Source organism: Methanohalophilus euhalobius (assembly GCF_900215215.1).
In the GTDB taxonomy this organism is placed as follows: domain Archaea; phylum Halobacteriota; class Methanosarcinia; order Methanosarcinales; family Methanosarcinaceae; genus Methanohalophilus; species Methanohalophilus euhalobius.
In genome coordinates, this window is the sequence record NZ_OBDR01000008.1 from 1 (window position 1) to 57,671 (window position 57,671).

The 57,671-nt window shown below is 43.3% G+C and carries 56 protein-coding genes and 1 pseudogene (1 of these 57 running past the window's edge); 31 read left to right on the forward strand and 26 right to left on the reverse strand.

All coding sequences use genetic code 11. The features are described 5' to 3' along the window. Nucleotides 1-324: 324 nt before the first annotated feature. Nucleotides 325-474: a hypothetical protein gene (locus CP947_RS10560; protein ID WP_164909077.1), complete on the forward strand. Its 150-nt coding sequence runs from the start codon at nucleotides 325-327 to the stop codon at nucleotides 472-474. Here CP947_RS10560 and surE read toward each other — a convergent pair whose 3' ends face one another. The 4 genes from surE to CP947_RS07500 all read right to left on the reverse strand — a co-directional run bounded on the left by surE (nucleotide 475) and on the right by CP947_RS07500 (nucleotide 3,771). Continuing rightward, entirely contained in the window at nucleotides 475-1,263 is a 789-nt protein-coding gene (gene surE / locus CP947_RS07485; protein WP_394328815.1) for a 5'/3'-nucleotidase SurE, read from the reverse strand. It lies immediately after the preceding gene. Between the two features lie 49 nt (nucleotides 1,264-1,312). Further along, a complete protein-coding gene (locus CP947_RS07490; protein WP_096712600.1) occupies nucleotides 1,313-1,792 on the reverse strand; it encodes a hypothetical protein in 480 nt (159 codons plus the stop codon). After that, on the reverse strand, nucleotides 1,789-3,387 hold the full coding sequence (locus CP947_RS07495) for a BCCT family transporter (RefSeq protein WP_096712601.1): 1,599 nt from the start codon (nucleotides 3,385-3,387) through the stop codon (nucleotides 1,789-1,791). The genes CP947_RS07490 and CP947_RS07495 overlap by 4 nt, the downstream gene beginning before the upstream one ends. A 108-nt stretch (nucleotides 3,388-3,495) precedes the next feature. Continuing rightward, the gene (locus CP947_RS07500; protein ID WP_096712602.1) at nucleotides 3,496-3,771 is read right to left on the reverse strand and encodes a hypothetical protein; all 276 of its coding nucleotides are present in this window, start codon (nucleotides 3,769-3,771) and stop codon (nucleotides 3,496-3,498) included. 247 nt (nucleotides 3,772-4,018) lie between these two features. Here CP947_RS07500 and alaS point away from each other — a divergent pair, with 247 nt between their 5' ends. The 4 genes from alaS (at nucleotide 4,019) to CP947_RS07525 (ending at nucleotide 11,705) form a co-directional block, all read left to right on the forward strand. Next, nucleotides 4,019-6,793 (forward strand): alanine--tRNA ligase, encoded by a 2,775-nt coding sequence (alaS, locus tag CP947_RS07505; protein ID WP_096712603.1) that lies wholly within the window; start codon nucleotides 4,019-4,021, stop codon nucleotides 6,791-6,793. Between the two features lie 98 nt (nucleotides 6,794-6,891). Next, entirely contained in the window at nucleotides 6,892-7,959 is a 1,068-nt protein-coding gene (locus tag CP947_RS07510; RefSeq protein ID WP_096712604.1) for a response regulator transcription factor, read from the forward strand. A 578-nt stretch (nucleotides 7,960-8,537) separates the two neighbouring features. Next, nucleotides 8,538-11,135 (forward strand): valine--tRNA ligase, encoded by a 2,598-nt coding sequence (locus CP947_RS07520; RefSeq protein WP_096712606.1) that lies wholly within the window; start codon nucleotides 8,538-8,540, stop codon nucleotides 11,133-11,135. 48 nt (nucleotides 11,136-11,183) lie between these two features. Continuing rightward, a complete protein-coding gene (locus tag CP947_RS07525) occupies nucleotides 11,184-11,705 on the forward strand; it encodes a universal stress protein (protein WP_096712607.1) in 522 nt (173 codons plus the stop codon). Here the strand turns inward: CP947_RS07525 and CP947_RS07530 are convergent. The 3 genes from CP947_RS07530 to thiD all read right to left on the reverse strand — a co-directional run bounded on the left by CP947_RS07530 (nucleotide 11,698) and on the right by thiD (nucleotide 15,065). Continuing rightward, nucleotides 11,698-12,339 (reverse strand): MarC family protein, encoded by a 642-nt coding sequence (locus CP947_RS07530; protein ID WP_096712608.1) that lies wholly within the window; start codon nucleotides 12,337-12,339, stop codon nucleotides 11,698-11,700. The two genes, CP947_RS07525 and CP947_RS07530, sit on opposite strands and share 8 nt — an antisense overlap. A 51-nt stretch (nucleotides 12,340-12,390) precedes the next feature. After that, nucleotides 12,391-13,671 carry a mechanosensitive ion channel family protein gene (locus CP947_RS07535; protein ID WP_096712609.1) on the reverse strand — a complete coding sequence of 427 codons (1,281 nt, stop codon included), beginning with the start codon at nucleotides 13,669-13,671 and terminating at the stop codon, nucleotides 12,391-12,393. Nucleotides 13,672-13,736: 65 nt separating this feature from the next. After that, nucleotides 13,737-15,065 carry a bifunctional hydroxymethylpyrimidine kinase/phosphomethylpyrimidine kinase gene (thiD, locus tag CP947_RS07540; RefSeq protein ID WP_096712610.1) on the reverse strand — a complete coding sequence of 443 codons (1,329 nt, stop codon included), beginning with the start codon at nucleotides 15,063-15,065 and terminating at the stop codon, nucleotides 13,737-13,739. A 165-nt stretch (nucleotides 15,066-15,230) separates the two neighbouring features. On the opposite strand from thiD, the gene CP947_RS07545 reads away from it, so the two are divergent. The 3 genes from CP947_RS07545 (at nucleotide 15,231) to purF (ending at nucleotide 17,140) form a co-directional block, all read left to right on the forward strand. Then, complete coding sequence (locus CP947_RS07545; RefSeq protein ID WP_072358970.1) at nucleotides 15,231-15,449, forward strand: LSm family protein; 219 nt, start codon at nucleotides 15,231-15,233, stop codon at nucleotides 15,447-15,449. Between the two features lie 79 nt (nucleotides 15,450-15,528). Further along, entirely contained in the window at nucleotides 15,529-15,699 is a 171-nt protein-coding gene (locus tag CP947_RS07550) for a 50S ribosomal protein L37e (protein ID WP_072358969.1), read from the forward strand. 28 nt (nucleotides 15,700-15,727) lie between these two features. Next, entirely contained in the window at nucleotides 15,728-17,140 is a 1,413-nt protein-coding gene (purF, locus tag CP947_RS07555; RefSeq protein ID WP_096712611.1) for an amidophosphoribosyltransferase, read from the forward strand. On the opposite strand, the gene CP947_RS07560 is transcribed toward purF, so the two are convergent. After that, nucleotides 17,127-17,573 carry a phosphatase PAP2 family protein gene (locus CP947_RS07560; protein WP_096712612.1) on the reverse strand — a complete coding sequence of 149 codons (447 nt, stop codon included), beginning with the start codon at nucleotides 17,571-17,573 and terminating at the stop codon, nucleotides 17,127-17,129. The genes purF and CP947_RS07560 overlap by 14 nt on opposite strands. A gap of 126 nt (nucleotides 17,574-17,699) precedes the next feature. Here CP947_RS07560 and CP947_RS07565 point away from each other — a divergent pair, with 126 nt between their 5' ends. Both CP947_RS07565 and CP947_RS07570 read left to right on the forward strand, forming a co-directional pair. Then, entirely contained in the window at nucleotides 17,700-21,308 is a 3,609-nt protein-coding gene (locus CP947_RS07565; RefSeq protein ID WP_096712613.1) for a hydantoinase B/oxoprolinase family protein, read from the forward strand. Beyond that, entirely contained in the window at nucleotides 21,292-21,831 is a 540-nt protein-coding gene (locus CP947_RS07570) for a M23 family metallopeptidase (protein ID WP_096712614.1), read from the forward strand. The genes CP947_RS07565 and CP947_RS07570 overlap by 17 nt, the downstream gene beginning before the upstream one ends. Before the next feature lie 71 nt (nucleotides 21,832-21,902). On the opposite strand, the gene CP947_RS07575 is transcribed toward CP947_RS07570, so the two are convergent. Next, the gene (locus CP947_RS07575; protein ID WP_132130918.1) at nucleotides 21,903-22,205 is read right to left on the reverse strand and encodes a hypothetical protein; all 303 of its coding nucleotides are present in this window, start codon (nucleotides 22,203-22,205) and stop codon (nucleotides 21,903-21,905) included. Nucleotides 22,206-22,674: 469 nt separating this feature from the next. On the opposite strand from CP947_RS07575, the gene hdrC reads away from it, so the two are divergent. Continuing rightward, a complete protein-coding gene (gene hdrC / locus CP947_RS07580) occupies nucleotides 22,675-23,163 on the forward strand; it encodes a CoB--CoM heterodisulfide reductase subunit C (RefSeq protein ID WP_096712616.1) in 489 nt (162 codons plus the stop codon). Then, nucleotides 23,160-24,038 (forward strand): CoB--CoM heterodisulfide reductase subunit B, encoded by an 879-nt coding sequence (hdrB, locus tag CP947_RS07585; RefSeq protein WP_096712617.1) that lies wholly within the window; start codon nucleotides 23,160-23,162, stop codon nucleotides 24,036-24,038. The genes hdrC and hdrB overlap by 4 nt, the downstream gene beginning before the upstream one ends. Nucleotides 24,039-24,059: 21 nt before the next feature. Here the strand turns inward: hdrB and CP947_RS10940 are convergent, their stop codons facing one another. Next, complete coding sequence (locus CP947_RS10940; protein ID WP_279387837.1) at nucleotides 24,060-24,191, reverse strand: hypothetical protein; 132 nt, start codon at nucleotides 24,189-24,191, stop codon at nucleotides 24,060-24,062. A 137-nt stretch (nucleotides 24,192-24,328) separates the two neighbouring features. Here CP947_RS10940 and CP947_RS07590 point away from each other — a divergent pair, with 137 nt between their 5' ends. Continuing rightward, on the forward strand, nucleotides 24,329-24,949 hold the full coding sequence (locus CP947_RS07590) for an endonuclease III domain-containing protein (protein WP_096712618.1): 621 nt from the start codon (nucleotides 24,329-24,331) through the stop codon (nucleotides 24,947-24,949). Between the two features lie 15 nt (nucleotides 24,950-24,964). On the opposite strand, the gene mtrH is transcribed toward CP947_RS07590, so the two are convergent. From mtrH to mtrE, 8 genes are read right to left on the reverse strand one after another with little or no spacing between them, the layout of a single operon-like run. Continuing rightward, a complete protein-coding gene (mtrH, locus tag CP947_RS07595) occupies nucleotides 24,965-25,921 on the reverse strand; it encodes a tetrahydromethanopterin S-methyltransferase subunit H (RefSeq protein WP_096712619.1) in 957 nt (318 codons plus the stop codon). 15 nt (nucleotides 25,922-25,936) lie between these two features. Next, nucleotides 25,937-26,170 carry a tetrahydromethanopterin S-methyltransferase subunit MtrG gene (gene mtrG, locus CP947_RS07600; RefSeq protein ID WP_096712620.1) on the reverse strand — a complete coding sequence of 78 codons (234 nt, stop codon included), beginning with the start codon at nucleotides 26,168-26,170 and terminating at the stop codon, nucleotides 25,937-25,939. 1 nt (nucleotide 26,171) lies between these two features. Further along, nucleotides 26,172-26,399, reverse strand: a complete 228-nt coding sequence (locus CP947_RS07605; protein WP_096712621.1) for a tetrahydromethanopterin S-methyltransferase subunit F — start codon at nucleotides 26,397-26,399, stop codon at nucleotides 26,172-26,174. A gap of 5 nt (nucleotides 26,400-26,404) precedes the next feature. Further along, a complete protein-coding gene (gene mtrA, locus CP947_RS07610) occupies nucleotides 26,405-27,127 on the reverse strand; it encodes a tetrahydromethanopterin S-methyltransferase subunit A (protein ID WP_096712622.1) in 723 nt (240 codons plus the stop codon). A gap of 1 nt (nucleotide 27,128) precedes the next feature. Next, nucleotides 27,129-27,452, reverse strand: coding sequence for a tetrahydromethanopterin S-methyltransferase subunit B (locus CP947_RS07615; protein ID WP_096712623.1), 324 nt, complete (start codon nucleotides 27,450-27,452; stop codon nucleotides 27,129-27,131). Then, entirely contained in the window at nucleotides 27,449-28,264 is an 816-nt protein-coding gene (gene mtrC / locus CP947_RS07620; RefSeq protein ID WP_096712624.1) for a tetrahydromethanopterin S-methyltransferase subunit MtrC, read from the reverse strand. The genes CP947_RS07615 and mtrC overlap by 4 nt, the downstream gene beginning before the upstream one ends. A gap of 1 nt (nucleotide 28,265) precedes the next feature. Then, nucleotides 28,266-28,985, reverse strand: coding sequence for a tetrahydromethanopterin S-methyltransferase subunit D (mtrD, locus tag CP947_RS07625; RefSeq protein ID WP_096712625.1), 720 nt, complete (start codon nucleotides 28,983-28,985; stop codon nucleotides 28,266-28,268). Then, the gene (gene mtrE, locus CP947_RS07630) at nucleotides 28,982-29,890 is read right to left on the reverse strand and encodes a tetrahydromethanopterin S-methyltransferase subunit E (RefSeq protein ID WP_096712626.1); all 909 of its coding nucleotides are present in this window, start codon (nucleotides 29,888-29,890) and stop codon (nucleotides 28,982-28,984) included. The genes mtrD and mtrE overlap by 4 nt, the downstream gene beginning before the upstream one ends. 366 nt (nucleotides 29,891-30,256) lie before the next feature. On the opposite strand from mtrE, the gene CP947_RS07635 reads away from it, so the two are divergent. The 7 genes from CP947_RS07635 to CP947_RS07665 all read left to right on the forward strand — a co-directional run bounded on the left by CP947_RS07635 (nucleotide 30,257) and on the right by CP947_RS07665 (nucleotide 37,028). Beyond that, a complete protein-coding gene (locus CP947_RS07635) occupies nucleotides 30,257-31,060 on the forward strand; it encodes a sugar phosphate isomerase/epimerase family protein (protein WP_096712627.1) in 804 nt (267 codons plus the stop codon). A 175-nt stretch (nucleotides 31,061-31,235) separates the two neighbouring features. Beyond that, nucleotides 31,236-31,700, forward strand: a complete 465-nt coding sequence (locus tag CP947_RS07640) for a DUF5806 family protein (protein ID WP_096712628.1) — start codon at nucleotides 31,236-31,238, stop codon at nucleotides 31,698-31,700. 201 nt (nucleotides 31,701-31,901) lie between these two features. Then, nucleotides 31,902-33,176, forward strand: coding sequence for a UbiD family decarboxylase (locus tag CP947_RS07645; protein WP_096712629.1), 1,275 nt, complete (start codon nucleotides 31,902-31,904; stop codon nucleotides 33,174-33,176). 21 nt (nucleotides 33,177-33,197) lie between these two features. Then, complete coding sequence (locus CP947_RS07650; protein WP_096712630.1) at nucleotides 33,198-34,388, forward strand: aconitase X; 1,191 nt, start codon at nucleotides 33,198-33,200, stop codon at nucleotides 34,386-34,388. Continuing rightward, complete coding sequence (locus CP947_RS07655; RefSeq protein ID WP_096712631.1) at nucleotides 34,369-34,779, forward strand: DUF126 domain-containing protein; 411 nt, start codon at nucleotides 34,369-34,371, stop codon at nucleotides 34,777-34,779. Before CP947_RS07650 ends, CP947_RS07655 begins: the two co-directional genes overlap by 20 nt. Nucleotide 34,780: 1 nt before the next feature. Beyond that, entirely contained in the window at nucleotides 34,781-35,890 is a 1,110-nt protein-coding gene (locus CP947_RS07660; protein ID WP_096712632.1) for a site-2 protease family protein, read from the forward strand. Nucleotides 35,891-35,903: 13 nt separating this feature from the next. Continuing rightward, nucleotides 35,904-37,028, forward strand: coding sequence for a TIGR04013 family B12-binding domain/radical SAM domain-containing protein (locus CP947_RS07665; RefSeq protein WP_096712633.1), 1,125 nt, complete (start codon nucleotides 35,904-35,906; stop codon nucleotides 37,026-37,028). Here CP947_RS07665 and CP947_RS07670 read toward each other — a convergent pair. Genes CP947_RS07670 through CP947_RS07685 form a run of 4 tightly spaced genes read right to left on the reverse strand, consistent with a single transcriptional unit; the run spans nucleotide 37,004 to nucleotide 40,804 of the window. Beyond that, nucleotides 37,004-37,708 (reverse strand): YkgJ family cysteine cluster protein, encoded by a 705-nt coding sequence (locus CP947_RS07670; RefSeq protein WP_096712634.1) that lies wholly within the window; start codon nucleotides 37,706-37,708, stop codon nucleotides 37,004-37,006. The genes CP947_RS07665 and CP947_RS07670 overlap by 25 nt on opposite strands. A gap of 42 nt (nucleotides 37,709-37,750) precedes the next feature. Beyond that, a complete protein-coding gene (locus CP947_RS07675) occupies nucleotides 37,751-38,176 on the reverse strand; it encodes a universal stress protein (protein ID WP_096712635.1) in 426 nt (141 codons plus the stop codon). A gap of 55 nt (nucleotides 38,177-38,231) precedes the next feature. Next, on the reverse strand, nucleotides 38,232-40,043 hold the full coding sequence (gene uvrC / locus CP947_RS07680; protein WP_096712636.1) for an excinuclease ABC subunit UvrC: 1,812 nt from the start codon (nucleotides 40,041-40,043) through the stop codon (nucleotides 38,232-38,234). Continuing rightward, the gene (locus tag CP947_RS07685; RefSeq protein WP_096712637.1) at nucleotides 40,040-40,804 is read right to left on the reverse strand and encodes a ribonuclease H-like domain-containing protein; all 765 of its coding nucleotides are present in this window, start codon (nucleotides 40,802-40,804) and stop codon (nucleotides 40,040-40,042) included. The genes uvrC and CP947_RS07685 overlap by 4 nt, the downstream gene beginning before the upstream one ends. Nucleotides 40,805-40,942: 138 nt before the next feature. On the opposite strand from CP947_RS07685, the gene CP947_RS07690 reads away from it, so the two are divergent. The 5 genes and pseudogenes from CP947_RS07690 (at nucleotide 40,943) to CP947_RS07710 (ending at nucleotide 45,134) form a co-directional block, all read left to right on the forward strand. After that, nucleotides 40,943-41,206 (forward strand): PRC-barrel domain-containing protein, encoded by a 264-nt coding sequence (locus tag CP947_RS07690; RefSeq protein WP_096712638.1) that lies wholly within the window; start codon nucleotides 40,943-40,945, stop codon nucleotides 41,204-41,206. A gap of 7 nt (nucleotides 41,207-41,213) precedes the next feature. Beyond that, nucleotides 41,214-41,945, forward strand: a complete 732-nt coding sequence (locus CP947_RS07695) for a tRNA(His) guanylyltransferase Thg1 family protein (protein ID WP_096712639.1) — start codon at nucleotides 41,214-41,216, stop codon at nucleotides 41,943-41,945. Between the two features lie 59 nt (nucleotides 41,946-42,004). After that, entirely contained in the window at nucleotides 42,005-42,958 is a 954-nt protein-coding gene (locus CP947_RS07700; RefSeq protein WP_096712640.1) for a tyrosine--tRNA ligase, read from the forward strand. 61 nt (nucleotides 42,959-43,019) lie between these two features. Next, entirely contained in the window at nucleotides 43,020-44,174 is a 1,155-nt protein-coding gene (locus tag CP947_RS07705) for a hypothetical protein (protein ID WP_096712641.1), read from the forward strand. A gap of 290 nt (nucleotides 44,175-44,464) precedes the next feature. Then, nucleotides 44,465-45,134, forward strand: a pseudogene (locus CP947_RS07710) (transposase). Nucleotides 45,135-46,013: 879 nt separating this feature from the next. Here CP947_RS07710 and CP947_RS07720 read toward each other — a convergent pair. Further along, complete coding sequence (locus tag CP947_RS07720; protein ID WP_096712643.1) at nucleotides 46,014-47,885, reverse strand: PAS domain-containing sensor histidine kinase; 1,872 nt, start codon at nucleotides 47,883-47,885, stop codon at nucleotides 46,014-46,016. Between the two features lie 108 nt (nucleotides 47,886-47,993). Next, a complete protein-coding gene (locus CP947_RS07725) occupies nucleotides 47,994-51,797 on the reverse strand; it encodes a NosD domain-containing protein (RefSeq protein ID WP_128754341.1) in 3,804 nt (1,267 codons plus the stop codon). Nucleotides 51,798-52,139: 342 nt separating this feature from the next. Between CP947_RS07725 and CP947_RS10565 the strand changes: the two genes are divergently transcribed. The 6 genes from CP947_RS10565 (at nucleotide 52,140) to CP947_RS07750 (ending at nucleotide 56,465) form a co-directional block, all read left to right on the forward strand. Further along, a complete protein-coding gene (locus tag CP947_RS10565; RefSeq protein ID WP_164909028.1) occupies nucleotides 52,140-52,283 on the forward strand; it encodes a hypothetical protein in 144 nt (47 codons plus the stop codon). A gap of 122 nt (nucleotides 52,284-52,405) precedes the next feature. Beyond that, nucleotides 52,406-53,578 (forward strand): M24 family metallopeptidase, encoded by a 1,173-nt coding sequence (locus CP947_RS07730; protein ID WP_096712645.1) that lies wholly within the window; start codon nucleotides 52,406-52,408, stop codon nucleotides 53,576-53,578. Nucleotides 53,579-53,612: 34 nt separating this feature from the next. Further along, nucleotides 53,613-54,503, forward strand: a complete 891-nt coding sequence (gene map / locus CP947_RS07735) for a type II methionyl aminopeptidase (RefSeq protein WP_096712646.1) — start codon at nucleotides 53,613-53,615, stop codon at nucleotides 54,501-54,503. Beyond that, nucleotides 54,484-55,125, forward strand: coding sequence for a hypothetical protein (locus CP947_RS07740; RefSeq protein WP_128754340.1), 642 nt, complete (start codon nucleotides 54,484-54,486; stop codon nucleotides 55,123-55,125). The genes map and CP947_RS07740 overlap by 20 nt, the downstream gene beginning before the upstream one ends. 13 nt (nucleotides 55,126-55,138) lie before the next feature. Next, nucleotides 55,139-55,426, forward strand: coding sequence for a YunC family protein (locus CP947_RS07745; protein WP_096712648.1), 288 nt, complete (start codon nucleotides 55,139-55,141; stop codon nucleotides 55,424-55,426). Beyond that, nucleotides 55,410-56,465 carry a TRM11 family methyltransferase gene (locus tag CP947_RS07750; protein WP_308736819.1) on the forward strand — a complete coding sequence of 352 codons (1,056 nt, stop codon included), beginning with the start codon at nucleotides 55,410-55,412 and terminating at the stop codon, nucleotides 56,463-56,465. Before CP947_RS07745 ends, CP947_RS07750 begins: the two co-directional genes overlap by 17 nt. On the opposite strand, the gene CP947_RS07755 is transcribed toward CP947_RS07750, so the two are convergent. Together CP947_RS07755 and truA are read right to left on the reverse strand one after the other, a co-directional pair. Beyond that, nucleotides 56,459-57,019 carry a M48 metallopeptidase family protein gene (locus tag CP947_RS07755; RefSeq protein ID WP_096712650.1) on the reverse strand — a complete coding sequence of 187 codons (561 nt, stop codon included), beginning with the start codon at nucleotides 57,017-57,019 and terminating at the stop codon, nucleotides 56,459-56,461. The genes CP947_RS07750 and CP947_RS07755 overlap by 7 nt on opposite strands. Nucleotides 57,020-57,027: 8 nt before the next feature. Next, nucleotides 57,028-57,671, reverse strand: partial view of a tRNA pseudouridine(38-40) synthase TruA gene (truA, locus tag CP947_RS07760; RefSeq protein WP_096712651.1) — the 3' portion only. It continues 166 nt past the right edge of the window; 644 of the gene's 810 nt are visible here — the last part of the coding sequence; its start codon lies beyond the right edge, outside the window; its stop codon occupies nucleotides 57,028-57,030.

The window sequence follows — 57,671 nt, forward strand, 5'->3', positions numbered from 1 at the left end:
TCTAAGTCTACAAAATTCATTAAAAATAGCTTATTGAATTTGACAGTTACCGTGGATTACATGAGAAATAAGGCAAAAAGATACATTTACGCTAATTTTGATGCAATAAATACACTGATTTTAAGGCAAAAAGGGATGAAATCGTAGAAATTGACTTGAATTATTTAATACTGTCAAATGGGTTTTCCTGACAAAAAAGTGAAATTTTTAGGTTGGAAGAGGAGACGGTTTCTTCAGCAAGGAGTGAATACTGTCAAACTTGGGATACAAAGAATAATAAATATTGGAATCCATTCTATATGCACAAAAAGGGAAGTGTCAAAAATGAAAGTCGAACTTAATGTTGATGGTAAAAATATAGAAATAAACGATTTTGTACAGAAATTCCTGGGAAAAACTGCGGCTGCGGCTGCAGAAAGTCTGCATGGTGTCGACCCAACCTGGAAAGAGATCGACATCCACATCAAAAAATAATCAAAATAATTTTTCTATTTCCGAGTTGTCCACCCTGGAAGTCGAATCCAGACTCAGAGGTGTTATCGATATGTGCCCCTTCTGGGTAACGGCATGTACATCGGTACCTTCTTCACCCTCTGGTATCGGGTCGCCTGCAAGCCAGTAATATGGCCTGCCCCTGGGATCATGGCGCTCTTCGACTTCCATATTGAAAAACTTTCTTGCAAGGCGGGTGATCTCGATCTCGGTATCTTCTTTCACATCATGCGGCAGGTTTACATTCAATATATCCACGTTTTCAGGCAGCCCGTGTTCCAGGACCTTTTTCGCAATCCGGTTCACTACCCTGATACCGACCTCGAAATCATGTTCATAATCCCGCAGGTCATCGAATTTGAGACCCTGTTCTATGACCTGGATGGAAACTGCAATTGCAGGGATGCCATAACTTGCACCTTCCAGTGCCGCACCCACGGTTCCTGAGGTAGTCGCGGTATCCGTACTGATATTTTCCCCGATATTGAATCCCGACACAATAAGGTCGGGTTTTTCCTTCATAACCGAAAATATCCCCAGTATCACTGAATCAGTGGGAGTACCGCCTATTGCATAAGCATCCACGCCATCTATCTTTGTACGGTTCATCCGCAGGGGCTCAAAAATAGAAATTGACCGCCCTACACCGCTTTTCTGGAAAGCCGGTGCAGCAATCGTCACATCGCCCAGTGAATCCACACTTTTGTAAGCAGCACGTATTCCCGCAGAATACACACCGTCATCATTGGTAAGCAGAATTTTTTTCGACATGGAAAGCCAGATTGACCTTAAGGGTTTTAAAGGTAATGAATTGAAAAAATCAGTAATTGATCCATTTTGAGTATTCGTCGACAAAACATTCTATGATATCTTGCCGGGTCAGATTCTCTATATCATATTCATGGACAGTACCGTTGCGAAGTAATATTTCCACCTTACGGATACGTGGCTGCTCTTCATCTGCATGTGCCGGAAAAGCAAAACCGGCCTTTTGATAGGCCCTGCCCCTTATTTCAAAATAGAATTCTTCAACCTGTTCATCTGGTTTTTTGACGGAGGGGACATAAACTGTCAGAGAGGCGGAGTTCATCCCGGTATCATCCACATTGACCTCAACCGTTCTGCCATATTTTTCAATTTCCTTTTTCAGGTCGTCATAGGCAGGAAATACCACATGTTTGAAAAAATCCCTCATATTGAGTTCTGCAAACCTGACATGCATTTCCTCCGTAGTCCTTTCCCCGGAATTTTTCTTTTCCGCCTGAAAAATATCCCGCAATTTTTGTTCCCACATGTTCATTTGGACCCGCCTTTGAAAAGTTCTCCTACCAGTTGTTTAGCTCTATTATCTGATGTATTTTCCGGCGGTTTTTTCTCCGAATCTATGACCCTGTAGCTATCAGACTCGGTTTTTAATCCCTTCGATACACTGTAACACATCAGAATTAAAACGACACAGAATGGCAGAGCTGTGGTAAGGGCAGCTGTTTGCAACCCCACAAGCCCCCCGGTCAACAGAAGAACAGCTGCAACAGCACCCTGAAGCAGGGACCAGAATAGCCTCAGGGGAATTGCTGGTTTGGGATCTCCCCCTGAGGAAAGGATGGAAATAACAAGGGAACCCGAATCAGACGATGTAACAAAGAAAGTCATTACGACAATCGTTGCAAGAGCAGAACTTAGCAATGAACCCGGCAATTTATCCAGCAGGACATAAAGGGCCGTCGGAATACTTGTCTGGACAGCATTTACAATACCACCGTTACCAAACACCTCCATATGAATTGCTGTGTTACCAAAGACGATAATCCAGATGAAAGTTACAATTGCAGGAACAAGCAGTACTCCCCTGATAAATTCCCTGATTGTGCGCCCCCGGGATACACGTGCAATGAACATGCCAACAAAGGGTGACCAGGAGATCCACCAACCCCAGTAGAACATGGTCCACATTTTCTGCCATTCCAGACCAGTGAACGCATCGGTCTGGAAAGTAAGGTAAACAATGTTTTGCAAATAGTAACCTATACTTTGTACAAATGAACTCAAAAGGAAAACAGAGGGACCTACGATAAAGACGAATATGACAAGGGCAAGACCCAGCAGGATATTAACCTGACTCAATATACGTATTCCCCTGTTCAGACCTGATATCACAGAAGTAGTGGCTGCAAGAGTTATGAATACAATCAGCAAAATCTGGTTATTTATAGACACCGACATCAGACCAAGATAATCCATTCCTGCATTAATCTGCATTACACCCAGACCCAGTGAAGTGGCAACACCAAACAATGTGCCAAAGATGGCCAGCACTTCTACAATGTTTCCACGTATTCCATATATCCTGTCACCAAACAACGGATACATTGTAGAGCGAATTGTCAGCGGCATATCATGCCTGTAGGAAAAATATGCAAGCGAAAGCCCCACCACAGTATATATTGCCCAGGCATGAAGCCCCCAGTGGAAAAAAGAGAGGTTCACCGCTTCAACTGCCGCCTCAATTGTCCCGGGTGCAGCATCCCGGGGAGAAGCGAAATGAAGAATTGGTTCTGCGACACTATAGAAAAGCAGCCCTATGCCCATACCTGCACTGAAAAGCATTGCAAACCAGGTGGTATCTTTATATTCCGGCCGATCCGAATCCTTGCCCAACCGGATGGATCCATAGGGACTGAAATATAGCCAGATAACAAATAGGAGGAAAAATGCAACTGAGAGAATGTAGAACCAGCCAAAGTTTACTACAATCGTATTTTGGAATGTTCCAAAAATTTCAGATAATCTTTTTGTAAAAAAGACCCCAATCGACACGAAAAATAATACCAGAACTGCCGATACATAAAAAACATGAGGATTTACCTGAAACCCGGGACTTGCCTTTATCTGCATGTTGCCTCCTATCTATATAATAGACTGGCACAGAGACAAGTTATAAAAAAGTTTTGATTGTATATTTACTGATTCGCATAAAAAGAAGGTAAGAAAAGTAAGAAGAGTTCAATCATTCATAGAAAAGGGAGTTACTAACTTTGCATAATTAACTTCATGAATATTCTCATTTTCGGAAATGTCACTCACAAACTGGGCTCCGTTAACTTCATAGTCACCCATTCCATAGGTAGTTTCAAATTCTTCTTCCGCTGCAACAGGATCACAGAGATATATTTGGAGTTGCCCATTTGGATCAAGGAATACTGAAGGATGAACACCGGTTTTTTCGTAATCTTCTACTGCGCTCCTGAAAACCATTGACATGTAATTAATAGTCTGCATTAATATCATCTCCTAAATAGAAGAATCTACTTATGGACATTCATATAACCTAGATGTACACAAATTGCTCAAAAGTAAGCTTATTAATGTATGCTTGTGTTCAAAAAATATGGCACAATAAATATAAATATCAAATAATAAGTGATTGAGAAGGTGTATATATGAGAAATATTTTTAAACATGGGGGCATTAGGCATAAGAATCTGAGGCTCTATTGTTACGATTAACTATTCAATTTGGGATTATTATGCTTGAAGAGGAATACGATATAAATTTCTTCTACGAAAACGGTTTTATCAGAAAACAGTGCCAAAAATGTGGCAGTTATTTCTGGACCCGTGACAGAGACAGGGATACATGCGGAGATGCACCCTGTGACCCATATTCATTCATCGGCAACCCCGTCTTCAAGAAAAAGTTTAATCTTGCACAGATGAGGGAGTTTTATCTTAGTTACTTTGAGAAAAATGGACACACACGTATTGAAAGATACCCTGTGATAGCACGCTGGAGAAATGATATCTATCTTACTATCGCCTCCATAGCAGATTTCCAGCCCTTTGTAACTTCCGGACAGGTTGCTCCCCCTGCAAATCCACTCACCATATCACAACCATGTATTCGCCTTTCTGATCTTGACGCAGTAGGAAGAAGTGGCCGTCATCTGACTACCTTTGAGATGATGGCACACCACGCATTCAACAAAAAGGATAATGAGATCTACTGGAAAGACCGGACAGTACAGCTCTGTGACGGCCTGCTCAACGAACTTGGAGTAGACCCATTTGCTGTAACCTACAAAGAAGAACCCTGGGCAGGTGGCGGAAACGCCGGTGCCTGTGTTGAAGTTCTTATAGGTGGCCTGGAAGTGGCAACCCTTGTGTTTATGAATCTCCAGCAATCCAAAGACGGAGATATCGTGATTAAAGGTGATACTTACAGGAAAATGGACAATTACATCGTGGACACAGGGTACGGGTTGGAAAGGCTGGTATGGGCATCCCAGGGAACCCCTACTGTATATGATGCTATATTCCCGGAAGTTGTCGGGGAACTTATGGAACTGGCAGGTGTGGAACATCGGCTGGAAGATGAAGATTATGCAAATATTTTATCCCAGAACGCCCGGCTTGCAGGCCTGATGGATGTAAGCGAAAAAGCAAACCTGCTGGAATTGCGCAAACAGGTAGCTTCAAACATAGGAATTACTGCTGATAAACTGGGCACCATAATGGAGCCCGTGGAAACGGCATATGCCATTGCAGACCATGCCCGTTGTATAACATTTATGCTGGGTGACGGAATAATACCTTCAAATGTCAAAGCAGGATATCTTGCAAGACTTGTGATCAGACGTACAATGAAGATGATGCAGGACCTTGGCATCACAATCCCGTTATCTGACATTATACAGATGCACATCAACCATCTCCCCGAATACCCTGAATTCGCCGACAGATTTGATATAATAAACGACATACTGGATAACGAAGAAAAGAAATTCCAGGAAACCCTGCAGCGTGGGAAGAAACTCATACAAAAATCTGCAAAGCACTACAAGAAAAAGGGAGAAAAAATGCCTCTTGACACTGTTATAGACATGTATGACAGTCATGGCATACCGGCTGAGATATCCAAAGAAGCTGCCTCTGAAGTAGGAGTGGAAATCGAACTACCCGATAATTTTTACTCCCTTGTCGCTGAGCGGCACAGCAAATCCGTACAGGAAGAGGAAAAAGAAATCCCCTATGCAGATCATCTCAAGAAACTCCCCCCTACAAAACGGCTTTTCTACGATGAGCCAAACAGAATGGAATTCGAAGCTGTTGTTCTTGATGTTTTTGACAATAATATAGTGCTCGACAGCACACTTCTCTATCCTGAAGGAGGGGGACAGCCGCCAGACCATGGCACATTCATGGTAGATGATGCCTTACTCAAAGTAATCGATGTCCAGATATTTAACGGGGTGGTCACCCATACCATAGAAGAAATCGAAGATGAACTCCATATTCGAAAAGGAGATATGGTTACGGGAAAAGTGGATGAAAAACGTCGTATGGCACATGCAAGAAATCATACTGCAACCCATATAATAAATGATGCAGCGCGGCAGGTGCTGGGAGACCATATATGGCAGGCAGGTGCACAGAAATTCGTCGACCGCGCCAGGCTTGATCTTTCTCATTACAAAAGGATTGCTCCTGAGGAACTCAATGAGATTGAGATGATTGCAAACCAGATGGTAATGGAGAACAAACGAGTAATTAGCGAGTGGATGGATCGCAGTACCGCCGAAAAAAGATACGGATTTAGCCTTTATCAGGGCGGAGTACCACCAGGGGACCGCATTCGCGTATTGCATGTAGGAAGCGATATTGAAGCCTGTGCTGGGACTCACTGCACCTTTACCGGTCAGGTTGGCCCCATCAAAATCCTGAAGACAGAACGGATACAGGATGGAGTGGAACGTATTGAATATGCAGCAGGCGAAGCTGCTGTTGTAGCTTTCCAGGCAAGGGATAAACTTCTCAGAAGTTCTGCAGAAACATTGAGGGTATCTACCGAGCAGCTACCGTCAACCATTGAACGTTTCTTCACTGAATGGAAAGAATTTAAGAAAGAAAATACCCGGCTCAAGAAAGAACTGGCAGAATCCCGCGTAAATCACTTAATTGAAAATGCTGAACATCTAAAGGATATTCGCTTTATAAGTTCAAGAGTCGACGGTGCAGATGCCGATGAACTTACCCGAATGGCAGGAGAACTTGCTTCAAGTGACGATATTGTTGCATTACTCTTAAGTGATCATGAAGGTGTCAAGATCGCAGCTGCTGCGGGTGACAGTGCAGTTTCAAAAGGGGTTAACGTAGGAAACATCGTACGTAAAATAGCAAGTCTAACCGGCGGAGGCGGAGGAGGTAAACCTTCAATGGCACGTGGCGGAGGTCAGGATAGTGCAAAGATTGACGAAGGACTTGCATTGGGTCGCCGGATGGTAGAAGAGCAACTCAGGGATTAATCATCAAACAGGTTTGGGACTTATTATAATGTGAACAGAAGTCCCAAACATTAATATTCTAAAACGCCAAATAGAGATATCAGGAGGAGTAGAGGGAAATGTCCGGCGAAGATACCGCAGAGATTATGGATACTTTTCGTGAAGGACTTGCCGACAAAACTACTGTTTTTCTGGCTCCTGCAAGTGTATCCAGTGAAAGGTTAATCTATTTTTATATTCATTCCATACTCGAAAATGATGATCAAAAGAATATAATATGGCTCTGCCTGAAAAACTCAAGAGACAAAGTGATAGCTAATTTTAGAGATTACGGGATGGATATCGAAGACTATCTGGCCAGAATGTGGTTTATAGATATTGAAGACCCTTCAAAAGAGAAAAAAGAAAACATCCTTTACTATTCTTCTCAGACCGATTATATGAAAATCGGGTCACATACATCTAAACTATTTTCTGAAATGCCCGGGTCAACAATGGTCATTGATGACATGAACATCCTTTCAAAGGATAATCTCCAGGTTGTTGAAAATTTCCTGAAATACGTCATGTCAAATGTCCACCAGCATGAAGGAAGCGCTGTATCAATGCTCAATAAAGGTTCTGCTGGTGAAAAAGAAGGAACTTTGGTATCCTTTTTCGATGTTGTAATAGATGCCTCGGATACAGGAGAGATGCATGTTGAAATGGGACTGAATAGTCTTGATGTGAAATACGTAGTAGACAAGGGAAAAATCAATCTATACTATATCCAGAAAAAGGTCAAAAAAGAAAGACTCAAAATACTTATTGTAGATGATGAACCCGATATTCCTGATCTTTTGAAATTGTCCCTTAAAGATGAACCCTACGATTTTTTAGTTGCATATAACGGGAAAGATGCCATTGAAATTGCAAGAGAAGAACTCCCCGACCTTATATTACTGGATATAATGATGCCTGATATGGACGGTTATGAGGTCGTTGAGACCCTGAAAAAGAAAAGGGACACAAGAGACATTGCAATTATCATGATTACAGCCAAAACAAAAGTAGATGACAAACTAAAGGGAATGGAACTGGGTATCGATGATTATATTTCAAAACCCTTTGACAAAAGAGAAGTTAATGCCCGTATTAAGATGGTTATGAAACGTTTTGGCTGGAAACCCCCTGAAGAAAAGGAATGATTTACTCAACTTTCCTTTTGTAGCTTTTGTAATTTGAATATTATAACTACAACCATCAAAAACATTAATTTTAAAAGCTCTGGTAACCGCAACAAGTTGCAGGCCATACCTGATAAAAAAGTACCCAGGTGACAGGATGAAAAAAGAAAAATCATTATATCGCAACCCATATCTTATAGCAGTACTCTATATCATTGCAATTCTTTTTCTGTATACGGTATACCGTGATCTGATAGCTATAGCTGTTGGCGGGATATTTATTACCATTTTTGGCCTGATGTACGGAGTGCAGGAACATGACAGAGATCTTATATTTTACTCCGGTCTATTTTTTTATCTGCATCAATCGTGGCAATAATCATAGCAGGTACCTTTGTTTCAGTCATTGTATAACTTAAATTGAGTTCACCAAATCATACTTTGTGGCCATGCTATTCTATAGAAGCCACTATTACACATAAGCAAACCTTTAATATAAGATTAGACAAGATGTTGTTCGAGATTTGCCGGACATACACATATTATGCCATCCGGTACTGAATATCAAACTTATTTATCATAATTATCGGAGTGTCCTGATGACGATCCCTAAAGAATATAACCCCCAAGAAGTGGAAAAAAGATGGCAGAATGCCTGGGACATGTCAATGTACCATTTTGATTGGGAAGATGAGAATAAACCCCAGTATATAATAGATACCCCGCCTCCCTATCCTACAGGCAATTTCCATATTGGAAATTCCCTTAACTGGTGTTACATCGATTTTGTTGCAAGATACAAACGCATGCAGGGATTCAATGTTATGTTCCCACAGGGATGGGACTGTCACGGCCTTCCCACCGAGGTGAAGGTGGAAGAGATACATGGCATTACTAAAAACCAGGTCCCAAGAGCTGAATTCAGGAAGCTCTGTGAAGAACTTACAATCGGAAATATAGAGAAAATGCGCCAGACAATGCGCATGCTGGGTTTCTCGGTGGATTGGAGTAATGAATTCATCACGATGAAACCCGAATACTTCGTGAAAACACAGCGCTCCTTTGTCCAGATGCAAAAGCAGGGACGTATTTATCAGGCCGACCATCCGGTGAACTGGTGTCCGCGCTGCGAAACAGCTATTGCCTTTGCGGAAGTCGAATATGAAGCAAGGGACACAAAACTGAACTATTTGAACTTTGATAAAGTCAAAATCGCCACCACAAGACCTGAATTGTTGGCTGCCTGTGTGGCTGTGGCAATCAATCCCGATGATGAAAGATATAAGGAAAAGATTGGTGAAAATGTAAAAGTACCTTTATTTGACCATGAAGTGCCTGTAATCGCTGACAAAGAGGTCGATCCGGAATTCGGTACAGGTGTGGTAATGATATGCACCTTCGGTGACAAACAGGATGTACGCTGGTGGATCGAGCACAACCTACCTCTGCGTAAGGCTATTGACCGGAATGGCTTTATGACAGGTATTGCCGGCAAATATGAAGGAATGAAATCTTCAGAATGCAAGGATGCAATCATTAGGGATCTCAAAGAGCAGGGTTACCTGTACGATCAGGACAGCCTTGATCAGAATGTGGGAATGTGCTGGCGTTGCAACACACCGATAGAGATCCTTTCTGAAAGGCAATGGTTTGTCAAAATTGAAAATGATAAAATCCTTGAGACTGCAAATGAGATCAACTGGATTCCCGACTACATGAAGATACGTCTGGAGAACTGGACAAACACCATGGAATGGGATTGGTGTATATCCAGACAGCGTATTTTTGCCACCCCCATACCTGTGTGGTACTGCAAAAAATGTGGAAAATCCCTGATTGCAGAAGAGGACTGGTTGCCTCTTGATCCCACACAGACAAAACCTCCAATACCCTGTGAATGTGGTTCGACTGATTTTGAAGGTGAAGAAGATGTACTGGATACCTGGATGGACTCATCCCTGACAGCCCTGCACGTTACAGGCTGGCTTACAGATCATGAAATGAGATCACCTGCACAGCTGCGACCCCAGGGCCACGATATTATCCGCACGTGGGCATTTTACAGCATACTGCGCTCCAAAGCCCTTCAGGATTCCAAGCCATGGGATTCTATCATGATAAATGGAATGGTACTCGGAGAAGACGGACACAAGATGAGCAAATCCCGGGGCAACATCATTTCTCCGGAAGAGGTCGTTGACCAGTACAGTGCGGATGCGTTCCGCCAGTGGGCTGCAATCGGAGGTTCTACTGGTTCTGATGTAATGTTTAGATGGAAAGACGTGGTATCAGGGTCCAGATACTTTAACAAAATGTGGAGTATCTTCCGCTTTTCAATGTCCCATCTGGAAGAAGTACTCCCCGACATCCCTGAAGTTGCCACATCCAGCCTGGGCACAGTGGATCGTTGGCTGCTCAGCAAACTCAACAGGCTGATAATTTCAGTAACCAAAAATATGGATAACTATCAGTTCGACGAAGCCTGCAAATCCATACGCGGATTTGCCTGGGAAACCCTTGCAGACAACTATATCGAACTTGTTAAAGCCAGACTATATAGAGAGGATGAAACTTCAAAGAGAGCAGCTCGTTACACCCTCCACACAACTCTGGAAACTCTGACCCGCATGCTTGCACCCTTTGCGCCTTTCTTTGCAGAGGAAGTTTATTCCCATATTTCTACAGGCAGCGTCCACCAAACAAAATGGCCCTCTGCACACAGGGAAATGATCGATGAAACTTCTGAGAAGCAGGGTGAAATAATAAAAGACCTCGCAAGCAGTATCCGCAGGTATAAATCCGATTCAGGGATGGCTCTGAATGCTCCTCTCAAGAAGATCGAGATATATTCTGTAATGGATGATGTTACCGATCTTGAGGGAGCTACAAATTCCGCGGTGGAAGTTATAGAAGGAAAACCCGAATTTGAACATGTGCCTGTGGATGTGAAACCCAACATGGGAATTATCGGACCAAAATTCCGCAAACAGGCTGGCAGTATCATCACTACCCTGAAAAGCATGGATGCATCCCGGGTTGCACAGATGAAGGAATCCGGATCCATTGATATTGAAGTTGATGGAGAAAAAATAAGTCTGGAACCTGAAAGTGTGGAAATAATAAAAGAAGTGACGTCTGCAGGCAGGACAGTGGATGTTATTGAAGTCAGCGATGTAATGGCCGTAATATTGCGCTGAATTAGCTATTTATTGGAGTACTCCCCTTGTTTCTATGGGGGAATACCAATGGTCTATAACACTATATTGATAACTACCGACGGTTCTGAAAATGCCCGAAAAGCCGTGCAATCGGGAATAGATTTAGCAAGTGCATGTGGTTCAAAGGTCTATGCACTTTATGTAATGGAAATGAATCCCGGAGGCCTGACCAGGGAAGCAATACACCGGGACTGGAAAACGGCAATGCAGGTGTCACTTCCAGAACACATATCTCCGGCCCAGTGGCGCGAATTTGCAAAGATTGCCGACGAGAACTGGAGAATAGAGCGCAAGAAACATCTCGAGGAAAAAGCAGAAAATATTCTTTCCTACGTAGAAGAACTCGGGAAAAATAAGGGCGTAGATGTCGAAAAAGTACATATCGAAGGCAAACCTGCAAATGAGGTCCTTGATTTTGCCTCCGATAAGAACGTAGACCTGATTGTAATGGGCACATTGGGCATGGGTTCTGACGGGACATTCCGGCTGGGACGTGTAGCAGAAAGAGTGATCCATAATGCCAGCTGTGATGTAATGTCGGTCAGGTAATTCCTGCAAGGTTACTGTATATATTCCACACACCATGAGTTACAAAATCCACCGCAAGAGCTGCAAGGAAAAGCCCGAGCAGCCTGGTGATAACATGTGCTCCGGTGTATCCTATTAATTTATAGAGACGGCGGGAATAATATAGAGTCACAAAGCATATGCCAAATGTCAGCAGAATTGCCAGCAATACCACTAGTTTATAGGAAATTAAAGGGGAGGTACCTGAAAGCACGACTACGGTTGTGATTGTTGCAGGCCCCGTCATCAATGGAAGGGCAATGGGAAATATCCAGACATCATCACGGCTGAGGGATTCATGAATTTCCTCTTCAGTTACACTTTCCCCGGATACTTTTGAGAGCAGCATATCAAAGGCTACCTTGAACAGCAATATTCCACCAGCCACCCTCAGGGAATCTACACTAATCCCGAAAACATTGAGGATGCCGTGACCGGTAACGGCAAAGAAAATGCATATCGCACAGGAAAGAAGGGTTGCACGGGTTGCTATACTGTTTTTTTCTTCCTGTGTCATGCTGCTTGTTAGAGAGATGAACGTTACGACTACTCCGATCGGACTCACTATAATGAAGATGCTAACAAAGGAGTAGATAAAGAATGATACAACGTCCATATCCGGTCACTATAGCAATCTGGTATTTAAAAGTGATCCTAAATAAGTTATTTAATTAACATCATTTTCACTGACAGATTCTTTACTTTCTGATAAACCGTAAGATTTTTTGTCCTCAATCTCACAGGACTCGGATTCCATTATTTTCACCATTTGGTTATAATCCTCAAGAATGCTGTCCATGATGGAACTGAGGTGTTCAAGCACCTTGGAGTGAAGCAGGCCTTCGGGCGATGATTCCATTTCTCCCGGTTCCGGGGCTTTTTCCAGTGCCTCAACAATCTGCTCTATGTTGCCCAAGCGATCCTTTATAGAAGACCAATTATTCTGCTGGATTTCGGCAGATTCTTCGGGAAGGCAGGAAATTTGTTTTTCCACTTTTGCCTTTTTATTATCAAAATATTCCAGCGTTTTTCTGGCCTTTTCCAGCATTTCAGCTTCTATAGCCTTATCAAAAATAATTTCTTCGGTGGATACTTCAGGAATATAGTCCCTATCTGGACGGAATTCCTCCTCATTCTCCTTTTTTTCCGGTAGAGGAGGAATGAATCGTTTGCCATTATTCATGACTCTCTGGTTCATGAATGTAGGAGATACAATTTCAATATCCATTCTATGAAGGGAGTCCAGCACTTCCTTCTTAAAATTAGAACGATCAGTTAGCAAGGCTTTAGTCTCTTTCAGCAGACCTCCCACCTTGTAGGTGACGGAGAAATCCCCCAGCTCAAGAACATGTACGAAAGGATCTTCCAGGCCTGCCTCATCAGCCGCCTTGAGAAGGGCTGTTTCAATATCCTGCCGGCATATATCATAACCCAGTGAAACGTTAGTAGAGATTATAGTTCCCGACGAGCGTATGGTAGTCAGGGGGTTGGACATTATTTTCAGGTTTGGCACGGTAATCAGGTCACGATCTTCTGACTGAATTCGTGTGTAGAGTATGGTTTTGTCCGTCACCCTGCCAAAGATTTCACCGCTTCTTATATAATCACCCACATTGAATGGCTTGATGAGCCGAACCATTATACCGGACATTCCATTTGAAACAAAAGTGGTAGAAGAAAGAGCTACCGTAGCACCAACAATAATACCTATCGCACTTACAATGATCTGTTTTGAATCACTGGATATCGGCAGGGAAAATATAACCAGCATCATACCCAGGAATGTTATAAGGGTAAAGAAAAGATTCCTTATGAAAGGGTCACCTTTGAAAACCAAAGATTTTTTGAAAAGATACTGGAGCAGCAGGATCACCAGCAATGTCAATATAACTATGATTATCGTCAAATAAAAATCATCGGCCCCTACTGCGATACAATATTCCTCCATTAATACTGGAAATAACAAATATTAGGTATAAATCTGTACTTACTTATACCTATACCCAAAACCGATCAGTTAATTCGTTCGACTATTCGCAGGGCCATCTCCACCACATCTGTAGCATTCTTGCCAAGCAGTCTTATCATGGGTTCTTTTCCGACATCGCCTTCATCATATATGATTTCAGGAACCTTACCATATTTTTCTATTGCATAAGCCGTGCCCCAATCCATTGTACTCACATCGGAAGGCTCGTCCTTGCGTTCAAAGGAAGCAATGCCAAAGCCCATCTGGCTGCAGGCAGCAAGTATCTCCTTACTGTACTTAACATTCAGGCATGCCCTGATTTCAGGATTGGAATGTATAGCAGCAAGTACCACTCTTCCAACATGTTTACTGGCACCAAACCCAACACACCCTGATGCCACAGGCCTGCCTTTTGAACGGGTTATACGACCGTGTACGCCGGCTACGTCGGATATTGTTTCCGCCTCGGGAGTTGCCATGGCAATATTGCACCCTACCTCAGGGATGAGTTTTGAAAAAGCCTTTTCCGAAAGCAAGAGATCCAGGGCCTCGGTAGTATTCACAAAAGTATGGTATTTTGCAGCTGAATTACGCAGAAAAGCAAGCGGATCTACCGGGGATACACCCATTCCAACATCGGTACTTCTGGAAATGGCATTTTCTACAAATCTTTTGGCACACCTTGCAGCCTCGGGCACTCTCAATTCATTTGAGAGATAAACAAGCAAAGCCGCCGAATAGGTACACCCGGAACCATGAGTTCCCCCTTCAACAAATCGACTTGATATTGTTGTAAATGTGTCATTGTGGGATTCGTAGACAAGATCCGAAGCATCAAAATGGCCTCCTGTGATTATTACATTATCCACACCGTGTTTTGCTATCCTGCGAGCTGCTTTCTGCCCGTCTTCCCAGGTGTTTATCGTAACTCCTGACAGGGCTTTTGCCTCATATATGTTGGGAGTTACAACAAAAGCCAGAGGCAACAATGTTTCTTTCAGGGTATTAAGCGCAGATTCAGCAAGCAAGGTGCCTCCGGCCTCGGCAGCCATTACAGGATCCACAACCAGTTTAAGACGATGCTTCTTTACCTCAGATGCAACCGCATCGATAATTTCAGGAGAAGAAAGCATTCCTGTTTTTGCCCACTTTACATCCATATCCGTACATACCGTATAAATCTGAGAGGATATGTGGGATAGAGGCACCTCCGTTGAATCCTGCAGTCCCATAGTGTTCTGGGAGGTGATGCATGTAACGGCGCATGTGGGATGCATTCCCAGTGCCGAAAAGGTACGAATGTCTGCTTCTATACCGGCACCGCCGCCGGAATCCGAACCTGCTATCGTAAGGGCTACCTTTGTATTGCTCATATAATTCCACCTGATGATAATTTCTTTGACTGATGCAGAATATCTGCGATACCTTTATATATAGTATTTGCACCATGAGAGATTTACATTATTGCATGCAAACACCCAATTAAATTCGTATGGGTAACTTAGATTTAAATATTTATACCTACGGGGCAATTCAATATGGGAAACAGACCTCTGGATATACTGAACAACGCATTAAACACAGCCGTAATCGTAAGATTGAAAGGTGCAAGAGAATTTCGTGGAACACTTCAGGGATATGACGTTCACATGAATCTGGTACTGGATGAAGCTGAAGAAATCAAGGAAGGAGAAATAGTCCGCAAGATTGGCAGCGTTGTTGTCCGTGGCGATAATGTTGTATATGTATCTCCGTAACCTATAAGAATAATCAGGGCAATCAATGGTACCCTTCAAAATACTGATTACTACTATCCATATTACAAGGTGATAAATAATGTCAAAAGGTACTCCCTCAAGAGGAAAAAGACAGAAACGTACACATGCTAAATGCAGACGTTGTGGTAGCGTATCTCTTAACATCCATACCAAACAGTGCACATCATGCGGATTTGGTAAGACTTCACGTATGAGAAGTTACAAGTGGCAGCGCAAGTGCAAATACTGATTACTCTTATTCTTTTGCTGAGGTGCAAATGAAGGAAGAATGCGGTGTTGTAGGGATTTTACTGGATGATACAAAATCCCAATCAAAAACCGCCGCACTTCAGATTTACTATTCTCTCTATGCACTACAGCACAGGGGCCAGGAATCCACCGGCATTACTGTTTACAATGGTGGTTCAACCCATTCGCTGAAAGGGATGGGTCTTGTCCCGGAAGTTTATACAATGGAAGACATTGTTAAACTTGTAGGCCATGTGGGAATCGGTCATGTCCGCTATTCCACAACGGGCCAGTCACGCATAGAAAATTGCCAGCCCCTAATTGTGAATTACAAAAGTGGTACTGTAGCTATTGCTCATAATGGCAACCTGATAAACGGCAGCGACCTGCGGGACGAACTGGAATCAGAAGGCAGGATTTTCATTACCGATTCTGACACCGAAGTTGTTGCCCACCTTCTTGTCAAGGAACTGCTAAAGCATGGACCTGTAGAATCTATCAAGAATGTAATGAAAAGGCTTAAGGGGTCATATTCCCTGGCCATAATGATCGATAACCTCCTGGTAGCCGCCAGGGACCCCCTTGGAATCAAACCTCTCTGCATAGGAAAAACTGACCTTGGGCTGGTAGTTGCATCCGAAAGTGTGGCCATTGATACATTAAACGGCAAACTTATCCGGGATGTAAAACCCGGCGAAGTCATTGTATTAAAAGATGGTCAAGTGGAAAGCCATCAGGTATACAATACCACACATGCGGCACATTGTGTTTTTGAATATATTTATTTTGCAAGACCTGATTCTGTAATTGATGGGCAGCTCGTCTACAAAGTAAGGGAACGTATTGGCAGGGAACTTGCAAAAGAACATCCTGTAGAAGCAGACATTATTTCCCCTGTGCCTGACTCGGGCATAACTTCTGCTGTCGGGTATACCAGGGAATCAGGCATCCAGTATCAGGAAGGCTTGATGAAAAATCGTTATATTGGCAGGACCTTCATTCTTCCGGGCCAGGAAATGAGGGAAACAGCCGTCAGGCTCAAGATGAACACTATTGCAGAAAACATAGAGGACAAAAGGGTAATACTCATCGATGACAGTGTTGTAAGGGGAACTACTTCCCGAAGAATCATCAATATGATAAAAGACTCCGGTGCCAGAGAAGTACACGCCAGAATTGGGAGCCCAGCTATAATTGCCCCCTGTTATATGGGTATTGATATGGCTACCCGTGAGGAATTAATTGCGGCCAACAACAAAGTAGAAAATATTTGTAATACCATAAACGCAGATTCCCTGGGCTATCTAAGTATCGACGGACTGGTCAGAGCCATAGGTCTTGACAAAGAAGATCTATGTATGGGATGTCTGACAGAAGTATATCCACTGGAAATTCCCGGGGAAAAATGCCAGTGCAGGCAAACCCGGCTTAATCAATTCTAAACCTTTTTACTTTTCTTACAAATGCAGGATACAAAAGCAAACCTGCATAACCCAGAATAATACCTGCTATTGCACCTGCTATAACATCCGAAGGATAATGTACACCCACCACTATCCGGCTGATACCCATCATTATGGCAAATATCCAGAATAAATAACTTGATTTGCCTGAAACTGGATGCAAAAAACTGGCAGTTCCAAAAGCCAGTGCTGTGTGACTGCTGGGAAAAGAATAACCGGCTGCATCCACAAGGATACGTCCGGTTTCTGGCCTGGGGACCATGAATAATGATTTAATCCAATAAACAAGCAGCCATATTATGAACAAAAGTGACAAGTAATAGACTGCATAGGATTTACCTTTAAATATATATAGAAATGCAGCGATTAACAACCATATAAACAGGTTTCCCGCTATTGTCAGGGGGACCATAATAAAATCAAGAGCCTGAATGGAATTTATGTAATGAAATAATTGTAAATCAAATTCCTAAAATGGCATTGATATAATATTATAAGCCAGATATAAATAATTTTGCAGGATAATCGCTGTGAAAACATGCAAAACAATTCAAACTCCTGGGACTTCTGGATCGACAGAGGTGGCACATTCACCGATATCGTGGCCCTGAAACCGGACGGGAAACTCCTGACACACAAACTCCTGTCCGACAATCCCGAACAATACGAAGATGCTGCTATAGAAGGAATTCGACAAATCCTGAATCTCGGAAAAGATGAAACCCTTCCTGCAGAAAAAATTGCATCTATCCGTATGGGAACCACTGTAGGAACAAATGCACTGCTTGAGCGCAGGGGAGAGCCTACAGTACTTGTAATAACGGAAAGGTTCAGGGATATCCTGAAAATAGGATACCAGAACCGCCCCTCTATATTTGCACTTGATATAAAAAAACCCGAAGTCCTCTATGAGGAAGTTATTGAAGTCAGGCAAAGATACAGCTCTGACGGAACAATAGTAACTCCTCTGAACTGTGAGGACATCAAAGAAAAACTTATGGAATATTACCATAAAGGTTACCGCTCTGTCGCAGTTGCCCTTATGCATTCATTTCGCTATCCTGCTCACGAAGAGCAAATCGAAAAGATTGCACATAATGCAGGATATACCAATATATCCCTATCCCATCGCACAAGCCCGTTAAGCAAGCTGGTTGCCCGGGCAGAAACAACAGTTGTGGATGCATACCTGTCCCCGGTGCTGGAACATTATGTAAACCTGGTACGCAACAAACTCAATGATCAGAAAAACTCGACTGATCTTTTTTTCATGCAATCCAGCGGCGGACTTGTCGACGGAAACAGTTTCAGGGGCAAAGACAGTATTCTTTCTGGACCTGCCGGCGGTATCGTAGGATCAGCAGAAGTCTGCAGGATGGCAGGGTTTGATCGGGTAATCAGTTTTGATATGGGAGGTACATCCACCGATGTAGCCCATTACAGGGGAGAAATGGAACGAACCCTTGAATCAACTATCTCAGGAACACATCTGCACACTCCAATGCTGAACATACATACTGTTGCTGCAGGCGGTGGATCAATCCTGCATTTTGAAGATGGCAGGTTCCAGGCAGGACCTGATTCTGCGGGAGCCGACCCCGGACCCGCCTGTTACAGGAAAGGAGGGCCACTTACCGTTACTGACTGTAACGTAATGCTGGGCAAGATCAGCCCACAGAATTTTCCCCGCATTTTCGGTGAAAATGCGGATTTATCCCTTGACAGGGAAATTGTTGTGGAAAAATTTTGTGAACTTGCAGAAGAAATAAAGTTGCAAACCGGCAAAAGCATGAATCCGGAAGAAGTTGCCGAAGGTTTCCTGAAGGTGGCAGTGGAAAATATGGCTAATGCCATCAAACATATTTCGGTGAAAAGAGGGTATAATCTTGAAGATTACATTCTCTGTTGTTTCGGAGGTGCAGGAGCCCAACATGCGGGTCTTGTAGCTGATTCTCTGGGAATTGAAAAAATACTGATTCATCCCTTTGCAGGAGTACTGTCAGCCTACGGAATGGGACTTGCAGACAGACGGGTAATCGAGGAGAAGGCTCTGGAAAAGTATCTTGAAGAAGGGATTGAAAAGGAACTGACAGGTGTTACAAAGAACCTTTCTGAAAAAGGAATGGAACGCATGCTTGCCACAGGTGACAGGAATATTGACATCGAAACCGTGGAAAGGGTCCGCCTGAAATATGAAGGTACTGAAACAACTTTTGATGTGCCATATGGCCCTATAGACGAAATGACAAAAATGTTTTACAACCTGCACATAGAACGTTTTGGTTTTGTAAGCGAAAATAGAAAACTGGTAGTAGATTCTGTTTATGTGGAAATTATTGGGAAGAACCAGATACCTGCAGAAACCACCCATTTATTAACAGATAAAAACCCGAAACCTGCATCTTCAAAGGAAGTTTACATGGAAGGGAGATGGCACCGGATACCTTTGTTCACAAGGGATGTTCTCAAACCCGGCAATCGGATCACCGGTCCTGCCCTGATCATGGAAGATACAACTACCATTGTACTGGAACGTAAATGGCAGGCTTGCGTAACAGAACACAATCATTTGCTACTGGAAAAAAAGATGACAAAGTCCAGACCGGATATTGGTACTGAAGTCAATCCTGTCATGCTTGAGATATTCAATAACCGTTTCATGTCAGTAGCCGAGCAGATGGGATACAGGTTGCGCAATGCAGCCCATTCGGTAAATATTAAGGAGAGACTGGATTTTTCCTGTGCAATCTTTGATGGCAGCGGTAACCTTGTTGCAAATGCGCCCCACATCCCGGTACACCTGGGCTCCATGGAAGACGCAGTAAAAGAGGTAATCCGCAATCATGAGAATGATTTCAGCGAAGGTGATACCTACATTCTCAATTCCCCCTATCATGGAGGGACCCATCTGCCCGATATAACCGCAGTTTCCCCGCTTATTAGCAACGGAAAACCACAATTTTATGTAGCATCCAGAGGCCACCATGCGGATATCGGCGGGATTACTCCAGGTTCCATGCCACCATTAAGCAAGAGGATCGAGGAAGAAGGAGTTCTTATTGAAGAATTCAAACTTACAGAGCAAGGAAAATTTCGGGAAGAAGAATTTGTGGAACTTTTCAATCAGGCAACATATCCCCCTCGAAACCCCGACCAGAACATCGCAGATCTCAAAGCACAGATTGCTGCCAACCAGAAAGGAATAGAAGAACTCCGCAAACTTGTTGATACCTATTCCCTGAAAACCATTACTGCATACATGCAACATGTACAGGATAATGCCGAAATGGCAGTGGAAAAAGTGATTGATATTTTAGAAGATGGAGATTTCGAGTACACACTGGATGATGACAGTAAAATTGCAGTAAGGTTAAGAATTGACAGGGATAACACAAAAGCAACCATCGATTTTACAAACACTTCACCTCAAACAAAAAGCAATTTCAATGCACCGTCTGCAGTCTGCAAAGCTGCGGTACTTTATGTATTCCGGACACTTGTGCAGGATGATATTCCGCTTAATTCGGGCTGTCTCAGGCCTATTACGATAATCATTCCCGATAATTCGATGCTTAATCCTTCATATCCTGCAGCTGTTGTGGCCGGCAATGTCGAAACTTCCCAATACATCGTGGATTGCCTTTACGGAGCCCTCGGTATACTTGCACCGTCCCAGGGAACAATGAATAATTTCACGTTCGGCAATGACAGATTCCAGTATTATGAGACCATCTGCGGAGGGGCAGGAGCAGGCAATGGTTTTGATGGAGAAGATGCGGTTCAGACACACATGACTAATTCTCTGATTACAGACCCCGAAATAATGGAATTACGTTTTCCTGTCAGAATAGAAGAATTCAGTATTCGAAGGGGTAGTGGAGGAGCGGGAAAATTTCAGGGAGGCAATGGCGTGATCAGAAGGATACGTTTTCTCAAAAAAATGAAGGCAGCAATTCTTTCAAGCCACAGGAAATACCCGCCAAAGGGAATGGCAGGCGGAGAAACTGCAAGCACCGGCGAAAACATCTTAAAAAAGAAAAGTGGGCAAACTATTGAACTTTCAGCAGCTGATGAAATGGAAGTGGAAGAAGGAGATGTATTCATAATTAAAACTCCCGGAGGAGGAGGCTATGGAAACAGGGAATGAAAAAAACTGCGCCCTTCAAGTACCGGTACATATACCTGCTGATGGTGAATCGGGTTGTTTCTGGGAAGACAGAAAAGACCGCCACCACTGTGGCATTGACCTTTATGCAGAAAAAGGAACCCCGGTTTTTGCCATAGAGGAAGGGGAAGTTGTAGAAATTGAAATAATGACCTCTTCCTCAATGATAGAGTACTGGAATGAAACCTACCATCTAATAGTACGGGGAAATTCCGGGAAATATTACAAATACGGGGAAATGGGCATGACCATTCCGGAAAAGGGTTCAAGGGTCAAAAAATATGACCGGATTGGAAAAGTCGGACAGGTACTCAACCCTGAGATGATAGATAGCACATCACCCCGATACATCCAGGCACTCAAAGAAAAAAATCCTGCCATGCTGCATCTTGAAATATGGGAAAAATACCCTGTTACAGATAATAAATTGTATCTGGGAGGCAACTGGTTCGGGTCCAAAAAACCGCCGGGCCTCTTGAACCCCCTGCATTATTTGCATAAATGAAAATCATTCTCTGTAGAATTCCTTTCATATGACTTCAGCTAATAAATCAGCATTTCTATAAGAAAAAATTCCTAGTGTGATTTTGAATGAAAAAAGGAGGTGAATCCACTGATAACAACACCGTCGGCATTCACATTAAATACGTCATCTGTCTCTATATGATGACGATCTGAGATAATGGCAGCATTCACTATTGTATCGGCAGGGTTACCGGATTTGGAAATTATTGTGAGTTTTTTATTAATGTAGACACTTTCCGTGTAATTCCCGGGATACACAAGGATTGTATCTCCTGATGTTGCATTATTTACAGCCTGCTGCATTGATCTGTAATCCGCTCCTTGGCTACCGTCAACTGTGAGTGTATCTGCCATTGCAGGGAGTGTTGTGATTGTAAGGATGATGAATGCTATTAATAGTGCTCCATATTTGATTCCCTCAATAATAAATTAAAGACAATTATGTGAAGGACTTTCACACAATTGATGTCTTACAAAATCTTTTCAGGTTTATGGTGCCCGGAATGCCGCAATCGTTGCTTTGCAGGCAAAGATGTGGGGTCCTGACTGATTGAACACTTTCTAACCTCACATCGAAAATTATGTTTGATATTATACTATATAGTGTTGTTGGCAGTGAATATTTATTCTTATGTTTAGGTTAAGTTAAAAATATTTTACCTAGCAGGTATGCTGCCCCCTGTCCAAGTTTACAGGAAAGACAACATTATTGGATACTCTGCCAGCTGCACCTCAGAAATAATCCGGTCCCACAAACTTCCACAACGAAATGCCTCATCTTTATAACAAATGAAAATCTACTTGCAGGTAGGTGAATATAATCATGGCAGGTACGCCCTCAATTGAGGAGGTTATAGAGGATTTCAATGTCCTGAAATGTATGCAGTGTGGCGTATGCAGTGGTAGTTGCCCCTCCGGCAGGCAGGCCAGTCTGAATGTCAGGCGGCTTGTGCGCAAAATCGGGAAAGACCATACAGCCATTTCCGATGAGACCCTCTGGATGTGTACGACGTGCTACAACTGTCAGGAGAGGTGTCCCAGGGGTATTGCAATTGTGGATGCCATACTCGCTGTGCGAAGTATTGCTGCTCATGAAGGACTGATTCTGGAGCGACACAGGCATGTGGCCAATCTGCTTCAGGAACATGGCCATGCTGTACCTATTGATGACACTCACAGAGAAAAACGCATGCAATTGGGCCTGAACTCCCTGCCTTCCACGGTCCATAGCCATCCCGATGCCCTGAAAGACGTAAAGCGCCTGCTTGCAAGTTGTGGTTTCGGGGAAATTACAGGAGGTGAGGAGCAATGAAAATATCCCTGTTCCTGGGCTGTCTTGTGCCCAACCGCTATCCTGGAATCGAAAAAGCCACAGGGATTTGCCTTGAATATCTGGGTATCGACTGGAAAGAGCTGGAAGGCGCATCCTGTTGTCCGGCACCCGGTGTATTCCGCTCGTTCGATGAGCCCACCTGGCTGGCCCTGGCTTCCAGGAACATCACATTGTCGGAGACGGATGAGAGGGATGTCCTGACAATCTGTAACGGTTGTTATGGGTCCCTGGCGGATGCCAATCTCAAACTGAAAAACAACTCTCTCCTGAAAGAGCAGACCAACAGCCATCTGTCACAAATAGGTCGCCATTTTGACGGTACCATTGATGTACGCCATATCATCGAATTCCTGTATTCTGAAATCGGTGTGCAAAAAATAAAAGAAAAAATTGTCAGGCCCCTGGATCTGAAAGTGGCCGTTCATTACGGTTGTCATATGCTCAAACCTTCATCAAGCAGGGCTACTGACAGTGTTGAGCGCCCTTCTGTTTTTGATGAACTGGTGGAAGCACTGGGCTGCACAAGTGTGGATTATCCCGATAAGATGGAATGTTGCGGTGCCGGTGGCGGTGTCAGGTCAGCCCTGGGTGAAACGGCCCTTGCAATCACCGAACACAAACTGGGCAAGATTGAAGAGGCAGGTGTAGATTGCATCGTGGAAGCATGTCCTTTCTGTCACATGCAGTTTGATGCGGGCCAGGTATCCCTTGCAGGCAAAGGCAGGGAATTTGGCATCCCCGTAATTCACTACTCCCAGTTACTGGCCCTCTCACTGGGCTATTCTGCAGAGGCTGTCGGTATAGATCTCAATGAAATGGATTGTTCGGATTTCTGTAATTTACTTGGTAAATAAAAAAGACTGAGCGCCCTGGGCTCAGTAATTGTAGAGGGATGTATAGGTAACTTCCACATCTCCCTTGGCAGGTACTTCCACCTTGAACTCGATGGTGTTTGCATCCTGCTTGGTTGTAGGAATGGGATGATTCGGTGAATCCCCAGTCTCCATAGAAACGTTCCACTATCACAACATCCTCGGTTGTTTCCTTGTAATTGGAAATCGTAATCTTGTTCGTGTTCCTGTATCTGTTGGTTCCGATTCTCCATCAGGTAAACCTTATTATTTTGCATAACATTAGGTTATCCATGGACACAGAAGAAATATTCGACAGATTGAAACCCCTCTATCCCCATGAATACTTTTCCACTGAAAGGGATCCTTTCTACATATTGATATCAACTGTTCTTTCCCAGCGCACCAGGGATGAAGTTACAGAAATTGCTTCCAGGAGACTTTTTGAGCACTATTCCACTCCTGTCCAGATGGTGGAAGCAGATATAGAAAGTATTGAAACCCTTATCAGGGATGTGGGTTTTTACAGGGTGAAAGCCGGCAGGATAAAAGAGATTTCTCAGATACTTATAGATGAATATGATTCACAGGTCCCTGCTACCATGGATGAGTTACTCAAATTACCAGGGGTTGGAAGAAAGACTGCAAACTGTGTTCTGTCCTATGCTTTTTTGGAAAAAGCAATCGCAGTGGATACTCATGTACACAGGATCTCAAACAGGCTCGGTCTTGTGGAAACCACAACCCCAGAACAGACTGAAATTGAGTTACAAAAACAGGTTCCTCTGTCTTACTGGAGAGAAGTTAACGAATTGTTTGTCCAGTTTGGCAAAACGGTGTGCAAACCTCTGTATCCGGATTGTGTGGCTTGTGTAATAGAAGATTTATGTGCTAAAAAAGAAAAGAAAAAGTAAAACCGATCTGAAATATCAGACCAGTTTGTTGATTGGGTGGTTTTCGTCTTCGATCTCAAGACCCAGTTCCTTGGCATTTTCTGCAAGGATGATATCGGTCATTGCGGTTGCCGGGAACACAGTGTTTGTGTTCTCGATTGGACCGAAGAGCTGGAAGTTGGATCCGAGGATCTGTGGCACGAGGTTTGTACCGATGTCTGTAGGCATGTAGATTGCCTTACGCTGCTCCTTGGTCTCGAACTGTTTCTTGTATGTCTTCATCCAGTCCCATGCGGATGCCATGTTGTGGTAACCTCCACCTACAGGCAGGCCAAAGTGGCCCTTTACAGCAATTACTGCACGGATGGATGAACCGGCACCGGCACCAAGGGGAGTTGCTGCAACATCGACAAGAGGTTTTGTGATTCCACAGTCTTTGGCGATATCAAGCATACCCTGTGTCTGACCGGATGCACCCTTTTCGAGTACTTCGATCTTACCCTTAAGGGTGGGGTCAACTGCATTGAATGCAAGTACGATGGATGCTTCAATGTCACTTCTCTTGACCGCTTCTATCTCTTCTTCGTGGATACTTGCGTTGATGGAGTTGTAGATTGCCCTGTCAGCAACACCTATCTCTGTAACATAATCAGCTGCTGCAGCACGGACGTCCCCTGCTGAAGAATCTATCAGGAACGGAGTCTTTTCATCGTACTCAACAAACCAGTCTATGTACTTTTTGATGGCTTCCGGGGTTTCACCCACTATCTGGTTGGCACAGGGGTTTCCTGTAGTTTCTGCCATCTCGAGCATGTTGTCCCAGAGTTTTTCTGCTGCTGGTCTGTCGAATTCTCCTGTATCTTCGTCAGTGACAATGTTGTGCCTATTGTAGAACATTGACCCGACCAGGATGGTTGGGTATTGGCCGGGTTGTCCGCCGAACTTGACATTTCCGACCTCGAATACTTCCTGCTTCTTATCAAATTTGAACATGTTATTACCTCTATTTTAGAAAAGTATCGGTGATATCGAGATATAGAGCAAGAACATCAATATGCCTGCAACTGCTCCATAGAGTATTCCTATATCCCTTCCTACTTTCTTGCCTATCTTCTGTGTGATTTCACTGTTGGCAAACTCGATTTTCTCGTCTATATCATTGAGTTTCTTGAGTATTTCATCAAAATCCTCCGAGTCCACCACTACGGCTGGAATATTGTTATTCGCTTGTTCGTCAGCCATCTTAAATCACCTGCCATACCAATAGTGGTAGTATGATTACCATTATCAGTGCAAAAAGAAATCCGATTGTGAAACCGACTATTCCTGCGGCTGATACACCGGAATCAAGTTTTTGGTTCCTGGAAATCAGCTGGGCCCTGTAACGGATATCTTCGACCACTCGATCAATAGCGCCCATTTTTGGTTCAATGACCATTGGCACGCCTTTTCCATATTCTTCTTCCGCCATATCATTCACCTCCCGAATAATATCAGGCCAAGCAGGGACAATGTAATGGTAAGTCCGATCATTATTCCTTCAATCTTGCCTGCGTGAACACCGGCATGGAATTTATTGAACTCTCCGATCCTGGCCATTTCCCTTTCGATATCAAGTATCCTGCCACGAATTACAGAGAACTCTGATGCCATTGGTTTTAGGCCACCGACTTCTTCTTCCTCTTCTGCTTCACCGCCGACTTCTACCACAAGGGGATCTGCATCAAAAGCACCAGGATCTTTGGCTGCAAGTTCCTTTATCTTACCGGTGATAGTTCCCATGTCTTCAGTACCAATAAGATCGATACATTCGACCTGTTCCTGATACCTCTGTATAGCTTCTTCGGTCAGGTTCTCCACATATGGAATAGCACCACTGGCATTCACGATCCTGTTATCACTGACACCGTTTTTGTGCAGCATTATGAATGCATCACCGGTTATGTGTCCCTTTACTTCAGACCCGGTTACGACCAGATACCTGATATTGGGGTTTGCAATAATATGGGATACAACTTTTTCCAGACCCAGATTCTCTGTTTTACAGGGGCCAACAATAGAAGCTCCTGCATCCAGCATGGGTCCTCCCTCCAGGTGTGAACCCAGGGTAATTACTGCAACACAGTTTTCCGGATCTCCTACCTCGTATTCTCCCTTGAGGATTGGCCATCCGGGTGCTGGTTCTCTCTTTTCTGCCATTTTACAATCCTCCGGTCATGCTAAGCATGTAGATCACAATTGCCAGAATTCCTGAGAATACCAGTCCTACAATGACGCCATAGAACAGGTTGCTGTAGATACCGGCATTGTATGATGTATTTTCTCTTCCCGGGAAGGAACTTAGAAGTGGCCTGTCCGGGGCGAGGGAATTTACAAGGTCATCTGCAATCTTGTCAAGATCATCTATTCTTTCAACTATTGGATCCATGGAATATTGAATCACATCATCCCGTTCTGCTGCAAGCAGGGATGACATTGGATCCAGTACTAAATGTACTTCAGGTGCAACATGTACCATGCTCATTCCGATTCCTCCTCTTCCTTTGGCAGGAGACCTGTTCCAACCACATCATATGCATCCCTGACAACATAGTTCCTGTACTGGCTGAACGAAACATACCATATGGCCAGTCCGATGACGATTGTGGGGGCAGCGGATGCACCGGCTGAAACTGCAGAGACGATACCGGCCATTATCATTGCAATAGCACCTTTCTCGAATGCAGTGGAAAGGGTCCTGTCCTGTTTTTCATCGGGCCCGAGGTTTGCATTGAACGGATGAAGAATTGCCATACCTCCAGCGATGAAAATCAATGCGATGTAACCTGTAGCGATTACCTCTGTCAGAACCACATCAAACATGAAAGTGCCTGTCATGGCGGTACTGAGGCCTACAATGGCCAGCGTACCGGCACCTGCGATTTCTGTCATGGATTGTTCCATGATTGGAATGCCCATTCCGATTATTCTGTTGGCAAGGGCACCGATTACCAGGCCGATAACCATTGCGGTTACAAATGCAACTATGGGTCCGGCAATACCTCCGATTGCTAGGCCAAACATTGTTGCCACCACTCCCATACCCAGAGCGAGCATACCGATGGAAGGTACACCTGTACCAAGTCCATAACTGGCAACTCTGCGTACTGCAGCTGAGCCCCATACGATGGCACAAATTGCACCGAGGGCGCCTATGAATGAGAAGGCAGGTCCTGCAAACTGTACCATGAAATAGCTCAAATAAATTGCAATAAGTCCGCCTGCTGCTCCGAAAGCGATAAGTTTATTCTGGGGAATTGCCTCTGAGGCACCTCCGCCACTTCCTCCTGCAGACATTTTACAGACCTCCTATTGTAATTACACTTACAATTGCACACATAAATGTGACAATTAAAGATGTTACTACTGCTTTTGGCCACTTCTTAAACTTAGGGTCATGGAATCCTTCGATTGTACCGCCTATGTTGTAAGATGGAATCACAGCGTTGACGAAGAAAATTCCCACTGCAAAGATAGCTGCAAGGCCTATAAAGTCTGCAGAGGCCATACCGTTTGCAATACTCATCAGGGAATAATAGACAAGCGCACCGCCGATACCACCCAGACCTCCTCCAATAATACCACTTACAAATGATACAGTTGGAAGACCGTGTCCTTCGGTACCCTGTGATACATAGATATCCTGCCTGTCCTTTGTGATTGGGTCATAGTCTACCTTTGCTGAAGCCGGGGGGACACCGACACCGTAAATGTATACAAGGTTCCCGATTATCATAGTTACGCCGATCATAATCATTGCACCGACCATACCGGCTGCAAGGATCAGGGCGATACTGTCTGTCAGGTTAAGCATTGCGCCTGCTGTTACAAGTCCTGTAAGACCCGCACCTGCAGCCAGCTGTACTGTACCTGTTCCAATTCCGGTAGCCTGGGCCATTGCCGCGGGGGCACCACCCACAGGTACGAAGTGGACACTTCCGGATACGAGCACTCCTCCAAGTGTGATGAGGATCACGTATAGGAAATTGGCTGCCAGTACTCCTGCAATATCTATCATGCAGTCACCTCTTCATCTTCTTTGTACGGACCGTACTGGTTACGTGCGAAAACTTCCAGTCTGCGGTTTCCTAAGATCAAAATAAGTATGATTGCCAGTCCGGCGATAATTGCCAGCCAGCCAATATTGGCACCCATTGAAGGGTCAAATATTGTAGTAATCCAGCCACTGAGGAATACGGTCATACCAAAAGCCAGTCCTGTTACAGGTCCACCGAATTTGGCGCAGAACCAGGAATTATCGATACCGTTTCTCAGTCCGCACTCTGCTTTTCTCACGATATTACCGGAGTTTGCGGCATTAAGCCCGGATCCGAATTCCACATTCTGGAATTCACGCTCTGCACCATAGTGTACATCCCCTGTAGAAGATCCGATTGCTCCCACTGTGATACCCCATATGAATGCAAGCAGGGTAAGCGGGAAAGGATGTGCCAGGACAGATGTCATGAGATATGACACAACAAGGATACAAAATGTGGTAATGTAGGCAAATCCCATCATAACAGGTACGTGTGAACGGACCATGTCAAGATATATGGGTTGTCTGAATCTTTTCTGACTTGCGCTCCTTCCCAAATATGCAGTTGTTGCGTAAGTGCCGTGTATACCGGCTGCAATGAGAGCTCCAACTGCGATGGCAAAGACCACTGACATACTGTAGGCGCTCATAAGCACCGATGCGGATGCACCTCCGACCGCTGCCAGTAAGGCATTGGAGGGGGGTTCACCTGAAATGGCTTTGTTGAAAATCCTGTGTGGATACATCATCTGGGGTGCCAGCTGTACCTGGGAGTTCGGGTTACTCTGTGAACCGACATCGGATTCCAGATCTTCCGATGCACCGGCGATAGTTGCCGCTGCACCCATTAGTGCCAACACACCCATTCCTATGAGTGGTTCCATATATTTTATCCTCCTTTTAATTAATTATAATAAATCCATGTATTGTTGTAGAACAACTTTTTGGGGTTTGTTCTGTATGTTATGAATTATAACATAGACTCATCTAAGGTGGGTTTGGATTATTTAATATAATTCATAAACCTTTCGGATTTGTCTCCTGAAATCGATTATATTTCCCACATAAAGAGGGATTTGTTCAGCATATCAACAATTGGATCAATATGTTTATCACTTACCATAATTACATCAGAAATCATCAAAATCTAAATTCATATACGCCGTATCAATGGGAATGATGCTTTAACTGAACAGTACCTCTTTGCCTTACCAAAAAGACTATTTATCACTTGCAGAACAGTATTCTATATGATTGGTGCATCTTCCTTTGCAGCCCCGCTGCCCGGACTCGATGAGTATGTTGATTCTGTTGAACTCTATATTCCCAAACTTGGTGTATATGATGGAAGAACACTGGACAGGGAGCGGCTCTTTTCAATACTTGATGAATTATCCACCTGTGATCTGGAGACATCGATTCACGCTCCTTACTTTGCCGATGTGCCAACCTATCCTTCTGGTCTTGTGGTTAATACGGCAGCCATGGACAAACAGGATTTCAGACTCATGGAAGAGTCCATTGATCTTGCCGCAGAGATTGGCTCCCAAGCTGTAGTCATCCATCCCGGTATTCAGGGGGAAGATTATGAAAAATCTTTCAGTAAAATGATTGCAAACCTGAAACAACTGGCCGCCTTTGCTTCAGACAGAGGTGTGGTACTGGGACTTGAAAATAAGGAAAATACAGCTCCTGATAATCTCTGCTGTGATGCAGAGGAAGTTGTAAGGGCAGTCCTTGAAGTTGATTCTCCCTCTCTTGGTATTACTTTTGATGTTGGTCATGCCAATCTGACCTGCAGGGGGGACTGTGGCCTGCTCAGACATTTTGCCCGACGTTTTGCAGAACATGTTGTCCATGTACACGTTCATGATAATCACGGAAAGTGCACGGGTGATTATTTCGGAGATGCACACCTTGGTCTAGGTGCGGGTTGTATTGATTATACCGTACTTGAAGAATTGTCGGGATTTGATGGAATATTCAATCTTGAAGTCTTTTCTCTGGATGATGTCATTGCGGGAAGGAATAAACTGGATGAAATATTTCCCTGAATTCACGGGATACAGGCCTTCCCTGTAGACGTTTTCTCTAATTTTTTGATTTCATGCATGGATACCTGTGTGCAGAGGGGGATATTTTTACCTTGTTCCATTTTCTTATGGAAAAACTATTAAAACATTACAGCAATGAGTATTATAGTGGTTGCAATACAAAGAAGGTATCAGCATGAGTAGGTATGAGAAATTCAAGAAAATGGAAAACAAGACATACTCTGAAGTCAACAGGTACCTTAAGTCTACAACTCATTTGACAGCGCGTGAATGGATGATTGCCCGTCTCTGTGCAGATTTCAAAAATGTATCCGACCATTCGGAAATGACCTGGATAGGTGAAAACCTGCCGGATATTGTGCCATTTGCAGAGAGTCCGTATTCCAGACAGGAAGTATCCAATGCCCATTCCACCTTCAAGAAAAAAGTCAGGCGTAGTGGCACAACATTTTTTTATGCATATTATGCAGGCCTGATAGGCCAGGAAGAAATCCTAACCATGATACATAGCATGATAGATGATATAGGAGAACTGCTCAAGATTGAAGGCGGGGAATTATCCGAATCCCATTCAGAGGAAGTGCAGCTATTGATTGCACAAGTCCTCAAAAATATCAATGAAGCAGAGGGATTTGATTAATGATATTGTTAGCTATATGGATTACACACGTGATGCAAAATATATGGTATTTATAATGTCGTATCATTCTCTCAATTGCCGAATATCTGTGGGCTCCTGTCAACCTCCTTTCCATTATCCTGTTTCCCACAATTATCTGAGGGGAGCTCACAACTTTTTAATGGCAATATGTATTTATCATCCCTTTTTATAGTATAACCAATGACCCTCAGAGATTTTATTGACAGGATCCGTACTTCCGGCAGGCTTACCGTAATCAAAGAAAAAGTGAATGCCGAGTACGAGGCACCAATGATTGCAAAAAAGACCGCCGGGCCGGTCCTTTTCGAAAATATTAATGGTTACCGGGCGATCATGAACGTATTGGGAAGCAGGGATGAGCTGGGAGCAATGCTCAATGTCAATAGAAAAGACATTATCCAGAGTCTTTCCAGGATACAGCCTGATGGTGAAATAAGGATTGTGGATTCCTCTCCCACACAAGAAGTTTGTGTGGAGGAAGTGGACCTTTATTCTCTTCCTATAATGACTCATTTTGAGAAAGACGGCGGTCCCTATATTACGGCAGGAATAGTTGTTTCTGAATATGATGGTGTGACAAATGCCTCGATCCATCGCCTGATGGTTGTGGGAAGAAACAAACTGGCTGCACGCCTCGTGCCTCCAAGACATACATATCTTCTGCAAAAGGAGGCGGAGAACAATGGTGATCCATTGCCTGTTTCCATAGTATTGGGCCCTCATCCTGCGGTTGCTTTTGCATCCTCCACACGGGTCGGGGAAGGCAAGGAATTTAATTATGCGGCTTCCCTGATGGGCAATCCTGTGGAACTTTTTGAATGTGACAATGGTGTAAAGGCCCCACATTCCGAAATCGTCATGGAAGGTTACATCTATCCCGAAGAAAGGACAGATGAAGGTCCATTTGTGGATATCACGGGTACCTATGATCTTGTGCGCCAGGAGCCTGTCATAACGGTTACCAAAATATGGCATCGTAAAGACCCCATATATCACGGAATATTACCTGCAGGTCCCGAACACCTGTTGATGATGGGTGTGCCTTATGAACCCCGTATTTACGGGGCTGTCGGAGAAGTTACAAAAGTAAAGAATGTAATTCTGACCGAAGGAGGGTGCTGCTACCTTCATGCCATTGTCCAGATTGAAAAGCAGACAGAGGGGGATGCAAAAAACGCCATAATGGCAGCGTTTGCCGCCCATACCAGTCTCAAACATGTGATTGTTGTGGATGAGGATATAGATATATTTGACAGTAACGACATCGAATTCGCAATGGCAACACGTGTGAAGGCGGATTCAGATGTTATGATAATTCCCGGGGTCCGGGGAAGCTCTCTTGATCCGCGGGGTGCTCTGGACGGTACAACTACTAAAATGGGTATTGATGCCACAAAAGTGCTGGCAGAAAAAGAGAAATTCGAAAGAGCAACGATGCCAAAAAACATTTACTGATCATATTTGAAGGTTTATTATATGTATCTCACACCTGAAGAAGAAAGAATGATGGCAGGGGAAAGCGGCCCTACCCTGCAAAAGGCTATGGAAATCCTGGTCGCACTGGGTGATATCTACGAGGCAGACCGCCTGATTCCCATTAAAAGTGCCCAGATTGCAGGTGTCTCCTATAAAACGATGGGTGATGCCGGTCTGGAATGGATATCCGATCTTGAAGGCAAGGTGCAGGTGCCTTCCATCCTCAACCCTGCCGGCATGGATCTTGAAAGATGGCAGGAGATGGGAATATCTGCCGAATTCGCCGAAAAGCAGCAGGAGATCATCGAAGCATACAGGAATCTGGGTATAGGGGTCCAGTGTACATGCACGCCGTATTACCTGCAAAGTTTCTCGGCAACCTACGGTGATCATCTTGCCTGGAGTGAATCCTCAGCTGTATCCTACGCTAATTCCGTTATCGGGGCCCGTACCAATCGTGAAGGTGGCCCTTCTGCTCTCTGTGCAGCTCTTGTGGGTAAAACCGCAAACTATGGCTATCATCTGGATGAGAACAGGATACCTGAACTCATGATATCCGTGGATTGTGAACTGGATGCTTCGGATTATGCAGTCCTGGGATATATCGCAGGCAAAGCAGCAGGTAAACGTGTGCCTCTATTCAAGATGCGATCTACACCCCACAGGGATCAGCTCAAAGCACTGGGTGCTGCAATGGCTGCATCCGGCGCAGTAGCCCTCTATCATGTGGACGGTGTAACTCCTGAAACCTGCAGGAAAGATTTCGAGCCACCCGCGGAACAATTGACGATTGAAAAAAGCCAGATAGATGAAGTATATGAAACAGTATCAGGTGATGGGATTACAGAATGTGACAGCGCTGCTGTGGGTTGTCCTCACTGTTCACCGGAAGAACTGGAAGATGTTGCTGCAAAGCTTGAAGGTAAGGTTGTGGACAACAATGTCTGGATATTTACTTCCAGGGAAGTTGCTGTATCCAATCCCAAGATAGTAGAAAGTATCGAGAGAAGTGGTGCAAAGGTCCTCTGTGACACATGCATGGTGGTCTCCCCTGCAACCGATAAGTTCTCTCACATGGCAGTAAATTCCGGAAAAGCCTATGCCTACCTGCCTGGAATGTGCAAGGTGGCCGCAACAATTGCCAATATTGAGAAATGCATGGAAAAAGGGGGTGGAGCCCATTCGGATTAAAGGCAGGGGTATCTCAAAAGGAAGTGCTGATGGTGAAGTATTGCTTTCAGAAGACCCAATCTCATTTCTGGGCAACGTAGACCCGCAAACAGGTAAGATTGTTGATCCGGAGCATTGTCTTTTCGGTAAAAATATAGCTGGCAAGGTATTGGTATTTCCACATGGGAAAGGCTCAACAGTGGGTTCCTATGTAATTTACCAGCTTTTCAAAAATGGTGTTGCTCCGGTTGCAATGGTAAACCTGGAATGTGAACCGATAGTAGCTGTGGGAGCGATCATATCCGAAATTCCTCTGGTTGATGGTCTGGAAAGTAATCCATTTGAGATGCTGAAGGATGGTATGCACGTGAATGTAGACGGAAATGAAGGCTGGCTGGAAACAAAGGAGTAAGATGGGTTTAAAACGGAAACCTTCAGTAGACCCTCAGGTCAAACAGCTTATTGACTGGATGTATCTTCAGGTAAGTCCTTTTTTCAGGGTATATGAGGTGAACTACCATGCCGGGTCGGTCTATTTCTATGGAATGTCACGGGTTAGCCGCAAGATCATACAGGAATCCCTCACAGTGCAGTTTGCCTCCAGGGGTTACAACCTTGCTATCGAATCTAAGTTAGGGGAAGAGGTAATTGCAGCGGTTCCCTTCAAACAAGGAAAAGACAGAGTCTGGATAAACGCTGTGCTGGCAATAGCCACTTTTTTTACAACCATGTTTGCCGGTGCAAGCATGTTTGGGGCAGATGTAATTGCAGATCCGATCTCTGCTTTTGAAGGTTTGCCTTTTACTATCGCTATAATGGGTGTGTTGGGTTCACATGAGATGGGGCACTATCTCGCAGCTCGCAGGCATGGCATGCAAACTTCCCTGCCCTATTTTATTCCCTTTCCCTCCATAATCGGAACAATGGGGGCGGTTATCAAACACAAAGGAATGATACCGGACAGGAAATCCCTGTTTGATGTGGCAGTTTCAGGCCCCCTTGTAGGGCTTGTGGCCTCAGTAATTGTAACGATCATAGGTTTGATGCAACCCCCGCTGGAGTTCTCTCAGGCACCCGGGACCCTTATGATAGACCTGCAGATGCCTCCCCTATTTGCCTTCCTGCAATGGCTAATGGGTTCCAGTGGTCAAACCATTCACCCTGTGGCTTTTGCCGGCTGGGTGGGCATGTTTGTCACCCTGCTCAACCTGCTACCTTCGGGCCAGCTGGACGGAGGGCATGCCATGCGTGCAATGCTTGGTGAAAAAGCGAAATACATTTCTTCAGCAATGCCGGTTATACTCGGATTGGTAGCCATATATATAGGCACTGTAATGGGACAGAATGCCGGAATCTGGTTTTTCTGGGCGGTTTTACTGTTTCTTTTTGCTACCGCAGGCCATCCCCGACCAATGGAAGACAGCCATGAACTTGACGGGAAAAGGATGTTACTGGGAATAGTTACCTTCGTGTTGGGCCTGTTGTGTTTCACACCGGTTCCTTTTACTGTAGTTACTGTTTAAGGAAGTGAATTGAATGGATATAAATCTCCGATGGCATCGAAAGAACTCATACAGTCTGGCGACGCTTTATCCCTTGCTTGAAAATGCCGATTTTGTCAGGCATCCGGTTGACGGCATAATGGTGTACAGCTTTTCCACCGCACAAAAAAGAAACATATTTAGGGAAGTATCCTCTTCAAACACCGATTCTGTCTATATAGCAGGAGGGCCGCATCCATCAGGATCAGTGGAAGAAACTCTTGGGTTTTTTGATTATGTGGTGATAGGGGAGGGAGAAGAAACCCTGCCAGAACTTGTGGATACCCTGCAGATGGGTGGAGATATTTCAAAAGTAGCCGGCATCGCCTACAAAAAAGAGGGTAATATTGTGTATACGGCTGCCCGGCAACCGGTAAACCTTGATGATTATCCCTGTTTTGACTGTGATGGGCCCCGATCGCCAATTGAAATCAGCCGGGGATGTCCCTGGAATTGCAAATATTGCCAGACTCCCAGACTTTTAGGTCACAAAATGCGTCATCGAAGTATTGACTCCATTGTTCGTTATGCACGCTGCTACAATGACCTGAGATTCACCTCTTCAAATGCTTTTGCCTACGGGAGTGACGGAATTCATCCAAGGCCGGATAAGGTGGAAAAATTACTTGCCTCCCTTGCAGAACTTGAGGGAAAGAACATTTACTTTGGTACATTTCCTTCGGAAGTGCGTCCTGAATTCGTGTCCGAGGATGCCCTGGAACTGGTAGATAAATACTGCACAAACAAAAGCATAAGCCTGGGTGGCCAATCAGGCAGTGATAGGATACTCAGGCAAATTCGCAGGGGACATAGCAGTGAAGATATCTTTAATGCCGTTGAGCACTGTGTGGACAAAGATATAGTGCCGATGGTGGATTTCATATTCGGTTTTCCCGGTGAAAACGAAGAGGACCAGCGAATTACCCTAGATATGATCAACTGGATAATCAGTAAAGGTGGCAAGGTGCGGGCTCATTACCTGACTCCACTACCTTCGACTCCCTATGGAAATATAGTTCCTGCACCGATTGAACCGGATGTAAATAAACTTCTGGGTAAACTGGCACTGGATGGGAAATTGACAGGAAAATGGGCTCAATTTTTATATGCAAGATGGTGAGTATGAAATTGTCCGCAATGGTACACGTTAACGACAATTTCTTTTCCTGAATTGTATTTTTTCATCTGTCTTTCGTATTGTCTCTGGGAAGGTTTGAGTTTATTTTCCCTGAAATAGGAGAGCAGGGTAGTAAGGAAATCTATTCGGTGCTGCAGGAATCCGGTTTCATATTCTAACACATCTTTTGCTATCTGCATGGCGTCCTTCTCAGTCATTTCACAGTGGTAGTAACCGTGTTCGTTCAGGCCTGCTACATATCTCCACAGGAGTTTGCCCCTGCTGTTGGGTTCGCGATTGAGCATATACGGATATATGCTGCATATGGCGGGCCTCTGTGTGTATATGGCACACAGGTCATCTTCTCCCAGGAAAGCACAGGTCCCGTCATCCTTGTAGGTCAGGGCATACCCCTGTACATAGAAATTGCCCTTGTTATCACAGTAATCAAAATAAGGTGCAGGTGTAATTTTTGAAGAATCAACCATCTCGATTCTCTCAACATCATTCTCAAGCAGGAAAACATGGTCATTGTAATCGCGGGTGCAACAGCGTGTACACCTGCTGCATTCAAAACCCACATCTTTGATTATATCAACCAGTTCTCCAAAAGGATATGCCTCTACAGCAGAGAGGTCTGATCTGGTCTGTGAGAGCTCTTTACTTATCAAAGTTATCTGCATCACCTGGGACTAACCGCGCTGGCATAGTATTTAAGAATATTTTCAACGGACTACATATACAGGTTTTTTGGAATTGCGTATCACCTTCTCCGCAACACCGCCAAGCAGGAATTCTTTGGTGCTCTGCTGGCCCTTGCAACCAATGACGATCATATCAACACTCTTTCGTTCAGCAAAATCCATGATCTCATCTGACGGATATCCTTCCAGCATTTTTGTCTCGCAGGACAAACCCTTCTCTTTTGCAATAGCCATTGCCTTCCGGAATGTGTCTTTGCCCATCTCCTCCAGCACCCGGCTAGAAGGACTCCAGGAATCAGGATTTGACAGAAGGGATGAACCGGGATGTACCACATAAACTACGTAAATACTACTATCCAAACTCTTTGCAATTTCCATCCCCGCTTCAAGCACCTGTTCCGAATAGCCGGAACCGTCAACGGAAATAAGCATCTTGGTGTAACTCATTATCTAATCACCCTTGCAGTTAATTAGGACAGTATTTTTTATATAACTGTCGTGCTCATTTTTGTTCCCTGAGCTTTTCGGCAATACGTCTTGCAAGTTCCTTTCCGATTCCCTCAATTTCTGCGACCTCTTTTTCCTCAGCCTGTCTGATCTTTTCCACAGAGCCGAAATGCTGCAGAAGTTCTTTCTTTTTCTTCTCCCCGATACCTTCAATCCCATCCAGCTCGGAATGGGAAAGTCTCGCTGATCTTCTTTTCCTGTGGGAAGCCACTGCAAACCTGTGTGCTTCGTCCCTTACCTGCATGAGTATTTTTAGTGCAGGCGATTTTTTTGGCAGAATCAGCAGTTTACGTGGATGGTTTTCAGGAAAGATTATGTGCTCGAATTTCTTGGCAAGGCCGATTATAGGTATATTCATCTGTAGTTTTTGCAATTCCCGGTTTGCGGCATTGACCTGTCCCTCTCCCCCGTCGATAAGTATGAGGTCTGGCATGGCTTGTTTGTCCTTTTTATGGGAATATCGCCTGCCAACTGCTTCGGCCATCATGGCAAAATCATCAATTCCTTCAACACTTTTGATATTATAATGCCTGTAATCCGCTTTTGACGGTGTACCGTTTTTGAATACCACCATCGAAGCTACCGGATCGCTTCCCGATATGTTGGATATGTCAAAACCTTCTATGTGTCGCGGCAGGGTGCCAATTCCCAGTTTTTCCTGCAGAGCCTCGAGCCCTTTCAGTGTTCCCTCTTTTTTTGCCTTCTCCGTGTTTGCCCTTTCTCGGGCCATTGTGGCATTTTTCATCGCCATATCAAGGAGTTTTTTCTTTTCCCCTATCCGGGGAATGTTCAGGGTGACTTTCCTGCCAGCCTTTTCAGACAGCCATTTCAGGATTACTTTTTCCTCCGGTGGCATTTCTGGCACAACAATTTCGGGAGGTACAGGGGAATCCTGGTAGTATTGTTTGATGAATTCGGCAATAATTTCAGAGGACGTACTTTTCCCCCGGTTCAGTTCAAAATCCGCCCGTCCCACCATGCTGCCGTTTCTCACGTAGAAGAGCTGCACGTAGACATCCTTTTCATCCACATGTAACCCGATTACATCCCTGTCATCGATTCCTGCAGTTGTCCTTTGCTGTTTTGCAAGTTCTTTTAAGCCCTCAATCTGGTCCCGGATAACCGAAGCTGCCTCATATCGCTGCTTTTCTGCGTATTCCTGCATTTGCTTTTTGAGTTTGCCCAGCAGGTCACCGGTGTCCCCCCGGAGGTACTTTACTGCCGCCTTCACATTATCCCTGTATTCTTCTGCATCCACATCTCCTGTACAGGGTCCCATGCAGCGATTTATATGATAATTCAGGCAGGGCCTTTTCTTTTGTGTGGGATTGCCGTGACACCTGCGGATTTTGAAGATCTGGGATATCAGGTCAAGAGTGGTGCGCACTGGCTTTACACTGGTGTATGGGCCAAAATACACAGCATCGTCCATTAACCTGCGTCTGACCAGGTATATGCGCGGGTATCTGGAATTGATGGTTACCTTCACATAGGGATAACGTTTGTCGTCCTTAAGGCTGATATTGTACCTGGGCCTGTTCTTTTTGATAAGGTTGGCTTCCAGAATAAGGGCTTCAACTTCTGTGGATGTAACTATGTATTCTATATCCCTGATCTTGCTGACAAGAACCTTTGTTTTTTGGCTCTTGTTTTTGTCAGTCTGAAAGTACTGGCTGACCCTTTTCTTCAGGTCCCTAGCTTTACCGATGTAGATTATGGTATCATTTGCATCCTTCATCAGGTATACGCCGGGCAGGTGGGGAAAATCCGATATGTCCGGATGTCCCGGCACAATATTTTCACTCATTTCTGTGGTGTACACCCCTTAAAGCAATGTTCAATAAACCTGTCATATGTAATCTCCAGGATAGTTTCCAGATTCACTATATCTTGCCTGTTGTACTCAAGAAGCAGGTCAAGGGCTTTTTCATTCCCTTTTTCATATTCTTTCCACAGGTGCACGGCTTCAAAACCATCCATTCCTTCAGTTTCTTCGGAGCGGTTAATTCCCAGCATGTGTTCTATATTTTTGAGTCCGCCTTTAAACCCTATTCTCCTTAAAGGATACATAAGATCGGTATGCATTTGTTCCATTGTGATCTGTGGGAACTCTCGCTGTATGAAAGGAAGGTCAAAACGCGCACCATTAAAAGTTACCAGGAAATCGTATTGTTCCATCTCCTGCACTATTTCTTCCAGATTTATGCCCCGCACGAAACTTTTCACATCTTTACCGTTATAAACTCCAATGACAGTTATTTCAGAGGATGCAGGTGAAAGCCCTGTGGTTTCAATATCCACGTAGGCTACAGAGTCCGAAAAATTACGGAATCCTCTCCAGTGTTCGGATGTAGGTATCGATTTTGCAAAATAAGGAATATCGCGTATCTCAAGTTTTTCGATGGAGTTTTCAATTTCCATTGCAATTTTATCTTTTTTGGAACCCGGGAGGTTTATTGCGCTTTTATTCTGCAGGAATTCATTCCATGTCGTAATTCCACCGGACCATATCTTCCTCTCGGTTTCTTTCCCGATGCCCGGGATATGAATATAAGTACTTGTAAGCATTAATGTCACCAATATTTTATATGATGGATTCAGCTCATGTAATTAAATTTGCCAGAATATATATCATTTAAGAAAATGTATTTATATATATGACCAACGTAAATTCTTATACAATATACAACTATAACAGGGGATAACATGCGCGCAGATATTACATCACTCTTTGGGTTAAACGTATATACCAACCTCGGTACTTATGTGGGTAAAGTTGATGACCTTGTAATGAATGTGGAGGAGGGGGTAATAAGTGGTCTTGCTCTTTCTGACATCAGTCGTGATTTTTTCGATGTTCCTACAAAGGGTGTCATAATTCCCTATCGCTGGGTAATCACAAGCGGGGACATCGTTCTTATCAGGGATGTTGTCAGCAAATTCAGGAATAAAGAGAAAGAAGAAGACTGATCATCTCATGAAAGAGCGAGAGATCTATGCTGATTTGCGTTGTGTGTCTCCGGTAATTCTTCGAGTAGATGGCAGGAACTTCCAGCATACCCTGAAAAAAGAAGGGTTTGAAAAACCCTATGACCTTTTCTTTGCCACCTGTATGGCCGATTCAATAGAGCTGTTTTTCAAAAAAAGCAACATGAACCCGGTTTTTGCGTACACTTTTTCTGATGAGGCAAGCATTGTATTCACGGATCTGCCCTTTGACAGAAGAGTGGAGAAACTTGATTCGGTTGTACCTTCTTTTTTGAGCAGCTCTTTTACCCTTTTTTCAGGAATTGAGGAACCTGTGGCCTTTGACTGCCGCGTGATTCCTGTATGCAGTGGCCAGTTTACCGAATATATGCAGTGGCGACAACAGGAAGCCTGGCGCAATTTTGTTAGTTCTTATGGTTATTACACTCTTATAGATGAAGGTATTGACAGAAAAAGTGCAGCTTCGATCATGCATGGCAAAAAATCACAGGACATACATGAGATGATGTTTGAAAGAGGCACAAATCTGGCAAAGAAACCTGCATGGCAAAGGCGAGGTGTGGCTGTATACAGGGTGAAATATCCAATAGAAGGGTATAATCCTCTTCTGGAGGAAAAGACACGTTCCACACGTTCACGTATCTACCAGGATTGGGATTTGCCTCTTTTCAGTACAGAAGAGGGAGATAATTTCCTCAAAAGACATATATCTCTGGATTGAATAGAGATTGCACAATTATTGACCTTATTATCAGTTAAATTATCTTATGCGGTGACTCCATGGACAGAATAGATCTTGTTAAAAGGAATGCTCAGGAAATTGTTACAGAGAAGGAACTGGATGAACTGATGGAAGCAAAAGCAGAGCCTTCTGCCTACACCGGTTACGAACCAAGCGGTAAGATACATATGGGTCACGTGCTTACCGTAAACAAATTGATCGACCTTCAGAAGGCCGGCTTCAATATAACGGTACTCCTTGCAGATGTGCACGCTTTCCTGAATCAGAAAGGTACTATGGAAGAAGTAAAACAAATTGCTGATTATAACAGGAGATGCTTTCTTGCACTGGGGCTTGACCCTGATAAAACCAATTTTGTTTATGGTTCGGATTTCCAGCTGGGTGAGGAATATATGCTCAATGTACTCAGACTCACCTGTACTACTTCTCTGAACAGGGCCCGCCGCAGTATGGATGAGGTAGGAAGAACAATGGATGATCCGCGGGTTTCCCAGATGGTCTATCCGATAATGCAGTCTATTGATATTGCTATGCTTGATGTTGATGTAGCTGTAGGTGGTATCGACCAGCGTAAGATACACATGCTTGCCCGTGAGGGACTGCCTGGAATGGGTTACAAGGCACCGATATGTCTCCATACTCCAATCCTGCTGGGACTTGACGGTGATAAAATGGCATCTTCCAGAGGCAATTATATTTCTGTGGATGATGATGAGGCAACCATCAAGAAAAAGATGAAAAAAGCTTTCTGTCCTGCTGGTGAGATAGTTGATAATCCTGTGTTACAGCTCTTCCGCTACCATATATTACCCCGTTATGAAGAGGTCGTGTTTGAAAGGCCTGAGAAATTTGGAGGCAATCTTACATGCAATGGTTACGAGGAACTTGAAAAAATCTTTGAAGACGGGACCCTGCACCCAATGGACCTTAAAAACGGTGCTGTAAAATACATGAGCCTGTTACTTGCACCTGTCAGGGAAGTTCTCCTGTAAATCCCCACGATAACATATATAATGTTTGCAGGCAGATATTTAGCATTAAACCGGGGGAAACATGAAATATACATTTCAGGATTCTACTGATCTGCCTGTACAGCGGGATTTCATTGAGGATTTAAAGAACTTTGTGGATGCCTGTTCCAAAGTTCTTCCTGTAGAAAAGGAAGCGATTGAAAAAAATGAAAATTATTACAAAAATATCGGTTCTCTGGAAAAAGCACTGGAGGAACTGAATAGTTCCAATGATAAAACTGTGGAATGTGTCAAATCCCTGGATTCTGATTTTGCCGGCCACTATCTGGATGAATATAAAAAATCAGTCCTGGAAGCCTGTGACAGAGCTGTACATGAAGGCTTGGAACAGGTAAACCTCTCTATCGAAAAGGAAAGAAATGACTATAACAAATTCATGAATTCTATCGGCAGTCAGGTCCTTTCTATGTTGAATCCTCTTTTTGAAGGCGGAATTTATGGTTCTCATGAAAGTTATTCCATGGAAGCTGAAAATGGCCATTTAACCGGCAAGAAGGTCTCAACTTTTGGGTCAATGCAATCTTTCTTTGAATTGGGTTATAACAGGTCTTCTGTTGCGGTAAAAGATCTGATTGATACCCTTTTTATCCCTACGTGGACAAGAACCGGATTAATATCCAAGGAAAAAAAGATCAAAATGGAAGACCTGTCCGAGTATTTACTGAAATCGTTTGAGTATGATGGCAAGGAGCACGTGGACGCCTCTTTCAGCAATAAAAAGGCAGACCATTCGCTGAGAATTATTTCAGACGGCGATGAGTATTCCGTGATTTTTGATGATACTGATATTACTGCAGACCCTGCGCTTTTTAAATCAATAACCCTCGAAGAGATTGATTCACTTGTCAATAATCTTGTGGGATTTGCCCGGTCCAGTATTGCTTCCCGCAAACTTGTCAATTTGATGGCCGGTGATGAGAATGCCATTTACAGTAATGAGATATTTGACTGCTTAAAGGCTGTTGCAGAACAGTATTCAGACATTATAACCCAGTGTCGTGAAAGGGGATATGTGAAAGGTGAAATTACCATCAAGATTGAGCAAGAAGATGGAACACGCACTGAAAAGTACGTGGATCGCAGCGAAATTTTCAACCGTCTTTCTGAGCTTGGTAGTGAAGGATTGGAGATTGCAGGTATTCTCGGGGTTGAATCTTCCAAAAGCAATTCACATTAATTTTTCTTGTGGTCAGGCATAACATTTATTGCATTCTCAAAAATAGAATTTATAATTATCTGTTATTATTAAATATTAATTATGCCGATATGGCCATTAATGAACTCATAAATAATAAGTCTACAGTTTAAGGAAACACTGCCTGTATCACTTCCTTGGAAGTCTTCTATCATTCGATATCCATGAGTGTATAATTTTGATTAATATTCCTATAGAGATTTCTGATTAACTCCTCCCCTCACCCAAACTAAACAACAATATTTATATTCTATCAAGATAAATTTAGTTATATGAGTACTTTCAGTAATTTCACCCTGAAACACAGAATATGACCGTTTGATAGCTGGTGGTGACAAACTATATGATAATAGACAAGTTGATCGACTGGAAACCATTTCGTCCCATACTGGAATCTATGTATATCAACAGGACAGACAAAGGTGGTCGACCTGAAAATGATGTTGTAATGATGTTCAAAATGCTTGTGTTACAACAATGGCATGGTCTTTTTTGATCCAGAACTTGAACCACAAAGACAGATTGATTGTAGAGGATTGGAAATTGGTCAAAAAAAGGTGGCAAATCATATTTTGGGTACAAACTGCTACGATTATTGATAAGGAGAATGAGTTGATTCGAAGGTTTGAAACGACTGTGGCATCAGTACATGATTCACAGGTGGATCTGTCAAAAAAAGGAGAAGTGGTGTATAGGGATAAGGGATATTTCGAAGTGGCGGCAAAAGGATTTGCAGCAACGATGCAAAGAGCGGTAAGAGGAAAGCCACTGAATATCAGACAGATTATGCGCAATGACAGGATTAGTGTACAGAGGATGCCCTGTGAAAGGGTGTATGCGGTGACAAAAGGCGTATTCAAAGCGGGAAAGGTGATGGTGACGGCGTTTTGTTTCAATTTGCATCAAATGAGGACGTTAAAAAGAAAAAAGGTGGTGGACTGAGGGCGGAAACTATCTAAAAATAAGCAGATATTTCAGAATAATTGCCCGGGAAACAGGCTAGTAGAGTGATAATAAGAACAAATTTTATAGAAGTTCTGGAAGAGGAACGTTGATCAGAATTCTCAAATGAGAATGGATTTATCAGATCCATTCTTTATTTTGAGGATATCAGCAATATCCATCACAACCAGGATACCAGTGATCGATTATTTGAGATATCGGCGCAACATCTATTTCTCTGGCATACTGAATTTTTTATGTTGTATTGGCATACAAATATATAATATATTAACTATAGTTGCAAATTAGAGTTAAGATGAACAAGGTTATATCTGAATTTATTATAATTATATCTTCAATTCTATTTTTAATGTTTACGGTTTTTGCACTATTAGCCATTGAATATTTAATGGGAGGGAGTATGCTTAGCAAAACGTTGCTATCTACTGCTACCTGGACAATGATTATCATTGCAGGATCGATGATGCTTGGTGTGCTTTGCTTAGTGTATTATCTAAAGTGAACCAATTCTTCTCAGAAAGAGTTTTTTGCAGTGATCGCAATCATGAGTTGGCACATACACATTTGTTATTGATTAAATCCAGCACTTTTTTACATCAAAGTACAGCTTCTCAGCATCTACCGGAAGATAAACTTGTTTTTCGTTGGGAAAGGTATGAAGCAGGAAGCCATCTGGTTTAGCCAAGTGGTAGTTCACACTCTAATACTTACAGTGTACATTATTCTGACATCCATTATTGCAGGCTATCTTACAGAGATGATAGTGGATGATGAATCAAAATCTTACAGATATAAAAGAAAAGATATGACAATTGATTTTCAAACAGTGGTTAATATTAGATTGTGCTGAAACGGAAATCATTTTGGTACAGGTATCGCTAACGTAAAAGTAGTACCCATTCCAGGCTCACTTTCCACCCGTATACTTCCACCATGCATTTTCACATATCTGTTTACAATGGCAAGCCCCAGACCGGTGCCACCATATTTACGGGTGGAAGACGAATCGACCTGTTTAAAGGGATCAAATATGCTTTGGAATTTTTCATCAGGAATACCTATACCATTATCTGAGATAGATATTTCAATATTATCACCGACAAGCTGGGATGTAATTGTAACTTTACCTTTTTGAGGTGTGAATTTAATTGCATTGCTGAGTATATTATACATGATTTGTTTGAATTTTACCTTATCAGCAAATATTTCTATATCTTCAGATTCGATGTTGGATGTAAGTTCAATATCTTTTTTATTAGCCATGGGTTGCATCAAGGTTACTACTTCATCCACCGTTTCTGTAAGGTTCATGTTTTCAGGTTCATACCCCATTTTACCCGCTTCTATTTTGGAAAGATCAAGAATATCATTGATCAATTTCAACAGATGTTTTCCGCTTTTGAGAACATTGGATATGTATCTGGTCTGGTTTTCATTCAAATCACCATGTTTTTTATCTTTCAGGATATTAGAAAAACCAATGATTGAATTAAGAGGTGTCCTTAATTCATGACTCATATTGGCAAGGAATTCTGATTTGGCACGATTTGCTTCCTCAGCTGCTACCTTACTTTCCACGAGATGTTTTTCTATTTCCTGGCGAATATCTTCCAGTTCCAGTTTGTAGAGGGCAAAAGAAATGTCACCTTTTACTTCTTCAAACAAACCGATTATTTCGCCGTCCTGTGCAAATTCCCGGGATATGGTGGCTGCAATTACACCATATACATTATCCTTGTATTCAAGTTTAGAAAGCAGGTGTACTGATTTTGTATATTCCTTTGCCGGAGTATGATCGGTATATTGCTCAAATAAGTCATCCACAATAAGCAATTCGTCTTTTTCTAAAACAGTCCTGATATAATCAGGGGTTTCACCTTTTTCCATTTTTGAGGAAAGGAGTGAATATTTACTAACTCCGCTACTTTCCTCAAAAAGGATTGGCTTTTGATTATGATCCATCAAACATATACATGCACTGTAAAAACTATGGGATTCAGCGAGGATGTCACAGATACCCTGTACAAGTTTTAATTTATCGTTTTCTGTTACGATAAGCTGGTTTACATTGCGTATGGATTTTAACACCGAAGTCAGGTACTCAATCCTTTTTTCATTCGTTTTACGTTGAGTGATGTCATTGATAATACATATCGTTCTTTCATAGTTTCCATTGGTTTTATTCATACCTGAGGAATTTATGATGACATCAATAAGAGTGCCATCCTTTCTAACCATCTTGTATTCTTTACCGTAAGAATAGCCGGTTTCAAGGATTTCCTGAAGGGATTGGGAAGCTTTGCCCAGATAATCCGGATGAATTATCTTTGCCATTGGATAGCCTATGATTTCCTTTTTTTTATAACCCAGGAAATTCTGGACCTGGTTGTTGCAGTCAACAATTATGCCATCAGAATCTATAGAGGTAATCAGGTTTGCAGCGGTTTCAAAGATGGACCTGTATTCCTCTTTGGCTTTTAAGGCCTCTTCGTAGAAGTTGTTGATTTCATTAATGTGGGGTATTACGTAAAATAGAAACAAAAGGGCGGTTACCAGAACAAAAAGCCATCCTTTATAGGTTTGCAGCAGGCCATATAATCTTATATCAGAAACAAACCATCCCAATGCCATATCTGAAAACAGGATCCAAAGACCTGCAAAGACAACATATAACAATGTGGTTGTCAGAACAGCATTTACATCCTTTTTAATCTGTGATGATTCTTTCATCTGATTTTAGTACTATTACTTCTAACTATAAGGGTATTGGTTCTATAGAAAATTTACCAATCAAAAAGAAATATTATGAGCGGGTGACTCCGCTCATTTTCAAGACTTTTAGTCCTTCCGCATTATGAGTGCTGCACCTGCAATCAGTGCCACTGCAAAAATGGCGGTAAAGCCGGGTGTCTGAGCATTTTCAGTTTCAGATGCAGGTTCATCTGTTGTTTCTTCATCTTCAGGTTGCTCGGCAATCGGTTCTTCAATCCCTTCTTTGTATTCATCTCCAACAATGCTGAATACAGAAAATCCGGGAGTCTCGGCTGTGAAGTGGAGATATTGGTCATCTTCTCTGACCTGATTACTTGGAAGGTCCTGCCACTTTCCATCATGGAATCTGGTCATGCGTATTGTGGAAGGGTCGATGTTGTTTTCCTCAACCCATTCTTTGCTGACCTTGAACTCGATCAGGATGTTGTCAGCATTTTCATCAGAGATAGTACCTTCACTGCCAACGGTGATACTCATCAACTGGTAGGAATTACCTTTTGGATCATCCACATCATCGGGTTTGTCCTTGAGTGCCTGCACCTTTGCTACAACTGTGCCTTTGTCATCCTTTGCATCAAAACTGATTCCAAGTACAGGTCCTTGTCCATCAGAGAAATCATATTTCACATTCGATCCAGCAAGCACACGTTTAATTCCGGAAACTGTACCTTCGACATCTTCAGGAGGCATACTTGGACCTACTGAAGAGCGTCCACCGGAACTGCTCTTTTTATAGTCATCTGCTTTGAGAGTATCAGCCCTGATCACGGACAGGTTGACTGTGTTGTTATAATTACCCAGAACATCAGTGGCGTTTACATTCAGGTAATATGTGTCTTCAGCATCTGTATCCACCATTATGGAATTGTTTACCCAGTAGCCACTAACATTTTTGAGAACCGCTTCATCTACTGTATCATTTATACTGGAGACATTGACCACCACTGAGGAGATGCCGGATGTGTCTTTTACCGAAACGTTCATCTCAAGAGTGTCTCCAACTTTTACCCTTTTCTCCTTTGGAGAAATTGCAGTGACCTCGGGTGTTTTACCATCAGCAGTATAGGTCGACCAGTGATCTACACTGAAAGTCAATGTACCTTTCTCTGCGTTCCAATCAAGCCCTGAAACCGAGTCACTGGAGGTATTGCCTGCTTCCAGGATTGGCTGGCCATCGAGCAGTATGCCCGGCTGGTTTTCGAAGGATCCAAGGCCATACATTGTAAGACTGGTTGAATTATTCAACCTGCTCAGGTTTGCAGAGTCCAGTGTTGTCTGCGCTGTATCGAAATCTACATATTCCCCGAATTGTTGCAATTTCTGGGCAAACTCAATATCACAGAGATTTACGTATTCCGTGAATTCCAGACTTCCAATTACATCACCATTACTGTCGTTTGCTTCAAAGGTCAGGTTGCTTACATTGGTAAGATCTTCAATAGTAGTCCAATCTGTAGTATTGGGGTTACCCAGACCGGTTATATTTGATTGGGGATTGAAATTCAGCATTACAGGACAGACGGTATTGTTAGCACCTGTAGCTGTTGTGGCATGAATGGAAATATAATAGACACCAGTATCATTATCTGGCATAGTATGATTCAGAAGGGTGAATACACCATCACCCTGATGCTCAAATGAAATGGGATTAGTATTTCCAGTTATATTGGAAAAATCTGCAACTACGCTGGCATCCGATTTATTATCCAGTTTTGTCCACAAACTGATATTCTCCCCACTGTAAGCAAAGGTGAAATTTGCATTTTCAGATCTGTTAGTGCCATCATTGTTGATGAAAAAGACAGCCGGTGATTCTGTGAATTTAAGAGAAGTCGGCATTACAAGAGGCAAATAGTCGTAATTATTCTCTGCTTCATGTATTGTGTAAGTATCGTTGGGAGTATCACAAAAACCATCGCCATCAGTATCAGTATTTTCCTGACTAAAACCGGTGCCATCCGGAGTCGCCCAGAGGTTACCTCCGATATAGTCTCCGCCTGCAATATTGGGACCGAGGGTTTTTGTGGTGTTCCAGTAATTGGTCAGAGTTCCAGAAATGTAAGCATTCCGAATATCATTGTTGAAATAATTATTATAGATATGATTTTCAGAACTTCCACCACTTAAATATATGCCACCACCCCCATTCATTGAGATAGTATTATTGTAGATGGAGTTATTATACCCTGGATATAAAAAAATTCCATACCGATCATTATTGGACAGGATATTTCCACTCAATTCATTTTTTCCAGATTCATGGATATATATTCCACATCCATATCCTTGATCTGAATTTATTTCATTGTCCCCATTATTAGAAATATTATTATTGCCAACAAAATTATTAGATGATCCGTATTGCCCGCCCAAAAGTAGTCCAATTTTGTTATTCAATATAGTGTTATTAACCAGCCTGTTTTCGTGGGAAGAAACAAAATAAACTCCATTGTTGATATTATTTGACACATTGTTTTGAGTCAAATTGTTGTATTTAGAGTGAGCAATCTTTATTCCATTATTGTTATCCAAAGCTATGTTGTCAATAAGGGTAGTGTTATAAACATATGAAATATCTATACCATTATTGTTATTCAAAACTGTGTTATCTATAAGGGTATTATTTTCATTATAGACTCTATCAACATCATACAGAGTAATACCATTTTCAGTATTATTAAACACAGTGTTACCAGTCAAAATGCTATCCTGAGGATATTGTAAATAGATACCATTGGAATTGTTATATACAGTGTTATCAGTCAAAGTGCTATCCTGAGGATATTGTAAATAGATACCATTGGAATTGTTATATACAGTATTACTGGAAAAATTATTGTCACTGGAAGTATCTTTAGGCGAAGACATATAAATTCCATTGCCATCATTGTCTGAAATTGTGTTGGCAGTTATATTGTTAGTAATAGAATTTAGTAGATATATACCACTATATGCGGTCACATCAAAATATCCATTGCCTGAAATTGTGTTGTCAATAAGATTATTAGAATTGCTTCCCTCTAATTTTATTCCATGATAGCCATTGCCTGAAATTGTGTTGGCAGTTATATTGTTAGTAATAGAATTTAGTAGATATATACCACTAAATTCGTCCCCATCAAAATATCCATTGTCTGAAATATTATTGGCAGTTATATTGTTATTATCACAATCATCCATAAGAATGCCATGACCCTCGTTATCTTGAATGATGTTATCAATCAATTTATTATCATTACTTGAAGATTGCAAATAAATTCCAATTCCGGGATTTTCTGATACATCGTTTCCTGTCAAATTGTTATTGTTGGAATTTGCTAAATAAATCCCATAGTTATTACCAAAAACAATATTATTACTTAGATTGTTGTTTTCAGAAGAGGCCAGATAAATTCCATAAATCATACTATTATTTGCAATAGTGTTGCCTGTTATGTTATTATTGGAAGAACTACTTAAATATATAGCACTAAAGTAGTTATCTGGAATTGTGTTATCAGTTAGGTTGCAATAGTTTGCATTATTCAAATAAATGCCTGATGCATAAATACCATTATTACCATTAGCACCACTAATATTAAATCCATTAATAGTTACACTATCAGATTTTATATCAAAGACAGGATTTTCTGGATCGGCTGCAATGACATGTGTGACAGAAGCACCATTTGCCGAAGTGATATTCAATAATGATGTGGAAACTTCGATATTCTCAATGTAGGTACCTGAATCCACGAGAATAGTGTCTCCACTACTTGCATTACTCACAGCTGCCTGTATAGGAGTGGAGGATTCATTGAAAGAGTTGCCATCTTTCCACCATCCAGTGTCGTTCACATTAAGTGTATCTGCACCTGCTGTACCAACCATCAAAATGGTTAAAATCAGAAGTATTAGGGGGGATTTTCATCTGGACACCTTGCTGTTTTAATTAGAATTATGCAAGCCCGGGATTGAAGAGGGGGCTAATTGTTCATATTATTAATATTTGAGACATAACGTATATAATAATATCTGTCCTATACAAAACATGCTTTGTCTACAAATTACACAAAAATTCTATATTGGCATTCATGATGCCTGTTATGATGGGGTATTCTGCAACTATCCTTACCCAAATCCCTTACATGTGTAGCCCAATTGCAGCAGTATAAATATCTCCCTGCCAATCTACTCTTCAGGGTTAAAACCTCAAGGAGTGGGAATAAATAAATGATAGAAAAAATTGTACTGTACAAACAGGGGAAAAAGATTGACCCGGCTGTGGTCTTTTCTGCCATTTTGGACAATAAAGGCAGAGTACGTCGCAACAGGATGTATCGGCTCTATTCGGGCCACGGCTACAACAGGGGGTGAGCGAAAAATCTAAAATGGCCTTTCTACAACCTCCTTCCTGTGTTTTGGATTGTTAAGCTCTTTCAAGGACTTTTTCTTTTTCCGCTGATACCCTTATGTAGCATCAGTACAAATTTCAGTACATGAAGCAAACGAACAATTTCCCGGACGTTACTGCAGCCCTTGCAAAAAACCGATGTGAAGCCTACCTCCTTGTTGCCGATTCTTCCAACGCCGATATGTATTTTGCCACGAAATTCCGTGCAGGCGACCCTTTCTGTTACATCCAGACCCGCAATGCCAGGGACATGATGCTTATATCGGATATGGAAAAGGGCAGGGCTCAGAAGGAAAGCAGGATCGAGGAAATCGTGCCTTTAAGTTTCTGCGATTACAAAAAACGCCTCAAGGAAACAGCCGACCCGGGCAGGGCCTACGGGGAATGTATCGGCCAGTTACTGCAGAAGGAAGGAGTGCGACATGTGGCAGTACCCCGGGATTTCCCCGTTTATACGGCTCAGGTGCTCAAAGAGATGGGCTTTACCGTCAATCCGATCCAGAGCCCCCTTAGAAAATTGCGTGAGGTCAAGGAAAAGGGGGAGGTCAATCTTATCAGGCAGGTCCAGCAGGCCAACGAAGAGGCAATGCAGGCAGCCATTGAAACCATCAGGACCGCTGAGATCGAGGACAATAAACTCTTCCTTGAAGGTCAACCCCTGACAGCATCCAGGGTACGCAGGATTATTGAACATTGCCTGCTTGATCATGACTGTCGGGCCCATGGAACCATTGTGGCCTGTGGCAAGGGTGCAGCCGATCCACACTGGCATGGTGAGGGACAGCTGCTGGCAAGCGAGCCCATTGTGATCGACATCTTCCCGCAGCATAAAATGCATCACTACTGTGGCGACATGACCCGTACCGTTACCAGGGGAGAAACTACAGAACAATTACAGCAGATGTACGATGCCGTGCTTGCAGCCCAGGAAAAGGCTCTGGGAATGCTTAAACCCGGTGTTGCAGCAAATGATGTGCATCAAGCGGTCTGTGACGAGTTCGAAGAAAGGGGATATTTCACGGATGCTGAAAAAGGTGAAGGATACATCCACTCCACAGGGCATGGTGTCGGACTGGAAGTGCATGAAGCACCCTCGATCGGTTTAAGGGAGATACCCCTGCAGCCGGGCAATATCATTACCATTGAACCGGGGCTCTACTACCCACAGATCGGCGGGATACGCCTGGAAGACCTGGTCCTGATAACAGAACATGGTTATGAGAACCTGAACACTTTTGAAAAGGAATTTGTAGTATAAACATTAATCTCCAGAATCATAACAGGTGATGAGCATGCAGGATAAAGTTCAGGAAGTCGAGGAGATTCTCGATAAGTATCTAACCGCCGGTAAGATTCTGTCACAGGTACGGGGAGAAGCCGCGGATAAAATCAAGGTAGGGGCAAAGCTGCTGGATGTAGCCGAGTTTGTGGAACAACGTACAATGGAACTTGGAGGCAAACCCGCTTTCCCCTGCAATCTTTCACGTAATGACGAAGCCGCCCATGCAACCCCGATGGCAGGGGATACGGAAGTTTTTGGCAAGGACATAGTCAAGCTGGATATGGGAGTACATGTGGATGGCTATATTGCCGATGCCGCCCTGACCGTTGACCTTTCAGGAAATAAGGATCTGGCAGATGCTTCCAGAGAGGCACTGGATGCAGCCATAGATACTGTCAAAAGCGGTGTGAATACTGCAGAGATCGGAGCGGTTATCGAGGATACAATCCGTGACAAGGGATTCAAACCGGTTGCAAATCTCACGGGCCACGGCCTTGCACGTTATCAGGCACATACCCCGCCAAGCATACCCAACCGCCATATCGGACAGGGGATGGAACTTCAGGCAGGCGATATCATAGCCATCGAGCCCTTTGCGACAGATGGTGCGGGCAAGATCTCAGATGGTAGTTTCACGGAAATCTACCAGTTCATACAGAAAAAGCCCATACGTATGCCTGCAGCCCGCAAACTTCTCAAGGAACTGAAAGAATACAGCACCCTTCCCTTTGCCAAAAGATGGCTGACCTCTTCCAAAATCGATCTTGCCCTGATGCAACTTGAAAAGGCTGAAATCATCACTTCCTTCCCTGTACTGAAAGAGGTGGGCGGAGGAATGGTATCCCAGGCCGAGCACACGCTGATTGTCACTGAAGATGGGTGTGAGATCACTACTCGTTGAGGTGTCCGTTTTGCGTAAACTTGTGGTTGCAATACCTATCCTGCTTGTACTATTTATTCTGATTATGCCTGCATCTGCCCAGATGACCTGGAGCAATCACATAATACTTAAAAACAACATCATGAAATGGAATTACAACGAAAGTTACACAAATTCATCCGCCATTCTTTACAGAGACTACATCGACTCACAATTGGGAGACGACAGCGGGCTTGTAAACGCCTGGGAAGTATTGAAAATGGATGTCAAAGTGCGCAATTATCTCAAAGGAGAACTGGAAGAGGAGATGGATGTACAGATCAATGGTTCCTCCGAGAATATCCAGGTAACCGATATCGCAGCACAAATGGGATTTGAAACACTGGGCAACATCAACAAAACAGACAGGATAGACAACCGTTACAGTGTCGACTATATTTTTGATACTCCAGTTCTCAATTCCGACACAAACTTTACCTTCAGGGGGCAGAATCAGTCTGAAGTTGTTATCGAACTTGCTGATACAGTGGAGATAAATTCTACAGCAGGAATGGAGAATGTTATTGTTTCAGAAGGAGAAAATACTACTTTTGTGAGGGGCAATATAGGGAATACATCGTATTTTTCCCTTTACACTGAATAATCAGGTGAGCAAAATGAGAATAGAACAGATCAAACTGGAAAACGGTACAGCACAGGGTCTCAAATGGGAATTTGAAAACGCTTCCCTGCTCCTGATCAAAGCCGACATGGGTTATGTGATGTGTGGCTATCTCAATATGGAAACCGCAGACAAACTGGGGGATGTGGCTGCTGTGGTAAGTGGTGTGGACAGTTTTGAAGATGTACTGCAGGCATCTCTGAAATCGGTAAGCAAAAAAGCCCTTGGTATCGGAATTGAGGAAGGGATGACCGGCAGACAGGCTCTTGAAAAGATGTTCTGATATGCGCTACGCTTTTGAGCTTTCCGGAGACCATGAAGAAATCGCTGCAGACGAGGCTCTGGCCTGTCTGGCTACCGAAGGTCTCAAACCGGTATACACGCAGCATTATGATCACTGCCTTGTGGTGGAACTTGAAGAGCCGGATGCCGAAATTAGGTTGGAAAAATTTGCCGGAAAACTGGCCATGTGCCATCATATCCTGCGCGTTACTTTCATCTGCAATAATGAACCCGAAACCATTATTTCCAGTGCAGAAAACTGCGACATCAAACCCCATCTTTCTGCAGGCCAGACCTTTGTAGTACGTGCCCGGAAGGTCAATCACCATACCACCGTGGAAGGCTCCTACCTGGAACAGAGGGTAGGCGGAGCTGTTTTCAGGAAGGGTTACAGGGCCAATCTCAACCAACCCGATGTTACCCTGCGGCTCATACTGACCGAAAAATGCGTATGTGGTTGTGTCATTGCATCCATAGACCGCAAGGCATTCCATGCACGTGCACCCCACAAGAAACCCTTTTTCTATCCAGGGGTACTCATGCCCATTACAGCCCGGGCGCTGGTGAATCTTGCAGGGGTAAACAAGGATACCAGACTGCTGGATCCGTTCTGCGGTACTGCCGGCATACTTGTGGAAGCGGCCATGCTGGGTTCAAGAGTAATCGGCCTGGAAGCGCGGAATGAGATCATACAGGGAGCAAAAATGAATCTGGAATATTTCGGCGGGGATTATAACCTGCTGCAGGGGGATGCCTGTAAATTACCCCTCAAAAACAGCTGCATTGATTCAGTGATCACCGATCCTCCTTATGGCAGGTCCGCCATGATAAAGGCAGAATCCATCCGGCATTTATACGAAGAATCCTTCGCAGAAATGTACAGGGTTCTCAAACCCAGCAGTAAAGCAGTAATCGTCTCGGAGATGGAGATTAACAGGCTCGCACTGGATGCGGGATTTACAATAGTGAAACAGTACAGCCAGAGAATACACAGAAGCCTGACCCGCAATATTACAATTTTGCAAAAAAATAATCAGTAAAATGTCTTTTTAATGAGATGCCAGTATGCTGCAAGTTCCAGTTCATACTTTTGTCGTAGAGGATATCTGGCTTCTACCAGGTTCCAGAATCTCTTATTGTGCTTAAACTCGATAAGGTGCAAAAGCTCGTGATACACAATAAATTCTATCAGGTTATCCGGCAGATACATCATGTGCCGGTTGAAAACAAGTTTTTTATCACTGCTGCAGCTGGCCCATTTCCTCTTCATTTTCCTGAAAGTTAAATCCCTGACCTCCACTTCCAGTTCACGTTGCAGCCTTTGTACAATACTTTCCACGAAACTATAAAAGAGAGGATCTGCGCGCTTTTTCTCCAGTCTCTTTTCCCCGGATAGAGCAATAACCCGCTGCAAATGCAGATGTTTGTTGTAAATCCAGTCTGTATTTTTCTCGATAAAGGCTGCAGCATTACCATATCCTTTGGGAACAATTACCCGCAACATTCCGTCCTTAAACTCCAATCTTGCGTATTTGACGGGACGGTGAACTATATCATAATCTATTACAGCATCTCGAATATGTAACTGCATCATTCAGCCTTTTATTCTTTTGGCAAAAACTGGTCCATTACCTCGGCTAACACCTGATGATAAACAAGATATTCCTCTATTCTTTCACGGGAGCGACGCATGGAGTAACCGTCATCAAACCACTGGACTGAATCGCCATAATTCACATCCGTCAGAATAAGCCCATAGGGTTTTGCAGGTTTAATACCCTCTTCGTAGGAAGCAGGATCCAGCATGTTTTCCAGCCATTCCAGATCCCTGGCACCATTGCCCACAAGCAACAGGACAGTTACAATCTTGCGAATCATTTTCCACAGGAAACTGTTGGCCGTGATATCGATCCTGAGCAGGTTGCCTGCAAGTCTCACATCGATCTTCTCGATTCTGCGAATGGTACTGCGTCCGTTATCCCTGAAACAAAAATTAGCAAAATCATGACTGCCTTCAAGGATACTGCAAGCGGCTCTTATTTTTGAAATATCGGCATCCATTGAAGGTGTTATATAGCGATAGGTACGATTTCTGGCATACCTTCTGGGATGAAAATCACTGTCGACTTCAGCACGGGACCACGCCCATATATCCCCGGGTAATTTGGAATTGATCACCCTGGGAATAGCCAGCTTGGGTTTATCGGTATCAAAAGCCACCACCTGTCCCATGGCATGCACTCCGG

Coding starts and splice junctions, on each gene's coding strand:
- CP947_RS07670 (WP_096712634.1), bottom strand. CDS start 37,708: ATGCAGATAACTTTGATAAGTAAAGAGCTCTCACAGACCAGATCAGAC.
- CP947_RS07660 (WP_096712632.1), top strand. CDS start 34,781: ATGGGTTTAAAACGGAAACCTTCAGTAGACCCTCAGGTCAAACAGCTT.
- CP947_RS07590 (WP_096712618.1), top strand. CDS start 24,329: ATGGACACAGAAGAAATATTCGACAGATTGAAACCCCTCTATCCCCAT.
- thiD (WP_096712610.1), bottom strand. CDS start 15,065: ATGAGCAATACAAAGGTAGCCCTTACGATAGCAGGTTCGGATTCCGGC.
- CP947_RS07510 (WP_096712604.1), top strand. CDS start 6,892: ATGTCCGGCGAAGATACCGCAGAGATTATGGATACTTTTCGTGAAGGA.
- alaS (WP_096712603.1), top strand. CDS start 4,019: ATGCTTGAAGAGGAATACGATATAAATTTCTTCTACGAAAACGGTTTT.
- CP947_RS07730 (WP_096712645.1), top strand. CDS start 52,406: ATGAAGCAAACGAACAATTTCCCGGACGTTACTGCAGCCCTTGCAAAA.
- CP947_RS07550 (WP_072358969.1), top strand. CDS start 15,529: ATGTCAAAAGGTACTCCCTCAAGAGGAAAAAGACAGAAACGTACACAT.
- CP947_RS07525 (WP_096712607.1), top strand. CDS start 11,184: ATGGTCTATAACACTATATTGATAACTACCGACGGTTCTGAAAATGCC.
- CP947_RS07605 (WP_096712621.1), bottom strand. CDS start 26,399: ATGGCGGAAGAAGAATATGGAAAAGGCGTGCCAATGGTCATTGAACCA.
- CP947_RS10940 (WP_279387837.1), bottom strand. CDS start 24,191: ATGGAGACTGGGGATTCACCGAATCATCCCATTCCTACAACCAAGCAG.
- uvrC (WP_096712636.1), bottom strand. CDS start 40,043: ATGAGTGAAAATATTGTGCCGGGACATCCGGACATATCGGATTTTCCC.
- CP947_RS07500 (WP_096712602.1), bottom strand. CDS start 3,771: ATGCAGACTATTAATTACATGTCAATGGTTTTCAGGAGCGCAGTAGAA.
- CP947_RS07645 (WP_096712629.1), top strand. CDS start 31,902: ATGACCCTCAGAGATTTTATTGACAGGATCCGTACTTCCGGCAGGCTT.
- CP947_RS07745 (WP_096712648.1), top strand. CDS start 55,139: ATGAGAATAGAACAGATCAAACTGGAAAACGGTACAGCACAGGGTCTC.
- CP947_RS07545 (WP_072358970.1), top strand. CDS start 15,231: ATGGGAAACAGACCTCTGGATATACTGAACAACGCATTAAACACAGCC.
- CP947_RS07490 (WP_096712600.1), bottom strand. CDS start 1,792: ATGAACATGTGGGAACAAAAATTGCGGGATATTTTTCAGGCGGAAAAG.
- CP947_RS07570 (WP_096712614.1), top strand. CDS start 21,292: ATGGAAACAGGGAATGAAAAAAACTGCGCCCTTCAAGTACCGGTACAT.
- mtrA (WP_096712622.1), bottom strand. CDS start 27,127: ATGGCAGAAAAGAGAGAACCAGCACCCGGATGGCCAATCCTCAAGGGA.
- mtrE (WP_096712626.1), bottom strand. CDS start 29,890: ATGGAACCACTCATAGGAATGGGTGTGTTGGCACTAATGGGTGCAGCG.
- CP947_RS07520 (WP_096712606.1), top strand. CDS start 8,538: ATGACGATCCCTAAAGAATATAACCCCCAAGAAGTGGAAAAAAGATGG.
- CP947_RS07565 (WP_096712613.1), top strand. CDS start 17,700: ATGCAAAACAATTCAAACTCCTGGGACTTCTGGATCGACAGAGGTGGC.
- CP947_RS07725 (WP_128754341.1), bottom strand. CDS start 51,797: ATGGTTGGTACAGCAGGTGCAGATACACTTAATGTGAACGACACTGGA.
- CP947_RS07695 (WP_096712639.1), top strand. CDS start 41,214: ATGAAAGAGCGAGAGATCTATGCTGATTTGCGTTGTGTGTCTCCGGTA.
- CP947_RS07720 (WP_096712643.1), bottom strand. CDS start 47,885: ATGAAAGAATCATCACAGATTAAAAAGGATGTAAATGCTGTTCTGACA.
- mtrC (WP_096712624.1), bottom strand. CDS start 28,264: ATGTCTGCAGGAGGAAGTGGCGGAGGTGCCTCAGAGGCAATTCCCCAG.
- hdrB (WP_096712617.1), top strand. CDS start 23,160: ATGAAAATATCCCTGTTCCTGGGCTGTCTTGTGCCCAACCGCTATCCT.
- CP947_RS07690 (WP_096712638.1), top strand. CDS start 40,943: ATGCGCGCAGATATTACATCACTCTTTGGGTTAAACGTATATACCAAC.
- CP947_RS07635 (WP_096712627.1), top strand. CDS start 30,257: ATGATTGGTGCATCTTCCTTTGCAGCCCCGCTGCCCGGACTCGATGAG.
- surE (WP_394328815.1), bottom strand. CDS start 1,263: ATGTCGAAAAAAATTCTGCTTACCAATGATGACGGTGTGTATTCTGCG.
- CP947_RS07535 (WP_096712609.1), bottom strand. CDS start 13,671: ATGGAGGAATATTGTATCGCAGTAGGGGCCGATGATTTTTATTTGACG.
- CP947_RS07665 (WP_096712633.1), top strand. CDS start 35,904: ATGGATATAAATCTCCGATGGCATCGAAAGAACTCATACAGTCTGGCG.
- CP947_RS07640 (WP_096712628.1), top strand. CDS start 31,236: ATGAGTAGGTATGAGAAATTCAAGAAAATGGAAAACAAGACATACTCT.
- CP947_RS07575 (WP_132130918.1), bottom strand. CDS start 22,205: ATGGCAGATACACTCACAGTTGACGGTAGCCAAGGAGCGGATTACAGA.
- CP947_RS07675 (WP_096712635.1), bottom strand. CDS start 38,176: ATGAGTTACACCAAGATGCTTATTTCCGTTGACGGTTCCGGCTATTCG.
- CP947_RS07700 (WP_096712640.1), top strand. CDS start 42,005: ATGGACAGAATAGATCTTGTTAAAAGGAATGCTCAGGAAATTGTTACA.
- mtrD (WP_096712625.1), bottom strand. CDS start 28,985: ATGATAGATATTGCAGGAGTACTGGCAGCCAATTTCCTATACGTGATC.
- map (WP_096712646.1), top strand. CDS start 53,613: ATGCAGGATAAAGTTCAGGAAGTCGAGGAGATTCTCGATAAGTATCTA.
- CP947_RS07530 (WP_096712608.1), bottom strand. CDS start 12,339: ATGGACGTTGTATCATTCTTTATCTACTCCTTTGTTAGCATCTTCATT.
- mtrG (WP_096712620.1), bottom strand. CDS start 26,170: ATGGCTGACGAACAAGCGAATAACAATATTCCAGCCGTAGTGGTGGAC.
- CP947_RS10565 (WP_164909028.1), top strand. CDS start 52,140: ATGATAGAAAAAATTGTACTGTACAAACAGGGGAAAAAGATTGACCCG.
- CP947_RS07560 (WP_096712612.1), bottom strand. CDS start 17,573: ATGGTCCCCCTGACAATAGCGGGAAACCTGTTTATATGGTTGTTAATC.
- CP947_RS07615 (WP_096712623.1), bottom strand. CDS start 27,452: ATGAGCATGGTACATGTTGCACCTGAAGTACATTTAGTACTGGATCCA.
- hdrC (WP_096712616.1), top strand. CDS start 22,675: ATGGCAGGTACGCCCTCAATTGAGGAGGTTATAGAGGATTTCAATGTC.
- CP947_RS07755 (WP_096712650.1), bottom strand. CDS start 57,019: ATGATGCAGTTACATATTCGAGATGCTGTAATAGATTATGATATAGTT.
- CP947_RS07495 (WP_096712601.1), bottom strand. CDS start 3,387: ATGCAGATAAAGGCAAGTCCCGGGTTTCAGGTAAATCCTCATGTTTTT.
- CP947_RS07705 (WP_096712641.1), top strand. CDS start 43,020: ATGAAATATACATTTCAGGATTCTACTGATCTGCCTGTACAGCGGGAT.
- purF (WP_096712611.1), top strand. CDS start 15,728: ATGAAGGAAGAATGCGGTGTTGTAGGGATTTTACTGGATGATACAAAA.
- mtrH (WP_096712619.1), bottom strand. CDS start 25,921: ATGTTCAAATTTGATAAGAAGCAGGAAGTATTCGAGGTCGGAAATGTC.
- CP947_RS07685 (WP_096712637.1), bottom strand. CDS start 40,804: ATGCTTACAAGTACTTATATTCATATCCCGGGCATCGGGAAAGAAACC.
- CP947_RS07650 (WP_096712630.1), top strand. CDS start 33,198: ATGTATCTCACACCTGAAGAAGAAAGAATGATGGCAGGGGAAAGCGGC.
- CP947_RS10560 (WP_164909077.1), top strand. CDS start 325: ATGAAAGTCGAACTTAATGTTGATGGTAAAAATATAGAAATAAACGAT.